General features: G+C 72.0%; 54 protein-coding genes and 1 tRNA gene (2 of these 55 cut by a window edge). 38 read left to right on the top strand and 17 right to left on the bottom strand.

The window, feature by feature from the left end:
• Positions 1–457: the beginning of a LysR family transcriptional regulator gene (locus ACFYM2_RS01880; protein WP_359002670.1), read on the bottom strand. Its footprint begins 512 nt before the window's first position; only the first 457 of its 969 coding nucleotides appear in the window; the start codon lies at positions 455–457; the stop codon falls past the left edge of the window.
• A gap of 53 nt (positions 458–510) precedes the next feature.
• Positions 511–690, bottom strand: coding sequence for a hypothetical protein (locus tag ACFYM2_RS01875; protein ID WP_359002668.1), 180 nt, complete (start codon positions 688–690; stop codon positions 511–513).
• A gap of 297 nt (positions 691–987) precedes the next feature.
• Between ACFYM2_RS01875 and ACFYM2_RS01870 the strand changes: the two genes are divergently transcribed.
• Positions 988–1,932 carry a helix-turn-helix domain-containing protein gene (locus ACFYM2_RS01870; RefSeq protein WP_388458350.1) on the top strand — a complete coding sequence of 315 codons (945 nt, stop codon included), beginning with the start codon at positions 988–990 and terminating at the stop codon, positions 1,930–1,932.
• 725 nt (positions 1,933–2,657) lie between these two features.
• On the opposite strand, the gene ACFYM2_RS01865 is transcribed toward ACFYM2_RS01870, so the two are convergent.
• On the bottom strand, positions 2,658–2,948 hold the full coding sequence (locus tag ACFYM2_RS01865) for an MbtH family protein (protein WP_388458490.1): 291 nt from the start codon (positions 2,946–2,948) through the stop codon (positions 2,658–2,660).
• A 138-nt stretch (positions 2,949–3,086) separates the two neighbouring features.
• Between ACFYM2_RS01865 and ACFYM2_RS01860 the strand changes: the two genes are divergently transcribed.
• Both ACFYM2_RS01860 and ACFYM2_RS01855 read left to right on the top strand, forming a co-directional pair.
• Positions 3,087–3,677, top strand: a complete 591-nt coding sequence (locus ACFYM2_RS01860) for a flavoprotein (RefSeq protein ID WP_388832527.1) — start codon at positions 3,087–3,089, stop codon at positions 3,675–3,677.
• Complete coding sequence (locus ACFYM2_RS01855; RefSeq protein ID WP_388832524.1) at positions 3,674–4,150, top strand: NUDIX domain-containing protein; 477 nt, start codon at positions 3,674–3,676, stop codon at positions 4,148–4,150. Before ACFYM2_RS01860 ends, ACFYM2_RS01855 begins: the two co-directional genes overlap by 4 nt.
• 250 nt (positions 4,151–4,400) lie before the next feature.
• Here the strand turns inward: ACFYM2_RS01855 and ACFYM2_RS01850 are convergent, their stop codons facing one another.
• Complete coding sequence (locus ACFYM2_RS01850) at positions 4,401–4,685, bottom strand: hypothetical protein (protein WP_359002658.1); 285 nt, start codon at positions 4,683–4,685, stop codon at positions 4,401–4,403.
• 259 nt (positions 4,686–4,944) lie between these two features.
• On the opposite strand from ACFYM2_RS01850, the gene efeU reads away from it, so the two are divergent.
• The 6 genes from efeU (at position 4,945) to ACFYM2_RS01820 (ending at position 12,622) form a co-directional block, all read left to right on the top strand.
• Complete coding sequence (gene efeU / locus ACFYM2_RS01845; protein WP_388833066.1) at positions 4,945–7,299, top strand: iron uptake transporter permease EfeU; 2,355 nt, start codon at positions 4,945–4,947, stop codon at positions 7,297–7,299.
• 44 nt (positions 7,300–7,343) lie between these two features.
• Complete coding sequence (gene efeB / locus ACFYM2_RS01840) at positions 7,344–8,624, top strand: iron uptake transporter deferrochelatase/peroxidase subunit (RefSeq protein WP_388832521.1); 1,281 nt, start codon at positions 7,344–7,346, stop codon at positions 8,622–8,624.
• Between the two features lie 534 nt (positions 8,625–9,158).
• A complete protein-coding gene (locus ACFYM2_RS01835) occupies positions 9,159–10,481 on the top strand; it encodes a UDP-N-acetylglucosamine--N-acetylglucosamine transferase (RefSeq protein WP_388832518.1) in 1,323 nt (440 codons plus the stop codon).
• The gene (locus ACFYM2_RS01830; protein ID WP_359002652.1) at positions 10,478–11,227 is read left to right on the top strand and encodes a polysaccharide deacetylase family protein; all 750 of its coding nucleotides are present in this window, start codon (positions 10,478–10,480) and stop codon (positions 11,225–11,227) included. Before ACFYM2_RS01835 ends, ACFYM2_RS01830 begins: the two co-directional genes overlap by 4 nt.
• 57 nt (positions 11,228–11,284) lie before the next feature.
• Complete coding sequence (locus ACFYM2_RS01825; RefSeq protein WP_388832515.1) at positions 11,285–11,668, top strand: BlaI/MecI/CopY family transcriptional regulator; 384 nt, start codon at positions 11,285–11,287, stop codon at positions 11,666–11,668.
• A 3-nt stretch (positions 11,669–11,671) separates the two neighbouring features.
• Positions 11,672–12,622: a M56 family metallopeptidase gene (locus ACFYM2_RS01820; protein ID WP_359002648.1), complete on the top strand. Its 951-nt coding sequence runs from the start codon at positions 11,672–11,674 to the stop codon at positions 12,620–12,622.
• An 11-nt stretch (positions 12,623–12,633) separates the two neighbouring features.
• Here ACFYM2_RS01820 and ACFYM2_RS01815 read toward each other — a convergent pair whose 3' ends face one another.
• Genes ACFYM2_RS01815 through ACFYM2_RS01805 form a run of 3 tightly spaced genes read right to left on the bottom strand, consistent with a single transcriptional unit; the run spans position 12,634 to position 15,847 of the window.
• Positions 12,634–13,908 (bottom strand): hypothetical protein, encoded by a 1,275-nt coding sequence (locus ACFYM2_RS01815; RefSeq protein WP_388832512.1) that lies wholly within the window; start codon positions 13,906–13,908, stop codon positions 12,634–12,636.
• A gap of 38 nt (positions 13,909–13,946) precedes the next feature.
• On the bottom strand, positions 13,947–15,203 hold the full coding sequence (locus ACFYM2_RS01810) for a sensor histidine kinase (RefSeq protein WP_388832509.1): 1,257 nt from the start codon (positions 15,201–15,203) through the stop codon (positions 13,947–13,949).
• Positions 15,194–15,847 carry a response regulator transcription factor gene (locus ACFYM2_RS01805; protein WP_388832506.1) on the bottom strand — a complete coding sequence of 218 codons (654 nt, stop codon included), beginning with the start codon at positions 15,845–15,847 and terminating at the stop codon, positions 15,194–15,196. Before ACFYM2_RS01805 ends, ACFYM2_RS01810 begins: the two co-directional genes overlap by 10 nt.
• A gap of 139 nt (positions 15,848–15,986) precedes the next feature.
• Between ACFYM2_RS01805 and ACFYM2_RS01800 the strand changes: the two genes are divergently transcribed.
• On the top strand, positions 15,987–16,385 hold the full coding sequence (locus tag ACFYM2_RS01800) for a hypothetical protein (protein ID WP_388832502.1): 399 nt from the start codon (positions 15,987–15,989) through the stop codon (positions 16,383–16,385).
• Between the two features lie 15 nt (positions 16,386–16,400).
• On the opposite strand, the gene ACFYM2_RS01795 is transcribed toward ACFYM2_RS01800, so the two are convergent.
• A tRNA-Gly gene (locus ACFYM2_RS01795) sits at positions 16,401–16,474 on the bottom strand.
• Between the two features lie 281 nt (positions 16,475–16,755).
• On the opposite strand from ACFYM2_RS01795, the gene ACFYM2_RS01790 reads away from it, so the two are divergent.
• The 3 genes from ACFYM2_RS01790 to ACFYM2_RS01780 all read left to right on the top strand — a co-directional run bounded on the left by ACFYM2_RS01790 (position 16,756) and on the right by ACFYM2_RS01780 (position 18,256).
• Positions 16,756–16,941, top strand: coding sequence for a hypothetical protein (locus tag ACFYM2_RS01790; protein ID WP_359006798.1), 186 nt, complete (start codon positions 16,756–16,758; stop codon positions 16,939–16,941).
• Positions 16,942–17,171: 230 nt separating this feature from the next.
• Positions 17,172–17,747: a dCTP deaminase gene (gene dcd, locus ACFYM2_RS01785; RefSeq protein ID WP_267058858.1), complete on the top strand. Its 576-nt coding sequence runs from the start codon at positions 17,172–17,174 to the stop codon at positions 17,745–17,747.
• Between the two features lie 2 nt (positions 17,748–17,749).
• On the top strand, positions 17,750–18,256 hold the full coding sequence (locus ACFYM2_RS01780) for a phosphoribosyltransferase (protein ID WP_359006733.1): 507 nt from the start codon (positions 17,750–17,752) through the stop codon (positions 18,254–18,256).
• Between the two features lie 73 nt (positions 18,257–18,329).
• On the opposite strand, the gene ACFYM2_RS01775 is transcribed toward ACFYM2_RS01780, so the two are convergent.
• Positions 18,330–19,352 (bottom strand): Yip1 family protein, encoded by a 1,023-nt coding sequence (locus ACFYM2_RS01775; RefSeq protein WP_388832499.1) that lies wholly within the window; start codon positions 19,350–19,352, stop codon positions 18,330–18,332.
• Positions 19,353–19,560: 208 nt separating this feature from the next.
• A complete protein-coding gene (locus ACFYM2_RS01770) occupies positions 19,561–21,828 on the bottom strand; it encodes a (Fe-S)-binding protein (RefSeq protein WP_388832496.1) in 2,268 nt (755 codons plus the stop codon).
• 260 nt (positions 21,829–22,088) lie between these two features.
• Between ACFYM2_RS01770 and ACFYM2_RS01765 the strand changes: the two genes are divergently transcribed.
• From ACFYM2_RS01765 to ACFYM2_RS01735, 7 genes are all read left to right on the top strand, one after another.
• Complete coding sequence (locus ACFYM2_RS01765; RefSeq protein WP_359006725.1) at positions 22,089–22,955, top strand: NAD-dependent epimerase/dehydratase family protein; 867 nt, start codon at positions 22,089–22,091, stop codon at positions 22,953–22,955.
• A 14-nt stretch (positions 22,956–22,969) separates the two neighbouring features.
• Complete coding sequence (locus ACFYM2_RS01760; RefSeq protein WP_359006722.1) at positions 22,970–24,013, top strand: MraY family glycosyltransferase; 1,044 nt, start codon at positions 22,970–22,972, stop codon at positions 24,011–24,013.
• 56 nt (positions 24,014–24,069) lie between these two features.
• Positions 24,070–24,840, top strand: a complete 771-nt coding sequence (locus ACFYM2_RS01755; RefSeq protein WP_388832492.1) for an FkbM family methyltransferase — start codon at positions 24,070–24,072, stop codon at positions 24,838–24,840.
• 226 nt (positions 24,841–25,066) lie between these two features.
• Positions 25,067–26,920, top strand: coding sequence for a molecular chaperone DnaK (gene dnaK / locus ACFYM2_RS01750; protein ID WP_388832489.1), 1,854 nt, complete (start codon positions 25,067–25,069; stop codon positions 26,918–26,920).
• The gene (gene grpE / locus ACFYM2_RS01745; protein ID WP_388832486.1) at positions 26,920–27,558 is read left to right on the top strand and encodes a nucleotide exchange factor GrpE; all 639 of its coding nucleotides are present in this window, start codon (positions 26,920–26,922) and stop codon (positions 27,556–27,558) included. Before dnaK ends, grpE begins: the two co-directional genes overlap by 1 nt.
• Before the next feature lie 45 nt (positions 27,559–27,603).
• Complete coding sequence (dnaJ, locus tag ACFYM2_RS01740) at positions 27,604–28,791, top strand: molecular chaperone DnaJ (RefSeq protein WP_359006713.1); 1,188 nt, start codon at positions 27,604–27,606, stop codon at positions 28,789–28,791.
• A gap of 1 nt (position 28,792) precedes the next feature.
• Positions 28,793–29,260, top strand: a complete 468-nt coding sequence (locus ACFYM2_RS01735; protein WP_359006710.1) for a heat shock protein transcriptional repressor HspR — start codon at positions 28,793–28,795, stop codon at positions 29,258–29,260.
• Between the two features lie 79 nt (positions 29,261–29,339).
• Here ACFYM2_RS01735 and ACFYM2_RS01730 read toward each other — a convergent pair whose 3' ends face one another.
• Entirely contained in the window at positions 29,340–30,239 is a 900-nt protein-coding gene (locus ACFYM2_RS01730; RefSeq protein ID WP_388458496.1) for a helix-turn-helix transcriptional regulator, read from the bottom strand.
• Positions 30,240–30,487: 248 nt separating this feature from the next.
• On the opposite strand from ACFYM2_RS01730, the gene ACFYM2_RS01725 reads away from it, so the two are divergent.
• Positions 30,488–30,742: a 5'-nucleotidase gene (locus tag ACFYM2_RS01725; protein ID WP_350231240.1), complete on the top strand. Its 255-nt coding sequence runs from the start codon at positions 30,488–30,490 to the stop codon at positions 30,740–30,742.
• The gene (locus ACFYM2_RS01720) at positions 30,739–31,071 is read left to right on the top strand and encodes a (2Fe-2S)-binding protein (protein ID WP_350231239.1); all 333 of its coding nucleotides are present in this window, start codon (positions 30,739–30,741) and stop codon (positions 31,069–31,071) included. Before ACFYM2_RS01725 ends, ACFYM2_RS01720 begins: the two co-directional genes overlap by 4 nt.
• Positions 31,072–31,183: 112 nt before the next feature.
• Here the strand turns inward: ACFYM2_RS01720 and ACFYM2_RS01715 are convergent, their stop codons facing one another.
• Positions 31,184–31,594 carry a TIGR03618 family F420-dependent PPOX class oxidoreductase gene (locus ACFYM2_RS01715; RefSeq protein ID WP_359006703.1) on the bottom strand — a complete coding sequence of 137 codons (411 nt, stop codon included), beginning with the start codon at positions 31,592–31,594 and terminating at the stop codon, positions 31,184–31,186.
• A gap of 131 nt (positions 31,595–31,725) precedes the next feature.
• Here ACFYM2_RS01715 and clpB point away from each other — a divergent pair, with 131 nt between their 5' ends.
• Together clpB and ACFYM2_RS01705 are read left to right on the top strand one after the other, a co-directional pair.
• Positions 31,726–34,329 (top strand): ATP-dependent chaperone ClpB, encoded by a 2,604-nt coding sequence (clpB, locus tag ACFYM2_RS01710; protein WP_359006700.1) that lies wholly within the window; start codon positions 31,726–31,728, stop codon positions 34,327–34,329.
• A 157-nt stretch (positions 34,330–34,486) separates the two neighbouring features.
• Complete coding sequence (locus tag ACFYM2_RS01705; RefSeq protein WP_359006698.1) at positions 34,487–35,035, top strand: YbjN domain-containing protein; 549 nt, start codon at positions 34,487–34,489, stop codon at positions 35,033–35,035.
• A 16-nt stretch (positions 35,036–35,051) separates the two neighbouring features.
• On the opposite strand, the gene ACFYM2_RS01700 is transcribed toward ACFYM2_RS01705, so the two are convergent.
• A complete protein-coding gene (locus ACFYM2_RS01700) occupies positions 35,052–36,179 on the bottom strand; it encodes a hypothetical protein (RefSeq protein ID WP_388832482.1) in 1,128 nt (375 codons plus the stop codon).
• A gap of 265 nt (positions 36,180–36,444) precedes the next feature.
• Complete coding sequence (locus tag ACFYM2_RS01695) at positions 36,445–37,635, bottom strand: pyridoxal phosphate-dependent aminotransferase (RefSeq protein WP_388458383.1); 1,191 nt, start codon at positions 37,633–37,635, stop codon at positions 36,445–36,447.
• Positions 37,636–37,744: 109 nt separating this feature from the next.
• On the opposite strand from ACFYM2_RS01695, the gene ACFYM2_RS01690 reads away from it, so the two are divergent.
• From ACFYM2_RS01690 to fbaA, 7 genes are all read left to right on the top strand, one after another.
• On the top strand, positions 37,745–38,086 hold the full coding sequence (locus ACFYM2_RS01690; protein WP_388832479.1) for a hypothetical protein: 342 nt from the start codon (positions 37,745–37,747) through the stop codon (positions 38,084–38,086).
• A gap of 350 nt (positions 38,087–38,436) precedes the next feature.
• A complete protein-coding gene (locus ACFYM2_RS01685; protein ID WP_359006686.1) occupies positions 38,437–38,961 on the top strand; it encodes a DUF2617 family protein in 525 nt (174 codons plus the stop codon).
• Positions 38,962–39,127: 166 nt separating this feature from the next.
• A complete protein-coding gene (locus ACFYM2_RS01680; RefSeq protein ID WP_388832476.1) occupies positions 39,128–40,714 on the top strand; it encodes a polyamine aminopropyltransferase in 1,587 nt (528 codons plus the stop codon).
• A gap of 176 nt (positions 40,715–40,890) precedes the next feature.
• On the top strand, positions 40,891–41,811 hold the full coding sequence (locus tag ACFYM2_RS01675) for an SRPBCC domain-containing protein (RefSeq protein ID WP_388458388.1): 921 nt from the start codon (positions 40,891–40,893) through the stop codon (positions 41,809–41,811).
• A 121-nt stretch (positions 41,812–41,932) separates the two neighbouring features.
• Positions 41,933–42,679: an aldose 1-epimerase gene (locus tag ACFYM2_RS01670; RefSeq protein WP_388458498.1), complete on the top strand. Its 747-nt coding sequence runs from the start codon at positions 41,933–41,935 to the stop codon at positions 42,677–42,679.
• A gap of 23 nt (positions 42,680–42,702) precedes the next feature.
• Positions 42,703–43,251, top strand: a complete 549-nt coding sequence (pyrE, locus tag ACFYM2_RS01665; protein WP_359006677.1) for an orotate phosphoribosyltransferase — start codon at positions 42,703–42,705, stop codon at positions 43,249–43,251.
• Between the two features lie 214 nt (positions 43,252–43,465).
• The gene (gene fbaA / locus ACFYM2_RS01660; RefSeq protein WP_359006675.1) at positions 43,466–44,488 is read left to right on the top strand and encodes a class II fructose-bisphosphate aldolase; all 1,023 of its coding nucleotides are present in this window, start codon (positions 43,466–43,468) and stop codon (positions 44,486–44,488) included.
• Between the two features lie 269 nt (positions 44,489–44,757).
• Here the strand turns inward: fbaA and ACFYM2_RS01655 are convergent, their stop codons facing one another.
• Positions 44,758–46,206, bottom strand: a complete 1,449-nt coding sequence (locus ACFYM2_RS01655) for a DHA2 family efflux MFS transporter permease subunit (protein ID WP_388833063.1) — start codon at positions 46,204–46,206, stop codon at positions 44,758–44,760.
• 698 nt (positions 46,207–46,904) lie between these two features.
• Between ACFYM2_RS01655 and ACFYM2_RS01650 the strand changes: the two genes are divergently transcribed.
• The 5 genes from ACFYM2_RS01650 (at position 46,905) to ACFYM2_RS01630 (ending at position 51,676) form a co-directional block, all read left to right on the top strand.
• Positions 46,905–47,318: a DUF3151 domain-containing protein gene (locus ACFYM2_RS01650; RefSeq protein WP_359008584.1), complete on the top strand. Its 414-nt coding sequence runs from the start codon at positions 46,905–46,907 to the stop codon at positions 47,316–47,318.
• 364 nt (positions 47,319–47,682) lie between these two features.
• Positions 47,683–48,480, top strand: coding sequence for a DUF3152 domain-containing protein (locus ACFYM2_RS01645; protein WP_388832473.1), 798 nt, complete (start codon positions 47,683–47,685; stop codon positions 48,478–48,480).
• Between the two features lie 114 nt (positions 48,481–48,594).
• On the top strand, positions 48,595–49,443 hold the full coding sequence (locus tag ACFYM2_RS01640; protein ID WP_388458502.1) for a tryptophan 2,3-dioxygenase family protein: 849 nt from the start codon (positions 48,595–48,597) through the stop codon (positions 49,441–49,443).
• The gene (gene kynU / locus ACFYM2_RS01635) at positions 49,436–50,716 is read left to right on the top strand and encodes a kynureninase (RefSeq protein ID WP_388832470.1); all 1,281 of its coding nucleotides are present in this window, start codon (positions 49,436–49,438) and stop codon (positions 50,714–50,716) included. The genes ACFYM2_RS01640 and kynU overlap by 8 nt, the downstream gene beginning before the upstream one ends.
• 90 nt (positions 50,717–50,806) lie before the next feature.
• Positions 50,807–51,676, top strand: coding sequence for an alpha/beta hydrolase (locus ACFYM2_RS01630; protein ID WP_388832468.1), 870 nt, complete (start codon positions 50,807–50,809; stop codon positions 51,674–51,676).
• A gap of 50 nt (positions 51,677–51,726) precedes the next feature.
• Here the strand turns inward: ACFYM2_RS01630 and ACFYM2_RS01625 are convergent, their stop codons facing one another.
• Complete coding sequence (locus ACFYM2_RS01625) at positions 51,727–52,923, bottom strand: GDSL-type esterase/lipase family protein (RefSeq protein WP_388832465.1); 1,197 nt, start codon at positions 52,921–52,923, stop codon at positions 51,727–51,729.
• Positions 52,924–52,982: 59 nt separating this feature from the next.
• Positions 52,983–53,552, bottom strand: a complete 570-nt coding sequence (locus ACFYM2_RS01620) for a WHG domain-containing protein (protein WP_350231221.1) — start codon at positions 53,550–53,552, stop codon at positions 52,983–52,985.
• Positions 53,553–53,692: 140 nt separating this feature from the next.
• Here ACFYM2_RS01620 and ACFYM2_RS01615 point away from each other — a divergent pair, with 140 nt between their 5' ends.
• Both ACFYM2_RS01615 and ACFYM2_RS01610 read left to right on the top strand, forming a co-directional pair.
• Entirely contained in the window at positions 53,693–54,190 is a 498-nt protein-coding gene (locus ACFYM2_RS01615) for an FBP domain-containing protein (protein WP_359008596.1), read from the top strand.
• A gap of 197 nt (positions 54,191–54,387) precedes the next feature.
• A protein-coding gene (locus ACFYM2_RS01610) for a histidine kinase (protein ID WP_359008622.1) crosses the window boundary here: on the top strand, positions 54,388–55,239 show its 5' portion. It continues 447 nt past the right edge of the window; only the first 852 of its 1,299 coding nucleotides appear in the window; the start codon lies at positions 54,388–54,390; its stop codon lies off the right edge, out of view.

Raw genomic sequence — 55,239 nt, 5'->3', positions numbered from 1 at the left:
GGTGCTCGGTCCGCGCCGCCATGAGGAACCCCATGTCGAAGGCGCCCTGGCGCAGCGCCTCGCACGTCTGGGCACACTGGCTGGGGCGCGGCGCGAGCTGGAGCAGTGGGTAGCGGTGGTGGAAGTACTCCAGTACCGGCGGCATGCGGTACGACGTAAGGCTCTCCGGCATGCCGATGGTGAGGACGCCCGAGGGCTCCGCCCAGCCGGTGGTCTTGTCCCGGGCCTCCTCGACCAGGGAGAGGATCTGCTCCGCGTACGGTACGAGCCGTTCCCCGGCCGGGGTCAGCCGGATCCGTCCGCGCAACCGCTCGAACAGCTCGACGCCCAGGGCCACTTCGAGCCCCTTGACCTGTGCGGTGACGCTGGACTGCGCGTACTTCAGCTCGGCCGCCGCCCGGGTGAAGCTCAGCAGCGTCGCGACGCGGTGGAAGGTGGTCAGCTGTCTCAGGTCCACGCCGGCTCCCGACGGGCCGGGCGGCCGGCGCGGGGCACGACGGCCATCGGGTGTCACTGCCAGCCCATGTCCTGCTGGGACACCTGGCCGGGCGCGAAGCCCTGACCGGCGGCGGGCGCGGCCGAGGCGACCGCGACGGCGGCCGGCCCGGGGGCGGCGCCGGCGGCCACGGCGGGGGCGAGCAGCGCCGCGGCGGTGAGAGCGACGGCCTTGGCGATACGGGCACTGAGCATGTCCGGCGTCCTTTCGGGACGTAAAACCATGGCGAGGATTCACGGCTGAGAACTTGTTCCTGGCGGAGTCGTCCGCCTCGGAAGTAGCATCACCGCTGGTGATCCTTGGGGGGAAGGAAAACGGCGGGCCGCATTGGGTCATGACCCAAAGTGGCCACCGTGTCACCGAACGGCCCGACGGTGGGCCGCCCCCGCGCCTGGAGAAGGACGTTGGAGCAACACACCGCCGGATCGGGGGACTGAGCGATGCTGGAACTACTGGGACTGGATACGCCAACAGAAGCGGTGTACCGGGCCATGCTGGATCGGCCTCAGGACGACGTCGCCGCCATCGCGCGCCGCGTGGACCTCGCCGAGGACGCCGTCCGGGCCGCCCTGGACATGCTGACCGAACTGTCCCTCGTCCAGCCGTCCGCGGGCTCCGCCCAGCCGCCCCGGGCGGTCAGCCCCGAGCTGGGGCTCGACTACTTGCTGGCCCGCAGGCAGGCGGAGTTCGCCCTTCAGCGCCAGCGCATCGCGGAAGCCCGTACGGCTGCTTCGCAGTTGATATCGGAGTACGCCGGCCGTCATCCCGTGAGCGGCCCGGTGAGCATGGAGCACCTGGCCGACGTGGCGCAGATCCGTGCCCGGCTGGCGGTACTCACCGACAACGTGCGCCGGGAGGTGATGGCCTTCGCCCCGGGGGGCGCGCAGACCGAGGAGAACATGGCGTCCGCGCGGCCGCTGAACGAGCGGCTGCTGGGGCGCGGGGTGGCGATGCGCACGATCTACCTGGAGAGCGTGCGCGGTTGCGCGGCGAGCGTGGCGCACGCGAACTGGCTCACCGCGATGGGCGGCCAGGTCCGCACGGCCGGGGAACTCCCGCTGCGCATGACGCTGCTTGACCGTACGACGGCTGTGGTCCCCCTCAACGACGAGGACAGCAGCGAGGGCGCCGTCGTCATCACGGGCAAGGGCACGCTGACCGCGCTGTGCACCCTCTTCGAGACGGTCTGGGAGAACGCGAGCCCACTGAGCGACAAGCCCCGCCGCGACGCCGACGAACTCGACCGGCAGGAGGCGGCGACCCTGCGGCTGCTCGCCGAGGGCCACACGGACGAGGGCATAGCCAAACGCCTCGGCGTCTCACACCGCACGGCCCGCCGCATAGCGACAGGCCTGATGGACCGCCTCGGGGCCCGCAGCAGATTCGAGGCAGGCGTAAGAGCGGTCCAACGCGGCTGGCTCCCCCACGACGCGTGACGCCTGCGGCGGGCGGGGCGGCGGGCAGTTCGCGCTGGCCAAGCGGGTTGCGCGGGTTGCGCGGGTGCGCGTGGGCCACGCCGTCGTGCGGGTACGTGGGCGGCGCGGGTTACGCGGGCGGGCGCGGGCCACGTGGGCGTGCGGGTCACGTGGGCGTGCGGGTTACGCGGGCGGCGGGCGCATGGCCGGGCGCGGCCCGAAGCGCTGGCGCCGGCGCCGGAAGACGGCACCACGACCTGAACCGGTGGCGCCCTGGTCCACCGAACGGCGTGCGCCGGGGTCGGCTAGGCAACCGGGCCGGCTCGGCAACCGGGCCGGCTCGGTATCCCGGGGCGAGCTCGTCGGCCGGGCGGCCTCGGCAACCCTGGGCGGGCTCGTCGGCCGGGGCCGACTAAGCAACCGGGGCGGGCTCGGCCACCGCAGTCGCCAGCTCGGCAGCCGGGTCTGGCTCGGCCACCGCAGCCAACCGGCTCGGCAGCCGGGCCGGACCGGCAACCGGGGCGCGCTCGTTGGCCGGGGCCGACTCAGCACCCGGGGGTCGGCGCGGCGGCCGGGGCTGGCTCGGCCACCGCACTCGATCCGGCTCGGTAACCGGGCCGGATCGGCAACCGCAGCCGGCCCGGCAACCGGGGCCCCGGGGGCTCCGCCCCCAACCCCGTTCGGGCTGAAAGGCCCTCGTCACCCGGCCCGACGGTCACTCACCAACGGCACCCACCAACGGACACTCACCGACGGACGCTCAGGGGCCGCTGGTCGGTCCAGACGTCCTCCACATGCGCCAGGCACTCCTCGCGGGACCCGCTGACGCCCACACCCCGCCACCCCGCCGGTACGTCGCGCCCCTCCGGCCAGATCGAGTACTGCTCCTCATCGTTGATCACAACGGCGAAACGGCCCTCTTGGTCGTCCTGGACCACGACCCACCTCCACGGATTGCTAGGTCTGCACGGACCAGCCTGTGCGGCCCCGCCTCCCGCCACAACACCCCGCCGATGCAAGCTCCCGAACCCCCACATCGACAGATCCGATGCCGCCACCGACGGATCGCCGACCAACTCACCGGCGCCAAGCTCTCAACTACGTTCGAGCAGAGGAAACCTCGTCCGTACCCTGCCGGAGCCGCACCACTTCAGCCGTCAACTGGGAGCCCGTGCATGAGCGATCAACCGGATCAGCCCCACCAGCCCGACCAGCAGACCAAGAAGCCCTTCTTGTACGTCGTCGTGTGCGCGGCCGGAATCGCCGGTGACGTCGGGAAACTGATCACCGCGGCGCAGGAGGCCAACTGGGACGTGGGTGTGGTGGCCACCCCACAGGGCCTCGGCTTCATCGATGCCAAGGCAGTCGAGGGGCAGACCGGGTACCCGATCCGTTCGGCATGGCGCTCGCCCGGCGAACCGCGTCCTCTGCCGCCCGCGGACGCCATCGCGGTGGCCCCGGCGACCTTCAACACGATCAACAAGTGGGCGGCGGGGATCTCCGACACCTTGGCCCTGGGCATCCTGTGCGAGGCGCACGGCTTCGGCATCCCCACCGCTGTCCTGCCGTACCTGAACTCGGCCCAGGCCGCCCACCCCGCGTACAGCCGGAACCTGGACCGGCTGCGCGAGATGGGCGTCCTGATCGGCGCGTACGACCCCCACAAATCGAAGGCCGACGGCGGCGCCGACCGCTTCCGCTGGGACGAGGCCCTGGACCTGCTCACCCCGGGCCGCTTCAACAAGCAGGGAGACGGAGCGAAATGATCGAACGAGTCCGAGCCGTCCTCGTCACCGCGGACGACACGATGCTGGTCATCCGCCGCACCAAGCCCGGAGTCCCCGTGTACTGGGTGCTGCCCGGCGGCGGGGTCGAGGAGAGCGACGAGTCCCGGGAGGCCGCACTCCACCGGGAGATCCACGAAGAGATCGCGGGGAAGGCCGACATCGTCCGCCTCCTTCACACGATGGAGTCCGCCGAAGAGCGCCAGCTCTTCTACCTCGCCCGCATCGCGACATGGTCCTTCGAAGACCGCACCGGCCCCGAATTCAGCGCAGAGGGACGCGGTGGATACGCGCTGGAGGAAATCCCGCTGACCCTGGAGGGACTCGACGGCATCGATCTCAAGCCCGAGCAGATCGTCCATGTCCTGCGGGGCGCCATCGGTGTCGGCGCGCTCGGGGCTGGAGCCGTGGTCCAGCCGCACGACATGCGCGCATGTCACCCAACCCAACGCTGAGTTGGGTTGGGGCGCCTGTGGAATAGGGCTTGTACCGCTTAATACGGCGTGGAAATCCGTCCCGTAGGGCACGCGAATGTCACGTGGCGAGAAATGGGCTCGGAACACGAAGAAGGCCCCGGTCACCGACCGAGGCCTTGACTATGGAGCGAGTGACGGGAATCGAACCCGCGCTCCAAGCTTGGGAATCACGTGGGGCTCCAGCAGTTAAATGGCGTCTGACCTGCGTAAACGGAGTCCACGAGGTGGGTTAGGGGTAGTTGCACGGCACCCCTTGGGACCGCTGTTCACCGCCCCGAATGGCATGTAATGGCACGAGCGCGCCCCCGAGCCTTCTGAGTAGGGGGCGCGTGCCGCTTTGGGCGTTCTGCCGTGGTCGGAACTGTGCCGGGTCGGTTCTCGGACCGAATCGCCGGACGAGGCAGAGTGCGGCGGTGGTGGCGTAGCCGAGGCCGAAGGTGATGCCGAGGAGGTCGCCGGAGGTCTCGCCCAGGGTGACTGCCACCGACTCCAGCAGCCAGAACAACAGCGTCACTTGGGGCAGTTTGCGCAGGGCGGCGTCGGAAACGGACGATTCCGGTCAAGCGTTCCCAGTACGGCCGGCCGTACTGCGGTCCACCACCGCTGACTGCTGGCGGCCGGGTTGCTCCCGTGCCGGCCATGGACGTCGAGGCTGCGGGCTGACCGCCGTGGACTGTTTGACTACACCTGTGTAGACGACTCACATGGCCTCTGAGTAAGGTATGCCTTCGCTAACTGAGGCGAGCGCCTACGCGGGGCTGGGAGAGAACGGCATGTGGGACGACGCGTTTCCGAGCTTCTTGATCGGGCTGAGAGAGGGACTTGAGGCGGGGCTGATCGTCTCGATCCTGGTCGCCACACTGGTGCGCGCCCAGGCCAAGTCCCGTCTGCCGCAGGTGTGGACCGGGGTGCTCGCGGCGGTCGCGCTGGCGATGAGCTTCGGGGCGGTGCTCACCTTCTCGGCCGCCAGCATGTCCGGGACCGCTCAAGAGGCGTTCGGCGGCACTCTCAGCGTGGTCGCCGTCGCCTTCGTCACGGCGATGGTCTTCTGGATGCGCCGCTCCGCGCGCAGCCTCTCCGGCGAGATCAAGGAGAAGGTCACCGGAGCGCTGGCCATGGGCGCGGGCATGCTCGTCGTCACCTCGTTCCTCGCGGTGGGCCGTGAGGGTCTGGAGACCGCCCTGTTCCTGTGGACCACGGCCCGCGCGGCCGGCGAGTCCTCGGGTCCGATGCTCGGCGCCGGGATCGGCATCGTCCTCGCCGCCGGCCTCTGCTGGGGCCTGTACCGCCGGGTGCTGAAGATCAACCTCACCAAGTTCTTCACCGCCACCGGCGCCGTCCTCATCGTCATCGCCGCCGGAGTACTCGGCTACGGCCTGCGTGACCTCCAGGAGGGCGGGGTACTGCCCGGCAAGTCCACGTACGCCGTCGACCTGAGCCAGAGCATCGACCCGGCCGCCTGGTACAGCACCCTCGTCCAAGGGGTGTTCAACCTGACGCCGACCATGACCTGGCTCCAGGTCATCGCCTACGTCGGCTATCTCGCCATCGTGATGACGCTGTTCGTGCGAGGCGTGCGGACGGCGGCCGAGCAGCCCGCCAGGCAGGACAAGCCGGCGAAGTCTGCCGCCCCGGCGAGTCCGGCCAAGGACACGGGGTCCACCGACCCGGCGAGTCCGGCCAAGGACACGGGGTCCGCCGAGAAGCCCGCCCGGCAGGACAAGCCGGCGAAGTCTGCCGCCCCGGCGAGGCCGGTCGAGGTCGCAGGGTCCGCCGACCCGGTGAGTCCGGCCAAGGACACGGGGTCCGCCGAGAAGCCCGCCAGACAGGACAATCCGGCGAAGTCCGCCGCCCCGGCGAGGCCGGTCCAGGTCGCAAAGTCCGCCGAGCCAGTCGCCGAAGCCGGACCCGCGAAGGCTCCCGCCCCGGCTTCTGGAACCGACGCCGCCGGGTCCGAGGCCCCCGCACGGCGTCGGCCCGCCTGGGCAGTACCGGTCGCCGTGGTGACTGTCCCCGCCGTCGTAGCGGGCGCGGTCGTGGCCCTCAGCGGGTCCAAGCCGTCCGATGCCCAGACCGTCGCCGTGTCCGAGAAGGAGTGCGGCAAAGGGTTCACCGCGCCGCAGCCCGGCCGCCAGACCTTCCAGATGCACAACACCGGCGACAAGGCATCCGAGGTCTACCTCATCGACCCGGCGAGCAACGCGGTGTACGGCGAGATCGAGGGCCTGGCCCCCGGTACCACCCGGGACCTGGTCGCCACCGTCGCGGGCGGCTCGTACGCCTGGCGCTGTGTGCCCACCGGCGGCAAAGCCGTCACGTCCGCCGCCGTACGCGTCAGCGGTGGCAGCGCGGCCAAGGCGGTCGTGCCGGTCTCCGAGGCCGACCTGGCCACGCCCCTCACCTCGTACAAGCAGTACGTGAACCAAGGTCTGACCACCCTGGTCGCACAGACCAAGCAGCTGAGCGACGACATCGCGGGCGGCGACCTGGACGCCGCGCGCACCGACTGGCTCACCGCACACCGCACCTACGCCTCGCTCGGCGCCGCCTACGGCACCTTCCAGGACTTCGACAAAAAGATCAACGGACGCACCGCGGGTCTCCCGGACGGCGTGAACGACAAGGGCTTCACGGGTTTCCACCGCGTCGAGTACGGCCTGTGGCACGGACAGTCGGCGGGCGACCTCGCCGCCCCCGCGGCGCGCCTCGCCGAGGACGCGGCCGGTCTCCAAAAGGCGTTCCCCACCCAGGACTTCGCCCCGGGCGACCTCCCGCTGCGCACCCACGAGATCCTGGAGAACACCCTTCAGTTCGAGCTGACCGGTGACGCCGACCAGGGCAGCGGGACCACGCTCGCCACCGCCGACGCCAACCTCGCCGGCACGCGCGAACTCCTCGGTGTCCTGCGCCCGCTGCTCGCCTCCCGCGACGCCGGGCTCCTGCCCAGGATCGACGGCGACATCGACCGCGTACAGAAGCTGCTCGACGCCGCGCACCACGACCAGAGCTGGACCCCGGTCGGTCAACTGGGGGCCGCCACGCGCGCCCGGCTGAACGGCGCGACCGGGCAGCTCCTCGAAGACCTGGCCCCGGTGCCGGACCTCCTGGAGATCCGGAAGTCCGCCTGATGCACGCCGAACAACGCCCCGCACGCCTGGAAGGGAACCCCGACATGCCCGCCCAAACCTCCGCCCCGCAAGGCGGTTGCCCCGCCGGACGGCGCTCGTTCGTCAAGACGGCCCTGGGCGCGGGCGCGGCCGGCGCCGTCCTGGCCGGCGGGGGCTTCGCGCTCAGTGGGATCGGTGGGAACGGTGTGACTCCGGCACACGCGGACAGCGCCGCTGACAGCGGCAAGGTGCCCTTCCACGGCGCCCACCAGGCCGGCATCCTCACCCCGCAGCCCGCGGCGGCCACTTTCGTCTCCCTCGACGTCATCGCCGACAGCCGCAAGGACCTCGCCGACCTGCTGCGCACGATCACCGAACGGGCGCGCCATCTGACCGCGGGCGGCGCGCCCGCCGATCTCGGCGTCGGCGCCCCGCCGTCCGACAACGGCATCCTCGGCCCGGTGGTCCCCGCCGACGAACTGACCGTCACGGTCGGGGTCGGCGCCTCGCTCTTCGACGACCGGTACGGGCTCGCCAAGGCCAAGCCGGTGCGCCTCACACCCATGCGAACCTTCCCCAACGACAACCTGTCGGCCGCCGAATGCCACGGCGACCTCTCGTTGCAGATCTGTGCGGCCCGTCAGGACGCGGTCCTGCACGCGCTGCGTGACATCGCCCGGCACACTCGCGGCGCCATGCAGATCAAGTGGCGCATCGACGGTTTCCAGAACGCGCCCCGGCCCGCCGGCGCTCCGCGCAACCTGCTCGGCTTCAAGGACGGCATCGCCAATCCGGACGTGAAGTCCAAGCGGGAGACCGACCGGCTGATATGGGTCGGCGACTCTCTGGGCGAGCCGCCCTGGGCGGTCGGCGGCAGCTACCAGGTCATCCGTGTCATCCGCATGCTCGTCGAGTTCTGGGACCGGGTCTCGCTCACCGAGCAGGAGAAGATGTTCGGCCGCCGCAAGGACACCGGCGCCCCGCTCGACGGCGCGGCCGAGAGCGACAGCCCCAACTACGCCAAGGACCCGCACGGCAACGCGATCCCACTGGACGCGCACATCCGCCTCGCCAATCCCAGGACCGCACAGAGCGACAACTCCCGGATTCTGCGCCGGGGTTACAACTACGACCGGGGCGTCGACAACGTCGGCAACCTCGACATGGGCCTGGTCTTCTGCTCCTACCAGCAGGACGTCAAGCGGCAGTTCGAAGCGACCCAGGAACGCCTCATCGACGAACCCCTCGCCGACTACATCTCCCCGACCGGTGGCGGCTACTTCTACGCGCTGCCGGGCGTGAAGGACTCCTCCGACTGGCTGGGCCGGGGCCTCCTCGCGGCCTGAGTCGTGCCCCCTGCGGTGGCTGACCGCGTGGGGCCGCCCGGTCGCGTACGCGCGCCCGGGGCGAGCCGCGTCGAGAACCGTCCACGGCGTCGACGAACAGCGGCCGGCTCGCGGCAGAGCAACATGCGCAGGGCCACGATCACGGCGATCCATCAGGGGCCGCCACTCCGGCGGCCCTTCGCCCCGTACCCCCGCCGCGCAGGGCTGCCCTAACGCCCCTGTCTCGCCCGATAGCTGCGGGCCCGCCGCGTGCGCGCGGAGCTGGTTTCCGCACCGGCAACAGCGAGACGCACGGGCCTGCGCCAGTCAATGCGCGATGCGCCAGGCAGCAGCGGAGACGGTGTTGCGCGATCAGCACAACCACTTTCGCCGCAGCCCGTTCGGCCTCCTTTTCCGGCCGGGCCCGGCCGCCCGCTCACCCCCACTCCTGAACCTCTACATCGTGTAGTAGATTCCCGGAGCAGCCGCACCCGGCCGGTTCTCCCGGCATGCGGGGCGGGCTGCTCCGCGTGCTCTTCAGGAGGCTGATCGCCTGTGTCCCGTCGTGCCGTCCCGGGTGACGCCCGGCCCGCCTGCCCCACCCATCCCGCCGGGCCCCGCCGGGTCACCATCGTGTCCGCCGGCGTCGGCGCGGGGCACGACGGTGCCGCCGACGCGCTCGGCGCGCAGTTGGAGGAGGCCGGTTTCCAGGTGGACCGGCACGACTTCCTCGATCTGCTGCCGGCCCGGCTCGGCCGGGTCCTCTCCGGTACCTACCACCGGCTGCTGACCGCCGCGCCCTCCGGCTATGAGCGGATCTACGCCGCCACCGAACGCTCCGGCTCACCCGGGCCGGTCGTCCGCGCCCTGTTCCGCAGCGCCGAGCTCCGCATGCTCCGGGCGATCGGGCCGCAGTCGCAAGCGGTCGTGTCCACCTACCCGGGCGCGAGCCAGGTGCTCGGCGCGCTGCGGCGCAGCGGGCGCCTTGGCATCCCCGCGCTCACCTACCTCACCGACTTCTCCGTGCACCCGTTGTGGGTGGCCCCCGGGATCGACGCGCACCTCGCGGCCCATCCCGTTCCGGCCGCGCAGGCCGAGGCGCTTGGCGCGGCCCGCGTGCTGGTGACCGGGCCAGTGACGGCCGCACGATTCGCCGCGGTCACGGAGCCGGACCGGTGGGCCGCTCGCGACGATTTCGGACTGCCGCACGATGTCCCGCTCGCTCTGCTGGTCGCCGGGTCCTGGGGGGTCGGGCCGGTGCGTGAGTCCGCCGCGGAGATATGGGACAGCGGGGCCGCCGAACCGGTCGTCGTCTGCGGGCGCAACACGGCGCTTGCCGAGCAGTTGCGCGCCGACGGGTTCCGGTACGTGCACGAGTGGGTGCGGGACATGCCGCTGTTGATGCGCGCCTGCGACGTCCTGGTGCAGAACGCGGGCGGGCTCACCTCGATCGAGGCGTTCGCCAGCGGGCTGCCCGTCGCCAGCTACCGGTGCATACCGGGCCACGGCCAGACCAACGCCGTCGCCCTCGACGAGGCGGGGCTCGCCGCCTGGATACGAGAACCGGAAGACCTCGCCTCCGTACTCACCGGTCTCCTCGGGGGACCGCTCGGTGAACGCCAGCGCGCCGCCGGTCTCGCACTGTTCTCATCGGGCGCCTCCCCGGTCGCCGCCATCACCGCGGTGGCCACTCCGGCTGAGCTTCCGGTGGCGACCCGGCGTCCCCAACTGCCGCATCGCACAACGAAGTTGGCGGCCGCCGCGCTCGCCGCCGCTGTCTCGCTCGGGATCGCAGCCCCGCTGGCCCATGCCTACGAGTCCGATCCCGGGCGCCTGTCCACGGCAGCCCACCGTCTCATCGAGAGGTATGAACTGTGAGCTCCCGTGCCGCCAAGGCCGCCCTGCTCGCCGCGACCGGGGCGCTGCCCGCCCTCGCCGCCGTGCACGCGGCGCCCGCCGTGTCCGCCCTCGGCCCGCTGCGCACACGTACGATGCCCCGGCTCTCGGGGCGGGGCCGCCCCGACCACATCGCGCTGACCTTCGACGACGGGCCCGACCACCTCTCCACCCCGCACTTCCTGCGCCTCCTGGACCGCGAAGGAGTGCGCGCGACGTTCTTCCTGCTCGGCTCGATGCTCGCCCGCTCGCCCGGGCTCGGCAAGGAAATGGCGGCCGCCGGTCACGAGATCGGCGTGCACGGCTGGGCGCACCGCCCGCTGGTCCTGCGCGGCCCCCGCACCACTCGCGACGACCTGGCCCGGGCCTACGACCTGATCTGGGATGTCACCGGCGGGCCACCCCGCCTCTTCCGGCCGCCGTACGGGGTGATGAGCACCAGTGCTCATCTGGCGTGCCGGGGACTCGGGCTCACGCCCGTGCTGTGGACGGCCTGGGGTGAGGACTGGCGCCGCCGGGCCACGGCCCGCTCGGTGCACGACACGGTGATGGGCTCGCTGCGCGGCGGCGGCACGGTCCTGCTCCACGACTCCGACTGCACCTCGGCCACCGGCTCGTGGCGCACCACACTGGCCGCGCTGCCCGCCCTCCTGGACACCTGGCGCGGCCGTGGCTGGCAGACCGGCCCGCTGCGCGACCACGGCTGCGACCGGCTCTACTGCGCGTAGTAGCTTGGGATCCGCCCGGTGACCACCGGGCTCCCACAGCGACGGAGGAGTACGGGCGTGACGGACGACGGCGCCGCGACGGCCGGGCGGCGGGCGCCCGGTGAGCTGGAGAACGAGGTGCTCGCCGCGCTGTGGGCAGCGGGCGCGCCCGCCACGGCCGGCACCGTCCGCGAACAGGTGACCGGCGACCCCGCGTACACCACGGTCCTGACCATTCTGTCCCGGCTGCACGACAAGGGCCTGGTCACCCGCGAGCGGGCCGGGCGCGGCTACCTCTACTCCCCCGTACGGGACGAGGCGGGACACGCAGCCGCAGGGATGCGGGCGCTGCTGGAAAGGGGCAGCGACCGGGCCGCGGTACTCGCCCGGTTCGTGTCCGAACTCGGCACCGAGGACGAAGAGATCCTTGAGCAGTTGCTGCGCGGGCACAAGGAGGGCTGAGCGGTGCGCTTCGCTCTCTTCACTCCCCTCGCGGTCAGTGCGGTGCTCGCCCTGGCGGCGCCCTGGGCCGGCGGCCGGCTGCCACCGCGCATGGCGGCCTGGCTGTTGACGCTCGCCTCGATGGTCGCGGCCCTCGGCACGGCGACCGCGCTGGGCATGGCGGCCTTCACCCTCATCGGGCAGATCCCGGCGGTAGCGGCGGAAGGCGAGTGGTCGCCGGGCGTGCTGGCCGCGCAGGCCCCGGTCAACTCGCTGGTCGCCACCGGCTGCGCGCTCGCCCTGGCCGGGTGTGTGGGCGCGCTCGCGGTCGGTGCCTGGCGGCAGACGGCGGTCTGGCTGATGGCCCGCCAAGAGTGCCGGGCGCTTCCAACCAGCGGCGATCTGGCGGTGGTTGACGATCCGGTACCGCAGGCGTTCGCGCTGCCCGGCTCGCCCGGCCGTGTCGTCGTGTCATCAGGGATGCTGCGGGCGCTGTCCGCCGACGAGCGCACCGCGCTGCTCGCGCACGAGCGGGCCCATCTGCGCCACCGCCACCATGTGTTCCTGCTGGTGCTGCGCCTTGCCTCGGCGCTCAACCCGCTGCTGCGGCCCGTCGCCCGGGCCGGGAGCTTCGCGGTGGAGCGCTGGGCGGACGAGGAGGCAGGCACTCTCGTGGGCGACCGGCCCCTGGTGGCACGGGCGGTCGCCCGAGCGGCACTGGCGGCCAAGCGGGCCCCGCGGCACTCGCTCGCGGCGACCGGCGGCCCGGTGCCCCAGCGCGTCCGGGCGCTGCTCGCTCCGCCGACGCCGCTGCGCCGCGATCTGGTCGTGGTGCACGCGCTGCTCATGCTGATCTGCTGCTTCAGCCTGGCCCTGTCCGCCGACGACATGGACGAGCTCTTCGACACGGCCTCACCGGGCCACGTGCACATGGAGGCGGGCCAGGCCCATCACCACCGCCACGAGCACCAGTAGGCGGCGGTCGGTCAGCCCAGGTCCGCCAGGAGGGCGTTCAGTTCGCTCTCCTGCTGTGCCGGAGGCATCGGGGAGTTGTCGTGGTCGATGCCGAAGGTCTTGAGCATTTTGTCCATCTGGGCGTCGATGGAGGTCCAGCCGGTGTCGTCCAGCGGCTGGAGCGAATCCTGGTCGGCATCCCACAGGTCACGCAGCGACTGGGCGGCCGCATGCGCCCCGGCCGCGTCCCCCGAGCGTGCGTCCTTGAGCGAGGTGGACGCGAGGGTCCGCAGCGCATCGACCTTCGCGGGCGGGAACGCCTTCACCGCCTGGCCAGGAGGGAGCTGGACGGCGGAGGTGGCGTCGGTCTCCGGCGCCGGGCCGACGTGCGGCTGGGCGTGGGCCCAGCTCAGCAGGGCCGCGGTGGCGACGGCCAGTACTTCGAAGCCGGCCAGCGCGATGCGCTCCTTGCGCCGGTTGCCGGTGGCCTGGGTGGCGTGGGTCGCCTCGTGGGTCTCGGTCACATCCGCGCGCGTCACCGTGAGGTAGACCACCGTCGCCAGAATCAGGCCGAGGAAGATCAGGCTGGTGGTGAACGTGCCAAGCGCGAGACCGGTCGGGTCGCCCGGGTTCTGCGCGACCTTGGGCGAGGCGAGCCAGTCGCCGATGTTCGCGCCCAGCGGGCGGGTCAGGATGTAGGCGAGCCAGAAGGACAGCACCGGGTTCGCGCCGAACCGCCACAGCCCGGTGATCGCCGCGATCAGGCCGAGCGGCAGCAGCACCGAGGCGCCCGGACTCCAGCCGGTCAGCTCCAGAGTCCAGTCGCCGGTCGCGGTGCCGAGCGCGAAGGTGACCAGGACCGCCAGCCAGTAGAACGACTCCCGCGGCAGGGTCGTGACCGAGTGGATCGACAGCGTGCGCTCGCGCAGCCACCACACACCGAAGACCACCGCGAGCAGCAGCGAGAAGACGGCGGAGCTGATCCACAGCGGCACGTTCAGCTGGTCGGTCAGGATGTCGGTGTACAGGGTGCCCGTGACGCTGACTACGACCACGGTCAGCCAGTAGGGGAACGGTACGTACCGCTTCAGCCGCAGCTGGACAGCCAGGACCACCACGAACACCGCGGTGAAGATCCAGGCCGTGTTCACCAGGCCGACGCCCAGCTGGGTGTTGATCCAGTCGGCGAAGCTCTCACCGACCGTCGTGCACAGGACCTTGATCACCCAGAACCAGACGGTGACCTCGGGAACCTTGTTGAGCATGAGCCGCCCGCGGTGCGTGCGTCCCTCGGTTGTCGTTGTCATGAGGGGAGGGTTACGCGGGGAACCTGCAAGCAACCTGACTACGCGGCTGGGAGCGTCACCTCGACGTGACCGCGGCCGTCCGCGATCGCGCGGACCTCCACACCGGCCGAGGCGGCGATGCGCCGGACCACCGGCAGCCCGAGTCCATATCCGTCGCCGCCGGTCACACCCGCTTCGAAGACCCGGTCGACCTCCATGGGATCGAACCCGGGGCCGTCGTCCAGGACATCGACCACGATGGCCTCGCCCTGGATGCGCGCGGTGATCCATACGCGTGATCGTGCGTGCCGCAGACCGTTCTCCAGCAGGGGCGACAGCAGCGACACGACGACATCGTCCGCCACGGCGACGTGGACCTTGGCGGGAAAGTCGATCTCGACCGCGCGGCCGGCGATCGCCTGGCGCGCGGCGGAGCGGAGATCGCACCGGGTCCCGGCATCTGTCCGGGCACGCGCGGCAAGCAGAAGCGTCGTGATCGCCGCATTGAGCCGGTCGACCTCGCTCAGCACTGCCTCCGGCGCCACCGGGTCACCGGACAGCTGTGCCAGCTGCGCCTCGCCCCGAAGGACCGTGAGGGGCGTGCGCAGCTCGTGGGCGATCTCATCGGTGAGCCGGCGCTCGTCCGCCAGCGCGTTGTCCACGCGTTCCAGGAGGCGGTCCAGGGTCTGTCCCAGTTCCCCGAACTCATCGCGCGGGACTCCGAGGTCGAAGCGGCGACCGGGTTCGTGATGGCCCCAGTCATCGGCGAGGGAGGCCATCTCGTGCACGACCCGCAGCGCGCGGCGCACCACAAGGTGCGCGACACCGCCGGCGAGGAGGATGGCGAGGCCGCCCAGTACCAGCGACAGGGCCAGGCTGTGCTGCTCGGATGTCTCATACGGCGTGAGGTCCACTCGTACGATCACCATGACGTGGTGGCCATCGACCGGAACGTCCCGCGCGTACAGGAGGTAGTGCCCGACCGTGGCCGTCTGCGATCGCCCTGAGCCTGCCAGCGCCTCGACGCGCTCGACCATGCTGCCCGGAACGTTCCCGTCGATCAGGCGGCCGTCGGCATAGACCCAGGCGACCTCGTCCAGCGCCTCGCTGCCGTTCTCCGTCAGTACGACACGGCCGCCGACCGCCGTGACGTTCGCCGCGACCGCCTCCGCGCGGGTTCGCGCCAGGTCGAGCGCATCGGTATCCGTCACCCGGCTCAGCAGCACATGCGAGACCACGACCAGGATCGCCACCACGACGCTGGCGATCAGCACCGTGAGCGCGACGACCCTCCTGCGAAAGCGCGTCAGTGCCATCGGTAGCCCACGCCGCGGACGGTCACCAGACGCTCAGCCACACCCAGCGGACCGAGTTTGGTCCGCAGCCGGCGCACGAAGGAGTCGAGGGTGTTGTCGCTGACCTGCGCTCCGTGCGGCCAGCCCGCAGCGATGAGGGCGTGCCGGCGCACCGCGTCGCCCTGCGAGGAGATCAGGCGGCCCAGGAGCCGGAACTCGGTCGGGGTCAAGCTCTGGCTCACCGAGCTGTGGGTCACCACGTGCTTCGCCGGATCGAGGGTGACCTCATGCGGCGCGGACGCCACGGTGGCCCGGCGCAACAGCGCTCGGACGCGGACCAGCAGTTCCGGGATGTCGAAGGGTTTGGTCATGTAGTCGTCGGCGCCGGCCTCGAATCCGCCCACCTTGTGATGCAGGCCGTCCAGAGCGGTGAGCATCAGCACCGGGGCGTCGACACCACGCGCCCGAAGGGCCAGGCAGACGTCGCGGCCGTCGGCGTCCGGGAGCCCGAGATCAAGGACGACCAGATCGGGCACCATCGCGAGCTGCCGCAGCAGACTGTCGGCCGTGGCGGCGACGGAGACGGTGTGGCCGTCGTGTTCCAGGGCGCGCTTGAGGATGCCGCGGACCGCCGCATCGTCCTCGCACACCAAGATGAGAGCCACGTGCTGACCCTAGATACTCCCGTCCCGGTTCTCCATCTGCCCTGGCCAGCCGCCCGACGGTCCAGAACACGCCACTGATGACGCACGTCCGTGCCCTCTGCCGCAGCCGCGACGGCCGGGCACGACTGGCCGAGCCGCGATGAAGGACCTCGTGGTCCGCGCCGGCCACTCCTCGGAGCGGGCCCAGCTGATCTATCAGCACTCCACGCACGAGTACCAGCGCAAGCTCGCCGGAGCCATCGACATCGACGTGCGTCGCCGACGTGCGGAGGCGGAGGCGGACGCGGCCGAGCGTGCGGCGGACGAGGGGGCGACCCCCGCCGTCCATCCGTTCGTCCCACGCGCCTGCGATACCGGCGCCCTGTCCGGCAAGCGGTGCAGGTCAATGAAATGCGTCTCTATGCGAGACGACCTGGCGAAGTGCCTGCCCGGCGGGGCTTGTGGCGCTCAATTCGGTGCGGTAATCGGTCCCTTGTGGCATGCGAATGGCACGCGCGCCCGAATTGGTCTAGACAACGAACAAGGCCCCGGTCTCTGACCAGGGCCTTCGTTGTGGAGCGAGTGACGGGAATCGAACCCGCGCTCTAAGCTTGGGAAGCTTATGTTCTACCATTAAACTACACTCGCAAGATCGTTCCCGATGCGGGAGCGGTCGTCGCTCACTCTACCTCATGCTCGGCCCTCGGTGGGTTCACCGGGGGCCTTCGTGCTGTCGGGGCTCTTTGGCGGGGGAGGGATCCCCGTGCCGGGGGCGGGAGTTGGGGCGTACCGTGGAGGGGGTGCGCGGGGGCGGAGTGCCGCGTGAGGTCCCGTCTTGTTCATCCCCTAATGTGGTGGTTTCTCCGTCCGTGGTTCGTTGAGCCCTGGCGCGCCCGTCGGCGTCTGCTGGGGCTTGTTGGGGAAGGGACTTGAGCGACTTGATGGACTCGTTGGAGCGCACCGTCGTCCGTTGCGCCGAAGGGCATGTCTTCACCACCGATTCGTTTCCGATGCAGCAGCTCGGCGCCGAGCGGATCGGGCCCGGCCGGCTGATCCGGTGTCCTCGGTGCGCGCGGCTGCGGCATGCCGTGCCGGTGCCGGCCGGCCGGGGCTAGGGCCTGACCGGCGGCGGATCTGGTCGCCTTGGGGATACCTCGGCTGCGTCCCGGGCAAGATCCGCCGGCCGGGGCCAGGGCCGGGCCGGGGTCAGGGCCGCCAGGGCCAGGGCCGGCCGGGGCCGCCCAGCCGCACACGGCCCCCCACGGCCGCCCGGATCAGCGGTGGAGTGCAGGCGCGCGGGTCGTCCGATTGGGGCGGGGCCGCGCGCCTTGCGTATCCTCGGGGCGTGCTTCTCTCAGACAAGGACATCCGGGCCGAGATCGACTCCGGGCGGGTACGGATCGATCCCTACGACGAATCCATGGTGCAACCGTCCAGCATCGACGTGCGCCTCGACCGCTTCTTCCGGGTGTTCGAGAACCACCGCTACCCGCACATCGACCCGGCGGTCGAGCAGGCCGACCTCACCCGGCTCGTGGAGCCCGACGGGGACGAGGCGTTCATCCTGCACCCCGGCGAGTTCGTGCTCGCCTCGACGTACGAGGTCATCTCGCTCCCCGACGACCTCGCCAGCCGTCTGGAGGGCAAGAGTTCGCTGGGCCGGCTCGGGCTCGTCACGCACTCCACCGCCGGGTTCATCGACCCCGGCTTCTCGGGGCACGTCACCCTTGAGCTCTCCAACGTCGCCACGCTGCCCATCAAGCTGTGGCCGGGGATGAAGATCGGGCAGCTGTGCCTGTTCCGGCTGAGCTCCTCGGCCGAGGAGCCGTACGGCTCCGAGCGGTACGGCTCGCGTTACCAGGGCCAGCGCGGGCCGACCGCCTCGCGGTCCTTCCTCAATTTCCATCGGACCCAGGTGTGAGCATGAGCGACCAGAACGACGTACGCGAGAACCTGACCTACGAGAAGTTCGGCGGGGCCATCCGCGAGCTCGCGCAGACCATCGCCGACGACGGGTACGAGCCCGACATCGTGGTCTCCATCGCGCGCGGCGGTGTCTTCGTCGCCGGTGGTCTCGCCTACGCGCTCGACTGCAAGAACATCCACCTGGTGAACGTCGAGTTCTACACCGGTGTGGGCACCACCCTGGAGATGCCGGTCATGCTGGCGCCCATGCCCAACGCCATCGACTTCTCCGGCAAGAAGGTGCTGATCACCGACGACGTCGCCGACACTGGCAAGACGCTCAAGCTCGTCCACGACTTCTGCGTCGAGCACGTCGCCGAGGTCCGCAGCGCCGTCATCTACGAGAAGTCCCACTCGCTGGTGAAGTGCGAATACGTCTGGAAGCGCACCGACGACTGGATCAACTTCCCCTGGTCCGTCGAGCCGCCCGTGGTGCGGCGCGAGGGCCAGGTGCTCGACGCCTGAGCCCCGTCAGGTACGGGAGAAGGGGCCCCGCCGGTCGTCCGGCGGGGCCCCTTCGCGTGCGTACGTCCGCGCCCTAGATCGTGCCGAGCTTGATCAGCGAGAGCAGCCCCACCAGCTGGATCGCGGACGCGCCGAGCGCCTTGGACCAGGGCAGGTCGTGGGACTTGCTCACCATCGACGTGAACAGGGCGCCCGCCGCGAGCCAGGTCGCCCAACCCAGGACCTGCACCACGCCGTTGTCGCCGCCGAGGAACACCGCGAGCAGCAGACGCGGCGCATCCGTCAGGCACATGATCAGCATGGAGAGGCCGACCGTCGGCTGCCACGCGCCGTCGCCGCCGAGCTGGCGGGCCATCGTGTGCGTCACCGCGCCCAGGATCAGGCCGCCCACCACGAACACGACGCCGGTCATGAGGACCACCGGGACGGCCGTGCCCAGCTTGGTGCTGATGACGTCCTCGCGGGCCTTGTCGAAGCCGAAGATCGCCAGCATGCCGTAGAGGAACGTGACGATCAGCGCGGGGCCCCACACCGGGTGGTCCCGCATCTGCCAGAACGTCGGCCCCGGCCGCGTCACGATGCCGGACAGGAGCTCCTTCCAGTGCAGACGGGGGCCGCTCGGCGGGGCCGCGACCGCGCCCGCGCGGTAGGTGGCGCCGTCGCCGTAGGGGTCCTCACCGATGCTGAACGCCTGGGTGTGGCCCGGGTTGTTCGCGTACGGGTCCTGATCCGGGGGGTAGCCCTGGGGGCCGCCCTGGCCGGGGTAGTAGGGGTCGCCGAAGTACTCCGGCTCCTCCTGCTGGGGGTGCGGCGGCCGCTGGTGGCGCGGCCGCTCATTTCCGTGCGACGGCCGCTCATTTCCGTACGGAGGCCGCTCATTTCCGTACGCCGGCCCCTCGTCGCCGTAGCGCGGCGGCTGCCCCTGTCCGTACCCCTGAGGTCGCTGCTGTCCTTGCCCCTGCCCGTACCCGTACTGCGGCTGCTGCTGGGCGCCCGGCCACTGCTGTGCCGGCGCCTGCTGCTGCCCTTGCTGTCGCGGTTGCCGCGGGGGGCGGTTGGTGTCCCGGCCGCCGCGTCCCATCCTGAATCCAGCCACGAATCGAACGTACCTGTTCCGTCGGTGCCCCAACCCGGGGCGGCCGGAACCGGGCCCCTTTGCGGCTGACCTGTGACATCCCCTAGGGGACTGCCGGGGGCGGCGGTGCCGTGCCTCGCGGGCCGGACGAGAGTTGCTGGGGACCACGCGAAGCGGCCGGGTCCGCCCTGGGGCAGAACCGGCCGCTCGTGTCGGGGGCCCGGCGCCGTTACTCCACCGGCTCGGGCTCCGGCGCGTTCTCCGTCTCGGCCGTGCCGGCCGGGTCCACCGGCGTCTTCACCGAGTCGAGGAGCAGCTGCGCCACGTCCACGACCTGAAGGTTCTCCTTGGCCTTGCCGTCGTTCTTCTTGCCGTTGACGGAGTCCGTCAGCATGACCAGGCAGAACGGGCAGGCCGTGGAGACGATGTCCGGGTTGAGGGAGAGGGCTTCGTCCACGCGCTCGTTGTTGATGCGCTTGCCGATCCGCTCCTCCATCCACATCCGCGCGCCGCCGGCGCCGCAGCAGAAGCCGCGCTCCTTGTGGCGGTGCATCTCCTGCTGGCGCAGGCCCGGGACGGCCGACATGATCTCGCGCGGGGGCGTGTAGACCTTGTTGTGGCGGCCCAGGTAGCACGGGTCGTGATAGGTGATCAGACCGTCCACCGGGGTGACCGGGACCAGCTTGCCCTCGTCGATGAGGTGCTGGAGCAGCTGCGTGTGGTGGATGACCTCGAACTCGCCGCCCAGCTGCGGGTACTCGTTCGCGATCGTGTTGAAGCAGTGCGGGCAGGTCGCGACGATCTTCTTCGCGGACTTCGGCTTCTTCGTCGCCGGGTCCTCATCATCCTCGCCGTACGCCATGTTCAGCATGGCCACGTTCTCCTGGCCGAGCTGCTGGAACAGCGGCTCGTTGCCGAGGCGGCGGGCCGAGTCACCGGTGCACTTCTCGTCGCCGCCCATGATCGCGAACTTGACGCCCGCCATGTGCAGCAGCTCGGCGAAGGCCTTGGTGGTCTTCTTCGCCCGGTCCTCCAGGGCGCCCGCGCAGCCGACCCAGTACAGGTAGTCGACCTCGGTGAGGTCTTCGATGTCCTTGCCGACGATCGGGACCTCGAAGTCGACCTCCTTGGTCCACTCCACGCGCTGCTTCTTGGCGAGGCCCCAGGGGTTGCCCTTCTTCTCCAGGTTCTTGAGCATCGTGCCCGCCTCGGACGGGAACGCGGACTCGATCATCACCTGGTAGCGGCGCATGTCGACGATGTGGTCGATGTGCTCGATGTCCACCGGGCACTGCTCGACGCAGGCGCCGCAGGTGGTGCACGACCACAGGACGTCCGGGTCGATGACGCCGTTCTCTTCGACGGTGCCGATCAGCGGGCGCTCGGCCTCCGCGAGGGCGGCCGCGGGGACGTTCGCCAGCTGCTCCGGAGTCGCCTTCTCGTTGCCTTCCATGTCCTTGCCGCCGCCGGCCAGCAGGTACGGCGCCTTGGCGTGCGCGTGGTCGCGCAGGGACATGATCAGGAGCTTGGGGGAGAGCGGCTTGCCCGTGTTCCAGGCGGGGCACTGCGACTGGCAGCGGCCGCACTCGGTGCAGGTGGAGAAGTCGAGGATGCCCTTCCAGGAGAAGTGCTCGATCTGGGAGACGCCGTAGACGTCGTCCTCGCCCGGGTCCTCGAAGTCGACCGGCACGCCGTTCGAGGCCATCGGCTGGAGCGCGCCGAGCGCGACGCCGCCGTCCGACTCGCGCTTGAAGAAGATGTTCGGGAAGGCCAGGAAGCGGTGCCAGGCCACGCCCATGTCGGTCTTGAGCGCGACGGTGATCATCCAGATGAACGACGTCGCGATCTTCAGGCCGGCGAAGAAGTACGTGAGGTTCTGGAGCGTGGACAGGTCCATGCCGCGGAACCAGGCGACGACCGGGTACGAGACGAAGAACGAGGCCTCGTAGCTGTCGACGTGGTGCTGGGCGCCCTCAAGGGCGTGCAGGGTGAAGATGCAGACGCCCACGATGAGGATGACGGCCTCGACGAAGTACGCCTGGCCCGTGTTCGAGCCCGCGAAGCGGGACTTGCGGCCCGGGCGCCCCGGCCGGTTCAGCTGCCGGATGGCGATCAGCGTGAGGATGCCGAGCGTCGTCATGGTGCCGAGGAATTCGACGAACATGTTGTACGGCGGCCAGTCGCCGATGACCGGCAGGATCCAGTCGGCCTGGAAGAGCTGGCCGATGGCGTTCACGATCGTCAGCAGCAGCGAGAAGAAGCCCACGGCGACGAACCAGTGCGCGACGCCGACGATGCCCCACTTGTTCATGCGCGTATGGCCGAGGAATTCCTTGACCACGGTGATCGTGCGCTGCGTGGGATCGCCCGTGCGCGTACCGGCCGGCACGTTCTGGCCGAGGCGCACGAAGCGGTAGATCTGCACGATGGCACGGCCGAACAGCGCTACGCCGACCGCGATTAGGACCAGCGACACGATGATCGCGGCGAGTTGCATGAGGGGGCTCCTCGGGCCTGCGAGGTGGGTACGGGGACGGGCTCGAAACGATTACTAAGCAGTAACTTATCCAGTCCACCTGAGCGTACCCATTTATGACGCCGCACTGTAGCCGCGCAGGCGGTGATCTGTGTCGCTCGGAGCGCCCGGGGGTGGGCCCGGAGGTGCGGCCGGATATCCATCGTGTTATTCACCACATATAGGGACATAACAAACTAACTTGGTGTCGGCCACGACGATCGAACCGATTGGGCGTCCCCATGCCAGCTCCCGCCACGTACCTGGTCACCGGTGGTGCCGGATTCATCGGCTCGCACCTCGCCGACGCGCTGCTCGGCCGGGGGCACACCGTGGTCGTGCTCGACGACCTGTCCACCGGCGCCCGCGCCAACCTCGCCGCCTCCTGGTCCGATCCCCGGCTGCGCTTCGTACGCGGCTCGGTCCTGGACGAGCCGCTGGTCGACGAACTCACCGCGCGCTGCGACGCCGTGGTCCACCTCGCGCCGGTGACCGGCTGCGTCGGCGCCGCGGCCCTGCGGCTCGGGCGCGCCCTGCTCGTCGCGGCGGCCGACGCCCGGGGCGAGGCGGCCTCGGGGGCCGTCGTCGTCAGGTTCGGCGACACGGTCGGCCCACGCCAGTCGCCCGTGCACGCCACCGCCCTGACCCGGCTCGTGCGCCGGGCGGTGGCGGGCGACGCCCTCGCGGTGCACGGCGACGGCACCCGCGCCTGCCGCTTCCTCGACGTCACCGACGCGGTCGCCGCGCTGCTCGCCCTGCTGTCCCACCCCGGCGCGGCGGGCGGCGCGTTCGACATCGCGGGCGCAGAGGAGACGACCGTGATGGCGCTGGCCGAGCGCGTCATCGCCCGCTGCGGCGGCGCGTCCACGATCAGCCACTTCCCCTGCGTCGTGGACCGCGTCCCGCACGAGACGTACGCCAGGATCCGCGGCGAGGCGGCCCGCCCGTTCGACACCGCGCCGCTGCGCGAGCTGACCGGCTGGCGGCCCGCGCGCGGCCTCGACGACATCCTCGACGCGGCGATCGCCCGGGCCCGCGCCGAGGCACCCGTCGTGCTGCCCGGACTCCGAGCGCCCGCCGCCGCCCCGGCCGGGCAGCACCGCGTCTGAGAGGACGGATCCCCATGCTGCACGGGCTCGCGGCCGCCACGACCGCCCTCGTCCTGACCGCGACGCTCGCGGCACTGCTCCGGGCCCTCATGCTCAGGTTCGGCCGCGCGGGTGACGCCACCCCCCACCTCGGCGGCGTCGCCGTGGCGCTAGCCACCCTCGGGGTGGCCTGCGCGGGACCCGTGCTCGGCGTCGCCGAACTCGGCCCGGGCGTAGCGCCGCTGCTCGCCGCCTCCGGTGGGATCGCCCTGGTCGGCCTCGTCGGCGACGTGCGGCCGCTCGGCGTACGGGTCAGGCTCGTGGCGCAGGCGGTGGCCGCGATCGCCGTGGTCACGCTCGCCGGCCTGACGCCGGGGGCGGGGGCCCTGGCCGTGCTGTGGATCGTGTTCGTCACCAACGCCTTCCAGTTCCTCGACCACTGCGACGGGGTGATGGGCGCGGTCGCCGCCGTCACGGCGCTCGGCCTCGCGGTCTGCGCGATCGCCGGGGGCCACCCCGGCAACGGGCTGCTCCTGAGCGTGCTCGCCGCCGCCCTGACCGGATTCCTGCTGCACAACTGGCACCCGGCCCGCATCCATCTGGGCCACTGCGGCGCCCTGTTCACCGGATTCCTGCTCGCCTCCTCCGCCGTCACCGTGCACGCGGGGGAGCCCGGCGGGCGCACCACCGCCGAACTCTTCGCGCTCACCGTGCTGGTGCTCACCGACACCCTGCTCGTCCTGCTCTCGCGCCGCCGCGCGGGCCGCCCGGCGCTGCGCGGCGGCGGCGACCACATCGCGCACCGGCTGCGGGCGCTCGGCCTCACCACCCAGGGCTCGGCCGTGGTGCTCGGCCTCGCCTCGCTCGCCTGCACGCTCATCGCCCTGCAAATCCACGACGGGCGCCTCGCCCCCGTCGCGGCGGTGCCGCTCGCCCTGGTGGTGCCCGTCGCGGTGGTGCTGTTCCTGCGCGTGCCGGTGTACGGACCCGCATCCCGCCGCCGCCCCCCGCGCGCCCGCACTCCCTCGGGCCCCGCCCCGCACACCGCCTCCGTCGACCTCGCCGGCGGCCGGGGATGACCCGCCCCGCCCATCCGCCGACCACCCCCTTTCCACCCGGGAGCAGCACAGACGTGATGACGACCCTTGCGCGCCACCTGCGCCGCGCGGTGCGCCGCCTCGGCATCGACGTGGTCCGCCACCGCCCGGCGGGCCAGGACCTGGTGCGCCTGTTGCGGCGGTACGAGATCGATCTGGTCCTCGACGTGGGGGCGTACCGGGGCGACTTCGGCGCGCTGCTGCGCGAGGCGGGCTACCGGGGCCGCATCGTCTCCTTCGAGCCGCTGCGCGAGCCCCGCTGCGAGCTGCGCCACCGGGCCGGACTCGACGACGCCTGGAGCGTGCTGCCGTACGCGCTCGGCGACCGCGCCGGGACCGCCACCCTGAACATCTCCGGCGACGCGGGCCCCGCGAGCTCCTTCCTGCCGATGCTGCCGCGCCACCGCGCCGCGGCCCCCGGCGCCGCGTACACCGGCGACGTCATCGTGGAGACCCGGCGCCTGGACGAGGTGTGGAAGCAGGTCACGGCGCCGGGCGAGCGGGTCTTCCTCGCGCTGGACGTGCAGGGGTACGAGGCCCAAGTCCTGGACGGCGCGGGGGAGTTCGCGGACGAGATCTGCGGGGTGCGGATCGGGGCGCCGCTGGTGCCGCTCTTCGAGGGCGGCCGGCTCTTCGACGACCTGCTCGCGCTGGCCCGCGAACGGTTCGGCCTGACCTTGATGTCGCTCACGCCGGACTTCACCGACCCGCGCGACGGACGGCTGCTCCGCTGCGGCCTGGTGCTGCTGCGCGAGGACGCGCCGGCCCCGGGCGAACAGGTGCCCGCGCAGGTGGCCGCAGTGGTGTGAGAGCGGTACGGGAGCGGTGCGGGAGCGGTGCGTGAGCGGGCTCCTGGGCGTACGCCGACGCAGCACTCCGCGCCAGCAAACCACCTCTGACCTGCGCCGATGGCATTCATTGCGGATAAGCGCAGAATAAAACCTGAGTCGGCCGGACTCAGCTCTGTTGACGTGATGCGAGCCGTCATGCATCCTTGAGCCAGTTCCACTCAAGTAGTCAGTTGGAGGAATCGAAATGGCACGTGCGGTCGGCATCGACCTGGGCACGACTAACTCCGTCGTCAGCGTTCTTGAAGGCGGCGAGCCCACCGTCATCACCAACGCAGAGGGCGCCAGGACCACGCCGTCCGTCGTCGCCTTCGCGAAGAACGGCGAGGTGCTGGTCGGCGAGGTCGCCAAGCGCCAGGCGGTCACCAACGTCGACAGGACCATCCGGTCGGTCAAGCGCCACATGGGCACCGACTGGAAGATCGAGCTCGACGGCAAGAGCTTCAACCCGCAGCAGATGAGCGCCTTCATCCTCCAGAAGCTCAAGCGCGACGCGGAGGCCTACCTCGGCGAGAAGGTCACCGACGCGGTCATCACCGTGCCGGCGTACTTCAACGACTCCGAGCGCCAGGCCACCAAGGAGGCCGGCGAGATCGCGGGCCTGAACGTCCTGCGCATCGTCAACGAGCCGACGGCCGCCGCCCTGGCGTACGGCCTCGACAAGGACGACCAGACGATCCTCGTCTTCGACCTCGGTGGCGGCACCTTCGACGTGTCCCTCCTGGAGATCGGCGACGGCGTCGTCGAGGTGAAGGCCACCAACGGTGACAACCACCTCGGTGGTGACGACTGGGACCAGCGCGTCGTCGACTACCTGGTGAAGCAGTTCCAGTCCGGTCACGGCGTGGACCTGTCCAAGGACAAGATGGCCCTCCAGCGCCTGCGTGAGGCCGCCGAGAAGGCCAAGATCGAGCTGTCCTCGTCCACCGAGACCTCGATCAACCTGCCCTACATCACGGCGTCCGCCGAGGGCCCGCTGCACCTGGACGAGAAGCTGACGCGCGCCCAGTTCCAGCAGCTCACGTCCGACCTCCTGGAGCGCTGCAAGACGCCGTTCCACAACGTCATCAAGGACGCGGGCATCCAGCTCTCCGAGATCGACCACGTCGTCCTCGTCGGCGGCTCCACCCGCATGCCGGCCGTCGCCGAGCTCGTCAAGGAGCTGACCGGCGGCAACGAGGCCAACAAGGGCGTCAACCCGGACGAGGTCGTCGCCATCGGCGCGGCCCTCCAGGCCGGTGTCCTCAAGGGCGAGGTCAAGGACGTCCTGCTCCTCGACGTCACCCCGCTGTCCCTCGGCATCGAGACCAAGGGAGGGATCATGACCAAGCTCATCGAGCGCAACACCACGATCCCGACCAAGCGCTCCGAGATCTTCACCACGGCCGAGGACAACCAGCCGTCCGTGCAGATCCAGGTCTACCAGGGCGAGCGCGAGATCGCGGCGTACAACAAGAAGCTCGGGATGTTCGAGCTGACGGGTCTGCCGCCGGCCCCGCGTGGCGTCCCGCAGATCGAGGTCGCCTTCGACATCGACGCCAACGGCATCATGCACGTGACCGCGAAGGACCTCGGCACGGGCAAGGAGCAGAAGATGACCGTCACTGGCGGCTCCTCGCTGCCGAAGGACGAGGTCAACCGCATGCGCGAGGAGGCCGAGCACTACGCGGAGGAGGACCACCGCCGCCGCGAGGCCGCCGAGTCCCGCAACCAGGGCGAGCAGCTGGTCTACCAGACGGAGAAGTTCCTCAAGGACAACGAGGACAAGGTTCCGGGCGACGTCAAGACCGAGGTCGAGACCGCCGTCGCCGAGCTGAAGGAGAAGCTCAAGGGCGAGGACTCCGCGGAGATCCGTACCGCCACCGAGAAGGTCGCCGCCGTCTCGCAGAAGCTGGGCCAGGCCATGTACGCCGACGCCCAGGCCGCGCAGGGTGGCGCCGCCGGTGAGGGCGCCGAGCAGGCCCACGCCGCGCAGGGCGAGGACGATGTCGTGGACGCCGAGATCGTCGACGACGAGAAGCCGAAGGGTGGCGCCGCCTGATGACGGAGGAGACCCCGGGCTTCGAGGAGAAGCCCGACGTCCCCTCCGGCGCATCGGAAGACGCCGAGCCGAAGGCCGCCGACTCCTCGAAGGAGGAGAAGGCGGCCCCGGCCGGGGACGCAGCCAAGGACATCGCCCTTCAGGCCCAGCTGGACCAGGCCCAGACGGCGCTCACCGAGCGCACCGCGGACCTCCAGCGCCTCCAGGCCGAGTACCAGAACTACCGCCGCCGTGTCGAGCGGGACCGCGTCACGGTCAAGGAGGTCGCCGTCGCCGGCCTCCTGACCGAGCTGCTGCCCACGCTCGACGACATCGGCAGGGCCCGCGAGCACGGCGAACTGACCGGCGGCTTCAAGTCGGTGGCCGAATCCCTGGAGACGGTCGCCGCCAAGATGGGCCTCCAGCAGTTCGGCAAGGAGGGCGAGCCCTTCGACCCGACGGTCCACGAGGCCCTGATGCACAGCTACGCGCCGGACGTCACGGAGACGACCTGCGTGGCGATCCTTCAGCCCGGGTACCGGATCGGCGAGCGTACGATCCGCCCCGCGCGGGTCGCGGTGGCCGAGCCCCAGCCGGGCGCGGCCGCCAAGGAAGAACAGCCGAGCGACGAGGAGAGCGGTGGCCCCGACAAGGGCTGACGCGGCGGTCATCGAAGAAGTGATCGTCCGGAAGGAGGGACGTCGATGAACACGAAGGACTTCGTCGAGAAGGACTACTACAAGGTTCTCGGCGTCCCCAAGGACGCCACCGACGCGGAGATCAAGAAGGCCTACCGCAAGCTGGCGCGCGAGAACCACCCCGACGCCAACAAGGGCGACACCAAGGCGGAGGAGCGCTTCAAGGAGATCTCCGAGGCCAACGACATCCTCGGCGACCCCAAGAAGCGCAAGGAGTACGACGAGGCGCGCGCCCTGTTCGGCAACGGCGGCTTCCGTGCCGGGCCCGGCGCGGGCGGCGGCAGCTTCAACTTCGACCTGGGTGACCTGTTCGGCGGGCAGCAGCCCGGCGGGGGCGGCGCGGGGGCGGGCGGCTTCGGCGGCGGCCTCGGCGACGTGTTCGGCGGGCTGTTCAACCGGGGCGGCGCGGGCGCCGGCCAGCGCACGCAGCCGCGCCGGGGCCAGGACCTGGAGTCCGAGGTGACGCTCAGCTTCACCGAGGCGGTCGACGGGGCCACGGTCCCGATCCGGCTCTCCAGCCAGGCGCCCTGCAAGGCCTGTTCGGGCACCGGCGACAAGAACGGGACGCCCCGGGTGTGCCCGACCTGCGTCGGCACCGGCCAGGTCTCGCGCGGCTCGGGCGGCGGCTTCTCGCTGACCGACCCGTGCGTGGACTGCAAGGGCCGGGGCCTGATCGCCGAGAACCCGTGCGACGTCTGCAAGGGCAGCGGCCGGGCGCGTTCCTCGCGCACCATGCAGGTCCGCATCCCGGCCGGGGTCAGCAACAACCAGCGCATCCGCCTGCGCGGCAAGGGCGCGCCGGGCGAACGGGGCGGCCCCGCAGGCGACTTGTACGTGGTGGTGCACGTCGACGCGCACCCGGTGTTCGGGCGCAAGGACGACAACCTCACGGTCACGGTGCCGGTCACCTTCACGGAGGCCGCGCTGGGGGCCGAGGTCAAGGTGCCCACGCTCAGCGGCCCGCCGGTCACCCTGAAGCTGCCGGCGGGCACCCCCAACGGCCGTACGATGCGGGCCCGCGGCAAGGGCGCGGTCCGCAAGGACGGCACCCGGGGCGACCTGCTCGTCACGGTCGAGGTGGCCGTGCCGAAGGAGCTGGACGACAAGGCCCGCGAGGCCCTGGAGTCCTTCCGCGACGCCACCGCGGGCCAGGACCCGCGGGCCGAGCTGTTCCAGGCCGTGAAGGGAGCATGAGATGGACCCCCGCCAGCGTCGCCAGCCGCCCTTCGGCGGGCGGGCGTACGAGCTGACCGACGAGACCCCGGTGTACGTCATCTCGGTGGCGGCCCAGCTCTCCGGTCTGCACCCGCAGACCCTGCGGCAGTACGACCGCCTCGGCCTGGTCTCGCCCGACCGCACGGCCGGGCGCGGCCGGCGCTATTCGGCCCGCGACATCGAACTGCTGCGTACGGTGCAGCAGTTGTCGCAGACCGAGGGCATCAACCTGGCGGGCATCAAGCGCATCATCGAGCTGGAGAACCAGGTCGCGGCGCTCCAGGCGCGGGTGGCGGAGCTGACCGGCGTCGTCGAGGGCGCGGCCGTGGCGATGCAGCAGCGCGAGGCGCAGGTGCACGCCTCCTACCGGCGCGACCTCGTGCCCTATCAGGACGTGCAGCAGACCGGCGCGCTGGTCGTGTGGCGGCCCAAGCGGACGTCGGAGTAGTCGGAATAGCCGCAGGGCCCTCCGGGGCCCCGGCGCCCCCTGTGAGGCCCGTCGTTCCCCTTGTGGGGGGCGGCGGGCCTCAGGCGTCCTGGTCCAGGATGCCCGACTGGGCGATGAGGAAGCCGAGTTGGGCCCGGCTGCCGCTGCCGAGCGCGGCGGCGAGCTTGGCGATGTGCGCGCGGCAGGTGCGTACGTTCATCCCGAGCCTGCGGGCGATGGCCTCGTCCACGTGGCCCTCCACGAGGAGCTTGGCGATGGAGCGCTGCACGCCGGTGATGCCGGCCGTCTCCAGGTGGTAGGGCACCTCGTCGTCCCAGGGCACGGCGGACTGCCAGAACTGGTCGAAGACGCCGACCAGGTACTGCACGAGCCCTTCGTGGCGCAGTTCCAGGGCGACTTGGCGGTCGCTGCGGGCCGGGATGAAGGCGATCTTCCGGTCCATGATGATGAGCCGGTCGATGATCTCTTCGAGGGTGCGCACCTCGAGCCCGTACGGCGCGATCCGTTCCACGTAGCCGATGGTGGCGGAGTGGTGGCGGGCGGTGTGCTGGTAGAGGGTGCGCATCTCGACGCCGCGCGCCACCAGGGGTTCGATGCGGCGCAGCCCCGCCTCGAAGCTCTCGGGCCTGCGTCCGCTGCCGGGCTGGATGACCAGGAGTTCGTCGGTGCACTCGTCGATGACGCGGTCGAGGGTCGCGTTGATCAGTTCGAGGCCTTCGAGGACCGTGATCGCGTGGGTGCCGGAGCGGTCGGGGGTCGCTATCGCCATGAACGGCTCGAACGTGCCGGCCAGGGCGATGGAGAGTCTTCTGCGCTCCTCGATCTCCCGTTCCAGGGGCTGCGTCAGCGAGTTGAGCACCACCGTGGGGGGAACCGGGCGCAGCAGTTCGGCGTCGTCCGGATCGGGGCGCAGCAGGGTCAGGTCGGTCAGGCACGGGGCGGCCTCGGCCTCCGACCGGGAAATGCCTCCCGTACGCAGGGCGAGGGCGTACAAGGCCGTCCCTGTCTCGCACAGATCGACCGGGCCGTGATCGTGTCCTATATGCCCCTGTTTCAACCTAGTTGCACCCCCCTCATGCTTTTGAATTACAGGAACATGATGCCTGGCCGCGCTGGTGGAAGTGGTCGGAGTGAGCCATCGTCGTATCCGCGGGGGGAGGTAATGATCAAAAGAGGTGGAGATCGGCCATGAGCAGGATGGTTCGAGCACTAAGCACGACAGCCGTTGTGGCGGCTGCTCTCTGCGCTCTCTCGGCGCCTGGGGACATCACTTGGGAGTCCCACCCCGCGAAGGCGGATGTCACGACCGCGTCGGACATCACCTGGGAGATCGCACCCAAGGTCGCGACCATAGCCGGTGACATCACCTGGGAGGTGGCGCCCAAGGCCGCGCCCGGTGACATCACCTGGGAGACCGCGCCCAAGGGTGCGGCGCCCGGTGACATCACCTGGGAGGACGCTCCCGCGGGTGCTGTCGCATGAGCTTCCCGCCTGACGACCGCACTTTTCGTCGCGAAATGGCCACGGCCTACCGCTCTGGGTGGCATTTCATCGACCTCGCCACAGCAGTCCCCCACCGTGGCGATTCGTTGATGGTCACCCTGCTCGGTGAGCCCGTCCTGATCGCCCGTGAGGACGATGAAGACGTCCGTGCCTACCGGTGCCTGCGCCGGCCGCGCGGGGCGCCGCAGCCCATCCGCTGCGTGGTCCGCTACGGCATGGTCTTCGTCAACCTCGACCAGCGTGACCACCAGCTTTTCGAGTCGGAAGCCCAACCCGATTCATCCACCGCCACCCCCCGCAGTGCCTGACGCGATCCCCCGTCGTTGTACATCGCGCAGGTGCTTCCCCCACACAGCGGCGCCATCGTGGACCTGAACACGGTGGCGCCGCTGTGCTGCCCGGACCCGGCCCGCGGCCCGCTCAGACGTTGCCCATGGCCCGGGTCAGCCTGATCTCGATCAGCACCCGCTCCGGGTTGACCCGGGGCGTGCGGTAGCGCTCCGCGTACCGCGCCTCCGCGTCCGCGATCAGCTCGGGCTCCCTGCGCACGAACGCCCGGCCCTCCAGGGTCGCCCAGCGCGCGCCCTCCAACTGGCAGAGCGCCACCCGCGCGCCCAGCGGGTCCGCCGCCGCGGCCGCCGCCACGTTGGCCGCCTTGCGGCTGGTCCCACTCGTGATCACCCGCGCGATGCCCGCCTGTGGGTCGTAGGTCGCCCCCACCGGCACCACATGCGGCGAGCCGTCCGGCCGGTGCGTCGTCAACGTGCAGATGTGGCGCTCGCGCCAGAAGCTGAGATAGCCCTCACCGGGCATGCGTACATCGATGGCCATGAGGGGAAACCTAGCCCCCGCCCACCCCGCCCCCTGCCTTGAGCGGAATGGACTCAACTTTGTGTACGTTGGAAGGGTCATAGGCAGGGCCGTCATGACCGACGACGTACGACGAGGAGGAGCGAACGCACGTGGACGCCGAGCTGACCAACAAGAGCCGGGACGCGATCAACGCCGCGAGCAGCCGGGCGGTAGCCGGGGGCCACCCCGATCTGACCCCCGCGCATCTGCTGGTCGCGCTCCTGGAAGCCCAGGACAACGAGAACATCACCGACCTGCTGGCCGCCGTGGACGCCGACCAGGCCGCCGTGCGCGCCGGCGCCGAGCGGATCCTGGCCGCGCTGCCCAGCGTGACCGGCTCCACCGTCGCCCCGCCGCAGCCCAACCGCGAACTGCTCGCCGTCATCGCCGACGCCGCGCAGCGCGCCAAGGAGCTCGGCGACGACTACCTCTCCACCGAACACCTGCTGATCGGCCTCGCGGCCAAGGGCGGACAGAGCGGTGAGACCCTGTCCCAGCAGGGGGCGAGCGCGAAGAAGCTTCTTGAGGCGTTCGAGACGAGCAGGGGAGGGCGCAGGGTGACCACACCCGACCCGGAGGGTCAGTACAAGGCGCTGGAGAAGTTCGGTACGGACTTCACGGCGGCCGCCCGCGAGGGCAAGCTCGACCCGGTGATCGGCCGGGACCAGGAGATCCGCCGGGTCGTCCAGGTGCTGTCGCGCCGCACCAAGAACAACCCGGTGCTCATCGGTGAGCCCGGCGTCGGCAAGACGGCCGTCGTCGAGGGCCTGGCCCAGCGCATCGTCAAGGGCGACGTGCCCGAATCGCTGAAGAACAAGCGGCTCGTCTCGCTCGACCTGGGCGCGATGGTGGCGGGCGCCAAGTACCGCGGCGAGTTCGAGGAGCGCCTGAAGACCGTCCTGTCCGAGATCAAGGAGAGCGACGGGCAGATCATCACCTTCATCGACGAGCTGCACACCGTCGTCGGCGCGGGCGCGGGCGGAGACTCCGCCATGGACGCGGGCAACATGCTCAAGCCGATGCTGGCGCGCGGCGAGCTGCGCATGGTAGGCGCCACCACGCTCGACGAGTACCGCGAGCGCATCGAGAAGGACCCCGCCCTGGAGCGCCGCTTCCAGCAGGTCCTGGTCGCCGAGCCGAGCGTCGAGGACACCATCGCGATCCTGCGCGGGCTCAAGGGCCGCTACGAGGCGCACCACAAGGTGCAGATCGCGGACAGCGCCCTGGTGGCGGCGGCGACCCTCTCCGACCGTTACATCACCTCCCGCTTCCTGCCCGACAAGGCCATCGACCTCGTCGACGAGGCCGCGTCCCGGCTGCGCATGGAGATCGACTCCTCGCCCGTCGAGATCGACGAACTCCAGCGCTCCGTCGACCGGTTGCGCATGGAGGAGCTGGCGCTCAAGAACGAGACGGACGCCGGCTCGCTCCAGCGCCTGGACAAGCTGCGCAAGGACCTCGCGGACAAGGAGGAGGAGCTGCGCGGGCTCACCGCGCGCTGGGAGAAGGAGAAGCAGGGCCTCAACCGGGTCGGTGAGCTGAAGGAGAAGCTGGACGACCTGCGCGGCCAGGCCGAACGCGCCCAGCGCGACGGCGACTTCGACACCGCCTCCAAGCTCCTGTACGGCGAGATCCCGGGCCTTGAGCGGGAGTTGGAGGAGGCCGCCGAGGAGGAGGCCGAGCAGGAGAAGTCCAAGGACGCCAAGGACACGATGGTCAAGGAGGAGGTCGGCCCCGACGACATCGCGGACGTGGTCGGCGCCTGGACCGGCATCCCCGCCGGCCGTCTCCTGGAGGGCGAGACGCAGAAGCTGCTGCGCATGGAGGGCGAGCTGGGCAAGCGCCTCATCGGGCAGGCCCAGGCCGTCCAGGCGGTCTCGGACGCGGTGCGCCGCACCCGGGCCGGCATCGCCGACCCCGACCGGCCCACCGGCTCGTTCCTCTTCCTCGGACCCACCGGCGTCGGCAAGACCGAGCTGGCCAAGGCGCTGGCCGACTTCCTCTTCGACGACGAGCGGGCCATGGTCCGCATCGACATGAGCGAGTACGGCGAGAAGCACTCGGTGGCCCGCCTGGTCGGGGCGCCCCCCGGTTACGTCGGCTACGAGGAGGGCGGCCAGCTCACCGAGGCCGTCCGGCGCCGCCCGTACTCGGTGGTGCTCCTGGACGAGGTCGAGAAGGCCCACCCCGAGGTCTTCGACATCCTGCTCCAGGTCCTGGACGACGGACGCCTGACCGACGGACAGGGCCGCACCGTCGACTTCCGCAACACCATCCTCATCCTCACCTCCAACCTGGGCAGCCAGTACCTGGTGGAGCCCTCGACCAGCGAGGAGGAGAAGAAGCAGCAGGTCCTGACCGTGGTGCGGGCGTCCTTCAAGCCCGAATTCCTCAACCGCCTCGACGACCTGGTGGTCTTCTCCGCCCTCACCAAGGACGAGCTGTCCCACATCGCCGGGCTCCAGATCGGCCGCCTGGCCAAGCGGCTGGCCGACCGGCGCCTCACCCTGGACGTCACCCCGGCCGCCCTGGAATGGCTCGCCGACGAGGGCAACGACCCGGCGTACGGGGCGCGCCCGCTGCGCCGTCTGATCCAGACCGCCATCGGCGACCGGCTCGCCAAGGAGATCCTGGCGGGCGAGATCAAGGACGGCGACACGGTGCGGGTGGACCGCTTCGAGGACGGGCTGATCATCGGGGCCGGACCCCGCTGACGGCGGCTTCCGCGCCCCGGCGCCTTCCCGCCCCCGGGCACATCCGGCCACCCGGGTCCGATTGAGTCAGCCGGGAGCGGATACCCGGGGACGGGGCTTGCCAGTCCTGCCCCGGCATGGGGGAGGATGACCGGAACCGTACGAAGGAAGATTCACGATGACCATCGACCCGTCCTCGATTCCGAATTTCGGGGCTCAGCCCGGCCCGCAGCCCGGCGCCCAGCCGTCCGGCCCCATCGTTCCCGACCAGGACCTGGTGAAGCAGCTCCTGGACCAGATGGAGCTCAAGTACGTCGTGGACGACGAGGGTGACCTCGCCGCGCCGTGGGAGGATTTCCGTACGTACTTCATGTTCCGCGGCGAGGACGACCAGCAGGTCTTCTCGGTGCGGACGTTCTACGACCGGCCGCACAGCATCGACGACAAGGTCCAGATCCTCGAGTCGATCGACGACTGGAACCGCCGCACCCTGTGGCCCAAGATCTACACGCACACCCACGACGACGGCACCGTGCGCCTCATCGGCGAGGCGCAGATGCTGATCGGCACCGGTGTCGCCCTGGAGCACTTCGTGTCCTCCACGGTGAGCTGGGTGCGCGCCTCGATCGAGTTCGACAAGTGGCTCATCGAGCAGCTCGGCCTGGAGAAGGACGTCGACGGCGACGAGGGCGAGGGCGAAGCCCCCGGGGCGGCCGACTCGGAGTGATCCGGCCTTCGGCGCCTCACAGCGCCATCGTGGCCAGCGTCAGCAGATAGGCGCCGTAGCCGAACGAGAGCCCGGCCAGGGCGACGGTCACCGCGACCGCGGCCCTGGGCCGGGCTCTCGTCAACGCGAGCGCCACCGGCAGGAGCAGCGGGAAGGCGGGGAGCAGGAAGCGCGGTTTGGACTCGAAGTAGCCCGCGCCGCCGACCGCGATGAGGACCAGGACCGCCGAGTACACCGCGAGCGGCAGCGAAGGCCGGTCCAGGACGTACAGCGCGAAGAGCACCACGAACACGCCGGTGATCAGCGCGGCCATCGGGAACCCCAGGTCGTACGGGACCCGCGTGAGCCGCTTGACGAAGGCCAGCGAGCCCGCCCCGAAGTCGAACCGGGACGTCCAGCCCGCCTGCACCGCGAAGTAACCGCCGAACACGTCGCCCTCGCGCGCCCCCACCCACAGCACGTAGCCGCACCAGCCGAGCGGCGCGAGCAGCGCGCCCGCCCACGGCCGCCGGGCCCGCCACCCGCCGCGCCACAGCTCCCACCCCGCCGCCGCCACGACGGCGGCGGCGACCGCCACCGCGTTCGGCCGGGACAGGCCCGCGAGGAGCGCGAGCGAGCCCGCCCACACCCAGCGGCGCGTCACGACCGCCCACAGCGACCACGCGGCGAACGCCGTCATCACGGGCTCGGTGTAGGCCATCGTCAGGACGACGGAGTGCGGGAGCAGCCCCCACAGCAGCACCAGCACGGTGCCCACCCGCCGCCCGTACAGGCGCTCACCGAGCAGATAGATCCCGCACGCGGCCGCGACCGCCGCCGTCCAGGACACCAGCAGGCCCGCAGTGCCGCCGGTGACCGGCAGGACGGTGGTCACGGCGCGGATCAGGCCCGGGTACAGCGGGAAGAACGCCAAGTCGCTCTGGACCGCGCCGTCCGGCCAGAACAGGGTGCGGCCGTAGCCGTGGGCGGCGATCCTGGCGTACCAGTCGGCGTCCCACGCGGTGGCCAGGCGCGCACGCGGCGAGATGCCCCGGTGGTGGGCCGCCGCCACGAGCACGAGCAGGCCGCCCAGCCGCGCCGCGGCGAAGAGCCCGAGCGCGGGCGCGGCCCGGCGCAGCGCGGCCGCCCAGGGCGCCGCGCCCATGCTCCCGAGGGTCCCGGCGGCGGCGGGGGCGGGGATCTCGGCGGACAGAAGGCACCTCCGGGCGGACGCGGTCGCTCAGATCGACCATCCGCGCGGATCGCGCCCGGCGCGAGCGCAGCGCCCCCGACCGGGTGGCACCGCCCCCGCCCGGCGGTGCGCCCGTCCCCGCCCGGCGGTGCGCCCGTCCCCGCCCGGCGGTGCGCCCGCTCCCGCCCGGCGGTGCGCCCGCTCCCGCCCGGGGTGCGCTCGGGCCGCCATGCGCGCGCTAGTCGGCCAGCGCCTTGAGGCGGCCCACCGCGTCCTCCAGGACCTCCGTCCGCTTGCAGAAGGCGAACCGGACGAACGGGGCGCCCTCGTCGCGATGGTCGTAGAAGACCGCGTTGGGGATCGCCACCACGCCGCAGCGCTCGGGCAGCGAGCGGCAGAACGCCACGCCGTCGCGCTCGCCGAGCGGGCGCACGTCGGTGGTCACGAAGTACGTCCCGGCCGGCCGGAACACCCCGAACCCGGCCGCCGCGAGCCCGTCGCTCAGCAGGTCCCGCTTGGCCTGGTGCTCGGCGCGGAAGGCCTCGAAGTAGGCGTCGGGCAGCCGCAGCGCCTCGGCCACGGCGTACTGGAAGGGCCCCGAGGCGACGTACGTCAGGAACTGCTTGGCCGAGCGGACCGCCGCCACGAGGGCGGGCGCGGCCGTCACCCAGCCGACCTTCCAGCCCGTGAACGAGTACGTCTTGCCCGCCGAGCCGATGGTGACGGTGCGCTCGCGCATGCCGGGCAGCGACGCTAGCGGGATGTGCTCGGCCCCGTCGAAGACCAGGTGCTCGTACACCTCGTCCGTGATCACCAGCAGATCGCGCTCGCACGCCAGCTCCGCGACGGCGGTGAGCTCGGCACGGGTCAGGACCGTGCCGGTCGGGTTGTGCGGGGTGTTGAGCAGGAGCAGGCGGGTGCGGGGGGTGACGGCGGCGCGCAGCTCGTCCAGGTCCAGGACGTAACGGCCCTCGGCGGGGCGCAGGGTGACGGGCACCCGGGTGCCGCCCGCCATCGCCACGCACGCGGCGTAGGAGTCGTAGTACGGCTCGAGGGCGATGACCTCGTCGCCCGGTTCGACCAGGGCGAGCAGGGCGGCGGCGATCGCCTCCGTGGCGCCCGCGGTGACCAGGACCTCGTGGTCGGGGTCGTAGGACAGACCGTAGAAGCGCTCCTGGTGCGCGGCGACGGCGGCACGCAGTTCGGGCACGCCGGGGCCCGGCGGGTACTGGTTGCCCCGGCCCTCGCGCAGGGCCCGGACCGCCGCCTCCCGGATGGCCTCGGGGCCGTCGGTATCGGGAAAGCCCTGGCCGAGGTTGACGGACCCGGTCCGCTGGGCGAGGGCGGACATCTCGGCGAAGATCGTCGTCCCGAACTCGGCGAGGCTGCGGTTGAGGAGAGGGCGCGCGCTGGAGGTCATGACGGCCATCCTGCGGGCAACCTCTGGACTTGCTCAAGTGTGCTTTGGCGCCGGACGGCGAAGGGCATCCCCTTCCCACGCGGGCCACGGGGGACCGCGGTCAGGAAGGACGTGGGGGATGGACATCGTGATCGGTCTGGGGTTCGTCGCGCTGGTGGCGCTTCTCGTCCTGGCGACCGCCAAGGCAGGCGGGCGCTCGCGCGGCGGTGTCCGCGCGCGCAAGCGCTCGGCGGCCTCGGCGGCCGGGGGCGCCAGCTGGTGGGCGGGGGGCGGCTCGGACGGGGGCAGCACGTCGTCCTGCGGGAGCGGGAGCGGGAGCGGTGGCCACCACCACGGGGGCGGCGGGGGCGGCCATCACGGGGGCCACTCCTGCGGGGGCGGCCACCACTCCTGCGGCGGAGGCGGCCACTCCTCGTGCGGCGGCTCGTCGTGCGGGGGCGGCGGCTGCGGTTCGAGTTGACGGGCCGCGTGAGCGACGGGCGGACCGGTGCGGGGCGGGCGCGGCTGACACGGGGCAGCCGATTCCGCCGCCGGGTCCGCCCGTTGTGCGCCCGGACGGTCACGGCCGGCCGGGAGCCCTTTTGCGCGCCGGTAGTTGAACGTTTGAACCCAAGGGCCCCCGAGGGGATGGAAACCCCATCAACTTGGGTAAAAAAGCTGTGAGTGCCGCACACTTCGTGATTCCCTCGCAGAGAAACCGCGCGGCATGTGGACTCCGGGTGATCAGGGAGCGGTCGCCCGTCCCTTCGTTGCGGTCCGAGTCGACACCGGTCATCCACCCGCCACATGTGTGTCTTGCGGAGCCCACCCATGCTCACGACCCTGAAGACCGCCTACACCGACACGCGCGCCGCCGACCTCGCCTGGGCGCTCGGCCGCGAGCCGCTGCCCGCCCTCGCCGTGCTCGACCTCGAACTCGCGGGCGCCAAGCTCCAGTTGAGACTCCTGGGCGCCTCCCACCAAGTGCTCCTCGACGAGGAGCGCGGCACCTGCTCGGAGACCGTCGCCTGCATGCCCGGCAGCAGCACGCCGCTGCCGCTGGGCGTGGCGAAACGGCTCGGCGAGTGGGACTACGAGTTCGCCGCGCGCGTCGAGACGCTGTCGCGCGGCTCGTTCGCGGGCCGCGCCCAGGAACTCCTCGCCCTGGTCTGCGACCACCCCAATGGACTGGCCGGAACGTTTCCCGGCTCCCCGCACGCGTTCACGGCGATGCTCGCCCAGCGCGGCGAGGGCCAGGTGTGGTGGCGTACCTGGCACGCCTATCCGCAGGAGGGCCAGCTGGTGGTCACCCGCACCCGGGTCGGCCTGCGGGTGCCCGCGGCGGCCGGACTCTGAGGCCCGGGAGGCGCGCGCCGATGCGCCGACGGGCTTCGCGGCACGCGCCGTGGGCCTCGCCATGAGCGCCGTGGGCCTCGCCATGCGCGCCTCCGCCGTCGGCGGGCTCCAGTTGCACCCGTGTGGGTGACAGGATGCGAACGAACAGTCACGTAGCGTTCGCATCATGATCGAACCGCTCCCCGCTCCCGTGAGTAGTCCGCGGTCGGGCCGGTTCCTCGTCCTGGCCGTCGTGTTCCTCTGCGCCGCCTGCGGGCTCGTGTACGAGCTCGAACTGGTCGCCCTCGCCTCGTACTTGATCGGGGACTCGGTCACCCAGGCCTCGGTGGTCCTGTCGGTGATGGTCTTCGCGATGGGGGTCGGCTCGCTGCTCGCCAAACGGCTGCGCTGCCGGGCCGCCGTCGGCTTCGGCCTGATCGAGGCCGCGCTCGCCCTGGTCGGCGGCTGCTCGGCGATGGTCCTGTACGCGACGTTCGCCTGGTCCGGCGGCTCGCGGTACGCGCTCGTCGCCTTCTCGCTCGCCATCGGCATGCTGATCGGCGCCGAGATCCCGCTCCTGATGACCCTCATCCAGCGCGTCTCGCGGGGCGCGGCCGGTGACGCGAGCGGCACGGTGGCCGACCTGTTCGCCGCCGACTACGTGGGCGCGCTCGTCGGCGGCCTCGCCTTCCCGTTCCTGCTCCTTCCCCAACTGGGCCAGCTGACCAGCGCGTTGCTCACCGGCGCCGTCAACGCGGTCGCGGGCGGCTCGCTCGTCCTGCTGCTCTTCGGCCGCGATCTGTCCCGGCGCGCCCGCTGGACGCTGCTCGGCGCCAACGCCCTCGTCCTCGTCGTGCTCGCCCTGACCACCGCGATGGTCGGCGACTTCGAGCACGCCGCCCGCCGCGCGGTGTACGGCGGACAGGTGCGCGTGGCCCTCCAGACCCACGTCCAGGAGATCGTCCTGACCGGCAGGTCCGGCGCCTCCCTCGGGCTCTTCCTCGACGGGCGGCTGCGGGTCGACGGCCGCGACGAGTTCCGGTACCACGCGGCCCTGGTGGGCCCCGCGCTCGCCCGGGGCCCGCACGGCCGGGTCCTGATCCTGGGCGGCGGCGACGGCCTGGCCGCCCGTGAGGTGCTGCGCCGTCCCGGGGTGCGCGCGGTGACCCTGGTGGACGTGGACCCCGGGCTCGTCCGCCTCGCGCGCGAGGACCCGGCGCTGGCGTCCCTGAATGCCCACGCCTACCGGGACCCCCGGCTGCGCGCGGTGGCCGGCGACCCCTTCGACTGGCTGCGCGGCGACGTGCGGACACTGGGCACGTACGACGTGGTGATCTGCGATCTGCCCGACCCCGGCATCACCGCGAGCACCAAGCTCTACTCGCAGGAGTTCTACGGGCTCGCCTCCCGCGTCCTTGCCCCCGGCGGGCGTCTTGTGGTGCACGCGGGCCCGGTCGGTGGCCGGCCGCGCACGTTCTGGACGGTCGCCTCGACGGTCCGCGCCGCCGGTCTGACGGCGTTCGCCTACCGCGCGGACGGGCGCGCCCCCGGCGTCCCCGCCGTCCCCGGCCGCGCGCACGGCCCGGCGGCCGCCCCTCACGACTGGGGTTTCGTTCTGGCCACCCGGCCCGGCCCGGACCCGCCGGCGGCGGCGCCGGGCCCCGCCGCCGGCCCGGGGGCGGTGCTGCCCGTCGGAAGCAACCCCCTGCACCCGCCACCCGGCGCCACCGGCCTGCCGCCGTCGACGCTCGTGCATCCGAGGTACGCGGACTGAGGGGCGCGGAGTGAGGGGCGGGCACGAGCACGCGCGCGCGGACGGCCACGGGCAGTGGACGGCCACCGGTACGCGGGCGGGCGCGCGGGGTGTCGGGGCGTCCGCGAGGGGCCCGGCGGGGATCGGCGCCGCGTTGGCGCAGACGATCGGGCCGGCGCTGAGTAGGCTCGGTGGCTATGGAGCATGAGGTGTTCGTTCCGGTTGAGGCCCAGGCACTCCGGCAGGCGCTGCGCGATCCCGCCCGGGTCGCGTGCTGTGTGCCGGGGCTCCAGCAGGACGCGGGCGAGCCGCCCATCACGGGCCGGCTGAAGGTCCGCCTCGGCGGGAGCACCATCACCTACCGGGGCTCCCTGCGCGTCACCGAGCAGAGCCCCGACGTGTTCGCCCTGGAGGGCGAGGGCGTGGAGGTGCGCGGGGCGGGCGCGGCCAAGATCGCCCTGACCGTGACGCTCGAAGAGGCACCGGGCGGCGCCATGCTGGCCTTCGCGGGCACGGCGCTCGCGGAGGGCCGGGCCGCCGACGTGCCGCACGAGACCGCCACCGCGTCCGCGCTGCGTCTGCTCGACCGGTTCGCGGCGGAGCTGGCCCGGCCGGCCGGGCCGGAGCGGCCCGGGGCAAACGACCGTCTCGCGGCGGCGCCCGACGAGCCGGTGGCCCCGGCACATCCGTCGGACACGGACCTGAACACCGACCTGAGCACCGGTCTCCCCGCGGCGCGGGACACCGACGGCACACCGCGCGGCGCGGCCGCCCACGACGACATCCACGGCGACGCACAGGACGACACCCGCGACGAGGACTTCACCTCCGTGTTCGACGCCGAGGTGCCGCCGCCGTCCCTCGACCGGCTCGCCGACGACGACTTCGTCATCGAGGTGGGCGAGTCGATGCCCGCCGAGGCCGCGCACGCCCGCCGCACGATGATCGGCCGCAGCGCCGAGGAGGTCGACCACGCGCCGCCGCGCGGCCGGTACGCCCCGGTGCCCGCGCCATCGGGCGGCAACGCCGGCGCCACCCTGCGCTGGGTCGCCCCGGCCGCCGCCCTCGCGCTGGCCTCGGCGGTCGTGGTCGGGCGCGCGCTGCGCCGCCGCCGCTGACGACGCGGTGGGAGTGCGCCCCACCGGCCGGAGGCCGGAGACCGGGTGAAACGACGGCCCACCGGCTAGGGTCGAAGCCGTGAGCAGTGACCAGATCAAATTGGGCGTCGGCGCCGTGCACATGACCGTCGACGCGGGCAACGGCTGCCGGATCAGCAGCCTGGTGATCGACGGCACCGAGGTGCTGCGCCAGGGCGAGAAGTACGGCTGCTTCCCGATGGTGCCGTGGTGCGGCCGCGTCGAGAACGGCCAGTTCCGTGATGGCGGGGTGAAGTATCAGCTGCCGCTCAACTCGCCGCCGCACGCCATCCACGGCACCGTCCGCGACCACGCGTGGCAGACCGCGCGGGTCTCCGCGACGGAGGCGGTGTTCACGCAGGAGCTGACCGAGCCCTGGCCCTTCACCGGCAAGGTCACCCAGATCTTCGAGCTGACCCCGGACGCGCTGACCGTCCGGATGGGCGTCGAGACGTACGACAACTCCTTCCCGGCGCAGGTGGGCTGGCACCCGTGGTTCGTCCGGGAGATCGACGGCAGCCGGGTCGAGCTGGCCTTCGACGCGCAGTGGCAGGAGGAGCGCGGCGAGGACCACCTGCCCACCGGGCGGCGCATCCCACCGCTGCCGGGCCCCTGGGACGACTGCTTCGGGATGCCCGACGGCGTCGATGTCACCCTCACCTGGCCCCGGCGCCTGGAGCTGAAGGTGACCAGCCCCACCGAGTGGGTCGTCGTCTATGACGAGCAGGAGGAGGCCGTGTGCGTGGAGCCGCAGTCGGGCCCGCCGAACGGCCTCAACACGCTGCCCCGTCAAGTGACCCCGATCGACCCGCTGGAGCTGACGACGACCTGGGCCTGGCGCCGCCTGTGACCGGGGCCCTTAAGCTCTTGGGTATGACTGACGTACGCGCTGACCTGCTCCAGCAGATCAAGGACAAGGCCGTGGTGCACGGCAAGGTGACCCTCTCCTCGGGGATCGAGGCCGACTACTACGTCGACCTGCGCCGGGTCACCCTTGACGGCGTCGCCGCGCCGCTGGTGGGCCAGGTGATGCTCGACGTGGCCGCGGAGTTCGACTTCGACGCGGTGGGCGGCCTGACCATGGGCGCCGACCCGGTGGCCGGCGCGATGATGCACGCGGCCGCCGCCCGTGGCCGCTCGCTCGACGCCTTCGTGGTCCGCAAGGCGGCCAAGGCGCACGGCATGCAGCGCCAGGTCGAGGGCCCGGACATCAAGGGCCGCCGGGTCCTGGTGGTCGAGGACACCTCGACCACCGGCGACTCGCCGCTGACCGCCGTCGAGGCGGTCCGCGCGGCCGGCGCCGAGGTCGTGGCCGTGGCGACGATCGTGGACCGGGCGACCGGCGCCGCGGAGAAGATCACCGAAGGCGCGGGCGTGCCGTACGTGTCCGCGTTCTCGTTGACGGACCTCGGGCTGGCCTGAAAAGCGTGACGCGGGTCCCGGCGCTCGGACCGGGCGAGCCTGACCTGCGCGTTCCTTGAGGGGCGGGCTGTTTCACGTGAAACAGTCCGCCCCTCGGACGTCCACGGGGTGGAGCCGCTGCCAGAGTCTGGAAAGATGGGCCGCGACGATGACGTCGCCCCCAGGTCAGGGCCAGCACATATCGCACACCCCGCACATCACAAGGAGCGGACAGATGCCCATCGCAACCCCCGAGGTCTACAACGAGATGCTCGACCGGGCGAAGGCAGGCAAGTTCGCCTACCCGGCCATCAATGTGACCTCGACCCAGACCCTGCACGCTGCGCTGCGCGGCTTCGCGGAGGCCGAGAGCGACGGCATCATCCAGATCTCCACCGGTGGTGCGGAGTTCCTGGGTGGCCAGTACAACAAGGACATGGTGACCGGCGCGGTCGCCCTGGCCGAGTTCGCGCACGTCGTCGCCGCCAAGTACGACATCACCGTCGCGCTGCACACCGACCACTGCCCGAAGGACAAGCTGGACGGCTACGTCCGCCCGCTCATCGAGGTGTCCGCCGAGCGCGTCGCCCGGGGCCTCAACCCGCTGTTCCAGTCCCACATGTGGGACGGTTCGGCCGAGACCCTGGCGGACAACCTGGCCATCGGCCAGGAGCTCCTGGCCAAGGCCGCCGCCGCGAAGATCATCCTTGAGGTCGAGATCACCCCGACCGGCGGCGAGGAGGACGGCGTCAGCCACGAGATCAACGACGAGCTGTACACCACCGTCGACGACGCGCTGCGCACGGCTGAGGCGCTGGGTCTCGGCGAGAAGGGCCGCTACTTGCTGGCCGCGTCCTTCGGCAACGTCCACGGCGTCTACAAGCCGGGCAACGTCGTGCTCCGCCCCGAACTGCTCAAGGACCTCCAGGCGGGTGTCGGCGAGAAGTACGGCAAGCCCTCGCCGTTCGACTTCGTCTTCCACGGCGGCTCGGGCTCCTCGGCCGAGGAGATCGCGACGGCGCTGGAGAACGGCGTCGTGAAGATGAACCTCGACACGGACACGCAGTACGCCTTCACGCGGCCCGTCGCGGACCACATGTTCCGCAACTACGACGGTGTCCTGAAGGTCGACGGCGAGGTCGGCAAGAAGTCGACGTACGACCCGCGTACGTGGGGGAAGCTGGCCGAGGCGGGGATGGCCGCGCGGGTGGCTGAGGCGTGTGCGAATCTGCGGTCCACCGGCACGAAGCTGAAGTAACCGGCCTTCAGCGCACGACCCTGGGCCCGACGCCCCCCTCCCGGGAGCGCCGGGCCCTTCCATATCCGGGCCGCGTGCCGTCCGGCGGGGGCGGATGCGGGCCGTTCGCGCGGCGGCTTTCGAGTGCGGGCCGTGCGTGGCTGGTCGCGCAGTTCCCCGCGCCCCTTAAGAGCTTCGTGGTCGGGTGCCGGCTGTACGTGGCCGGTCGCGCAGTTCCCGCGCCCCTGGGGCATCCGGTGCCGGCCGGGGCCCGTTCGGGGTGGGGGCGGTCAGTGGGGGTTGTGGTCGGGCTCGATGGCTGGGCCCGGGAGGCCGGACTGCATGCGGCACTCGGGGGCCACCGCGACGACAGGGCGGCGTACGGTCACGAACGCCACCACGGAGGCCAGCGCCAGCGCCCCCGCACACATCGGCATGGCCCGCCGGAACGTGGCCCCGAACTCCGCGGCGGACCGGTACGCCTCCGGCCCCATCCCCGCGGCCAGCGGCAACGCGGCAACCGCGATCAGCCCCGCCGCACGCGCGGCGGCGTTGTTGATGCCGCTCGCGATCCCCGCCCTCCCCTCGTCGACCGACGCCAGCACCGTCGCGGTGAGCGGCGCGACCAGCGTGACCATGCCGAGTCCGAGGACGAGCAGCGCGGGCAGGACGTCCCGTACGTACGACGCGTGCTCGCCGGCCCGCAGCATCAGCAGCATCCCGGCCGCGCACAGCAGCGGTCCGGCCGTGAGCGGGACGCGCGGCCCGATGCGCCGGCCGAGTTCGCCCGAACGGGCGGAGAGCAGCAGCATCAGGACGGTCGTGGGCAGCATGGCGGCGCCCGCGCCGAGCGCCGAGTACCCGACGACGACCTGGAGCTGGAGCGCGGCGAGGAAGAAGAACCCGCCGAAGGCGGCGTACACGCAGATGGTCACCACGTTGACCGCGGTGAAGATCCGGGAGCGGAAGACCGAGGGCGGCAGCATGGGGTCGGGCAGCCGCCGCTCCCGCCGTACGAACGCCGCGCCGAGCCCGAGTCCGGCGACGGCCGAGCCGACGACCAGCCGTGACGTGCCCTGTCCCGGCGCCTCGATCAGGGCGTAGGTGACCAGCGCGAGGGCCAGCGCGCCGAGCGCCGCGCCCAGCACGTCGAAGCGGCCGGTGTGGGTGCGCGGGTCGCGGGACTCGGGTACGTGGCGCAGGGCGACGCCCACGCAGAGCGCGGCGAGCGGCACGTTGATGAGGAAGACCCAGCGCCAGCCGGGGCCGTCCACGAGCCAGCCTCCGAGGAAGGGCCCCACGGCGGCGCCGACGCCGCCGAGCCCGGACCACACCCCGACGGCGCGGGCCCGGTCGTCCGGGTGGAAACCGGCCTGGATGAGGGCGAGGGAGCCGGGCGTGAGCAGGGCGCCGCCGATGCCCTGGAGGGCGCGGGCGGCGATGAGCACCCCGGCGTCGGGGGCCAGGCCGCACAGCAGGGACCCGGCGGCGAACCAGATCACGCCGGTCACGAAGACCTTCCGCCGGCCGTAGCGGTCGCCCAGGGCGCCGCCGAGCAGGATGAGGCCGGCCAGGGTGAGCATGTAGGCGTTGACGGTCCATTGCAGGACGGCCATGTCGGTGTCCAGGTCGGCGCCGATGTGGGGCAGGGCCACGTTGACGACGGTGGAGTCGAGCAGGGCCATGCCGCTGCCGAGGACGGTGGTGAGCAGCAGCCGGCGCCCGGGGCCGGTACCCATGCGTACGTTGTCCGCCACAGCACGACTGTCCCCCACCCCACCCCACCCCAAAACCCCTCCCGCACCGGATGCTCAGGGGCGCGGGGAACTGCGCGCCCAGCCACGCACGGTCCGCAGCCGGGGCCCCTGGGGCTCCGCCCCAGACCCCGTTCGCGCCTGAAGGGCGCTCGTCCTCAAACTCCCCCAAGGCCTTAAGGGCCAGGGGGGACCCCCATGACGGGCTGAAGGTGCCCATACGGGCCAGCGCCGAGTAGTCAGGGGCAAGCCCGCCCCGAGGTCGCCCACGCGGGCCAGCACCAGCCCCGCCAGGGGCGCGGGGAACTGCGCGGCCAGCCACGCACGACCGGCACCCGGAATCCACCCCGGCCGAACGGCCAGCCACCCGCATGCGGGTCGGCACCGGATGCTCAGGGGCGCGGGGAACTGCGCGACCAGCCACGCACGACCGGCACCCGGAATCCACCCCGGCCGAACGGCCAGCCACCCACGTGCAGGTCGGCACCGGATGCTCAGGGGCGCGGGGAACTGCGCGCCCAGCCACGCACGACCGGCACCCGGAATCCACCCCGGCCGAACGGCCAGCCACTCGCATGCGGGCCCGCACCGCCCCCGTCAGGGACGCCGGCACCCGCCCCCCGCCCGGGTCGGGAAGAGGTGGCCACCCCCGACCCCCGGCGGGCTTTGGCAGACTGGCCCGCATGTCCCTTCACGAAAACCTCCTCGGCGGCCCCGCCCCCACCCTGCTCCCCGACGACCCGGAGCCCCGCGACCTGCTCGCCGCCGGCACCGCCCCGGCCGACGTCGCCGCGAAGTACCCCACCTCCTCCCTCGCCTGGGCGCAGCTCGCCGACGACGCGTTCGACGCCGGCCGCACCGTCGAGTCGTACGCCTACGCCCGCACCGGCTACCACCGCGGCCTGGACTCGCTGCGCCGCGCCGGGTGGAAGGGCCACGGCCCGGTCCCGTTCGAGCACGAGCCCAACCGGGGCTTCCTGCGCGCCCTGCACGCCCTGGCGCGCGCCGCGCACGCGATCGGTGAGGAGGGCGAGTACGAGCGCTGCACGACCTTCCTGCGCGACTCCTCGCCGCTCGCCGCCGACACCCTGGGCTGACCCCGCACCGCCAGCGCCGCCCCGAACCACCCCGTACCGGGGCCGAAGTCGATCACTCGCGGTCCGGAGGGAACGTCCGGGCCGCGAGTGGCATCTGTATGTCTGACACGGACGGCCCCGACGCGCGCGCGAACACCACGATCGCCCGCCGTCCGGCCGCATCGACAGGCTGGCGCGGAGGCCCCACTCCTCTCCCCCCAACTCCAGCCGGGGAACAGGGGAGAGCTCTGTCTTGGGCAAGCGAGGCGCCCGCAGCAACACGAGTGGATCCAGCACGGCGGGCCGGGCGGCCGCACCCGGGCCGGGCCGCCGCCAGGACCGGGGCGGACGCGGGCGCCCCGGACGACGGCGGACGCGTTCGCGCGTGCTGCTCGTCGCCGGGGCGCTGATCGCGGCCACCCTGGCCGGCGGGGTCGCCGTCGCCCAGTGGCCGGGCCGGTCCACGTCCGGCGTGGAGGCCGGCAACATCGCGGCGAGCCCCCCGCGCGAGCAGTCCTCCCAGCCCGCCGAGGCCCAGCTCAAGCCGCCTCCGCCGAGCAAGGACCCGAGCGGATCACCGGACCCGAGCGGATCGGGCGCCCCCAAGACGGATGACGTACCGCAGTCCGGCCCGGGCACCTTCACCGCCGCTAAGGCATCCGGCAAGGTCGTCGGCGCCGCCGGCCCGCTGCGCCGCTACCAGGTGCAGGTCGAGGACGGCGCGGACGTCTCCGCCGCCCAGGCCGCCCTCGACATCCAGACCATCCTGTCCGACCCGCGCAGCTGGGCCGCCCACGGCAAGGGCCGCTTCCAGCTGGTCTCCAGCGGCGCCGACGTCGTCATCAAGATCGCCACTCCGAAGACCACCGACAAGCTCTGCGTGGCCGTCGGCGACACCGGCGGCGAGCTGAACTGCGAGGTCAGCGGCGGTGTCGTCGTCAACCTCAAGCGCTGGGTCACGGGGTCGCCGCAGTACGACGGGCCGCCCGCCGAGTACCGCCATCTGATCATCAACCACGAGATAGGCCACCTCATCGGCTACCACCAGCACATGGCGTGCCCGGGGCCCGGCAAGACCGCCCCGGTGATGATGCAGCAGATCAAGGGCCTCAACGGCTGCAAGTCCAACGCCTGGCCCTACACCGCGCAGGGAACGTTCGTCACGGGCCCCTCGGTGCCCTGACGCACCGGACAGAACCGTGCTTATGATGCCGGTGGGGACCGGGGCTCCGATGCCGACCAAGGAAGGGGCGGACCGCTACCCGGACACATCGAGGAGACAGCGATGTCATCAAAGATGTCCGAACCGGTCACGCCGCCCGAGCGGGGCGACGAGCCGGAGACCCCCAACCTGGACTTCGCGGGCACCACCCCGTACGAGGACTACGTCCAGGCCGACGTCCTCACCCACCTCCAGCACCCGCTCTCCGACGACCCGGGCGAGATGGTCTTTCTGGTCACCACCCAGGTCATGGAGCTGTGGTTCACGGTCATCGTGCACGAGTGGGAGACCGCGTCGCGGGCCCTGCGCGCGGATGACGTGCGGGTGGCGGTGGACGCCCTGAAGCGTTCGGTACGGGAGCTCGAGGCGCTGAACGCGTCGTGGACGCCGCTGGCGCAGCTGACCCCGGCCCAGTTCAACTCCTACCGGTCCGCGCTCGGCGAGGGCTCCGGGTTCCAGTCGGCGATGTACCGGCGGATGGAGTTCCTGCTCGGCGACAAGTCGGCCTCGATGCTGGTGCCGCACCGGGGCGCGCCGCGCGTGCACGCCGAGCTGGAGAAGGCGCTGGGCGAGCCGAGCCTGTACGACGAAGTGCTCGCGCTGCTCGCGCGGCGCGGGTACGCGATCCCCGCGTCCCTCCTCCAGCGCGACCTGACCCGCAAGTACGAGCCGTCCGCCGAGGTCGAGGCGGTCTGGTCCGAGCTGTACGCGGGCGACCAGAACGCCGAACTGGTGCGCCTGGGCGAGGCGTTGACCGATGTCGGCGAGCTGGTGTGGCGCTGGCGCAACGACCACCTGGTGGCGACCCGGCGGGCCATGGGCACGAAAGTCGGCACCGGCGGCTCGGCGGGCGTGGCCTGGCTGGAGAAGCGCGCCACCAAGAACGTGTTCCCCGAGCTGTGGACGGCGCGCAGCCATGTCTGAGCACCCGGCCGAGACGGCACCCTCGGCCCCCTCCCACGCCCCGGCCGAAACCGGCCCCTCGGCCCCCTCCCACGCCCCGGCCGCGCCCGACGCGCTCGCCCGCAAGGCCGCCGCCCTTGACGCCGCCGACGAACTCGCCCGCCACCGGGGCCTGTTCGCGCTCGACGACGACGTGGTCTACCTCGACGGCAACTCGCTGGGCGCGCTGCCCCGGCACGTGCCGGCCCGTATGCAGGACGTCATCACCCGCGAGTGGGGCCGGCTGCGCATCCGCTCCTGGGAGGAGAGCGGGTGGTGGACCGCGCCGGAACGCGTCGGCGACCGGATCGCGCCGCTCCTCGGCGCGGACCCCGGCACGGTCGTGGTCGGCGACTCGACGAGCGTGAACGTCTTCAAGGCGCTGGTGGGCGCGGTGCGCCTGGCGGGCGATGACCGGGACGAGATCCTGGTCGACGCCTCGACGTTCCCCACCGACGGGTACGTCGCGGAGTCGGCGGCGCGCATGACGGGCCGCCGGGTGCGCCCCCTTGCCCCCGCCGACATCCCGGCCGCGCTGGGCCCGCGCACGGCCGCCGTCCTGGTCAACCACGTGGACTACCGCACGGGCCGCCTGAACGACCTGCCGGGCACGACCGCCGCCGTCCACGCGGCGGGCGCCCTCGCGGTGTGGGACCTGTGCCACAGCGCGGGCGCGCTGCCGGTGGGACTCGGCGCGCACGGCGTGGACTTCGCGGTGGGCTGCACCTACAAGTACCTGAACGGCGGCCCGGGTTCACCCGCGTACCTGTATGTGCGCGCCGACCACCAGGACCGCTTCGACACCCCGCTGCCCGGCTGGAACTCGCACGAGGACCCCTTCGGGATGCGGGCGGCGTACGCGCCGGGCAAGGGCGCGGCCCGTGGCCGGGTCGGCACCCCGGACATCCTGTCGCTGCTCGCCCTGGAGTCCGCGCTCGACGTGTGGGACGGCGTCTCCATCGAGGCGGTCAGGAGCAAGTCCCTTGCCCTGACGGACTTCTTCCTGGAGTGCGTCACGGCGTACGTCCCGGCGGGCCGGGTCACCTCGGTGACGCCGGAACCCGCCGCCGAGCGCGGCAGTCAGGTGTCGCTGCGCTGCGAGAACGCGGGTGACGTGATGCGCGCCCTCATCGAGGCGGGCGTGGTGGGCGACCACCGCCGCCCCGACGTCCTGCGCTTCGGCTTCACACCGCTGTACGTGGGCTTCGCCGACGCGCACCGGGCGGCGGTGTGCCTCGCGGCGCTCCTGTCCTGAGCCACCGGACCGCGAAGGTGCCCCGGACGCCCTGGTAGCGTCCGGGGCACCCGGGTGATCAACCGGCTTGGCCTGGCGAAAGGTTGGGGAATGACGGATCCCGCAGAGCGTGACGCGGCCGAAGAGGCATCCGCCTTCTCCCATCCCGCCGTCGCCCCCGACGCCACCGCCGCCTACGGCGACCACCCCGATCAGGTGGTCGACTTCTATGCCCCGAGGGGCGCCCGCGCCGGCGCCCCCCTGGTGGTGCTGCTGCACGGCGGCGCCTGGCGCGCTCCGTACGACCGCACGCACGTCAGCCCGCTCGCGGATTTCCTGGCCCGGCGCGGGTTCGCGGTGGCCAACGTCGAGTACCGGCGCGGGAGTCCGCTGCCGCGACAGGGCGGTGCGGGCCCGGTGGCCGGGCGCTGGCCCGACACGTTCGACGACGTGGCGGCGGCCCTGGACGCGCTGCCCGCTCTCGTACGCGACGCCGTGCCCGGCGCCGATCCGCGCCGCACCGTGCTGGCCGGGCACTCGGCGGGCGGTCAGCTCGCGCTGTGGGCGTCGGCCCGGCACCTGCTGCCGCCCGGCTCCCCGTGGCGCACCCCGGACCCCGCCGCCCTGCGCGGCGTGGTGGCCCTCGCCCCGATCGCCGACTTCGCGAGCGCGGTGGAGCTCGACGTGTGCTCGGGCGCGGTCGCCCAACTCCTGGGCGGCGCCGATGAGTTGGCTGCCAGGGCCCCGCACGCCGACCCCGCCGCCCTGCTCCCCACCGGGATCGCCACGACCGTGGTGCAGGGCCGCGAGGACATCGTCGTACCCCGGGCGGTGGCGGAGGCGTACGTGGACGCGGCGGCGAAGGCGGGCGAGATGGTGGGCCTGACGCTCCTCGACGACGTCGGGCACTTCCCGCTCATCGACCCCTCGGCCGACGCGTGCGCGGTGGTGGCCGAGGAGATCGCGCAGCTGGCGTACTGAGGCGTACTGAGGCGTACTGAGGCGTACTGGGGCGGCCGCCGCCGGCCCGCTCAGCGGCGGCCGGCCGCGAACGCCCCCTCCTTGAAGGCCAGTTGGGCGAACCGCTCGCCCATGCGGCGGTGGGTCGCGGCGTCCGGGTGGAGGGCGTCGGGCAGCGGCAGCTCGGTGGCGTCCTGCTCGCCGTAGAGCGAACGGCCGTCCAGGTAATGGATGTTGGGGTCGTACGCCGAACGGGCCGCCACCAGCGCCGCCAGCTCCTCCCGGATCACGGACAGCGTGAGCTTCCCGCTCGCCCGTTCCGCCGGGTCGCCCGTCGCCAGGAACCGCAGGCGTCCGGCGGCCAGTTCCGCGAGGTCGGGCGCGCAGGGCCCCGGGGTGTCCTCGTGGATGGGGCACAGGATGGGCGAGATCACCAGGAGCGGGGCGTCCGGGTGTCCGTCCCTGATGGTGTCGAGGAAGCCGTGCACCGCCGGGACGAAGGCGCGCCGCCGCATCAGGTCGGCGTTGACCACGTTGATCCCGATCTTGACGCTGATCAGGTCGGCGGCCGTGTCCCGCATGGTCCGCGCGGTGAACGGGTCGAGCAGCGCGCCGCCGCCGAACCCGAGGTTGACCAGCTCGGCGCCGCCGAGCGAGGCGGCGAGCGCGGGCCAGGTGGTGGCGGGGCTCGCGGCGTCGGTGCCGTGGCTGATCGAACTGCCGTGGTGCAGCCACACCGCGCGGCCCCGGTCGGGGACCGGCTCGACGGGCGCGTCGGTGCGCAGCGCGACGAGCTCGATCGTCTCGTTGTGCGGCAGCCAGATCTCGACATCCTTGATGTCGGGGGAGAGGCCGGTGAAGCGCACGGTGCCGGGCTCGCCCGGCCGGTACTCGGTGGCGCCGGTGGTCATGTCGATGGTGAGCGTGCTGCCGCAGGGCACGCTGCCCCGCGCGACGGGGCGGCCGTCCACGAGCAGGTCGTAGAGCCCGTCGGGGCGCGCCGGTGTGCCGACGTACACGCGCTTGGTGGGCAGCGTGTCCAGTTCGATCGCGGTGGCCCGGGTGCGCAGGGCCAGGCGTACGCCGGAGGGCTGGGACTCGGCCATGAGCAGCTGTGCGTCGGCGCCCTGGGCGCGGGCCCGCGCGGGCAGCCGGTGCGGCAGCAGCCCACGCTCGGTGCGCTCCAACTCGATGGCGCTGCGCAGGAGTTGAGCGGTGATGGGGGTGTGCACGGGGTGCGCGATCGGCGCGGGGGGCGGCGTCGTCATCGGGTCGGGGTTCCTGTCGGGTGGGGTGGCCGGGTTCGCGTGCGGTGCGTCGGGGCGGCTCATGCCGGGGGCCAGTTGCGCAGCAGGGCGTCGAGCGCGTCCAGGGTGCGCTCCCAGGTCTGCTGGGTGTCGGGGGCGCTGTGGCTGAACCCGCCGCCCATCTCCAGGCTGATGTAGCCGTGGAAGACGCTGCCGAGCAGCCGCACCGCGTGGGTCGCGTCGGGTTCGGTGAGGTCGTAGCCGCGCAGGATCGCCCGTGTCATCCCCGAGTGCCGGGCGCCCGCGCTCGCGGCCGCCGCCTGCGGGTCGAGGCGCAGCTGGGCGGCGGCGTAGCGGCCGGGGTGCTCGTGGGCGTAGTCGCGGTAGACGTTGCCGAGGGCGGCGAGCGCGTCCTTTCCCGAGCGGCCCGCCACCGCGTCGGCGGCCCGGTGCGCCATCTCCTCCAGGGCGAGCAGCGCGAGCCGGGTCCTGAGGTCCTGGGAGTTCTTGACGTGCGAGTACAGGCTCGCGACCTTCACGTCGAACCGTCTGGCCAGGGCCGAGACGGTCACCTGCTCGAAGCCGACCTCGTCGGCCAGCTCGGCGCCCGCCCGGACCAGCCGTTCGGTGGTGAGCCCCACGCGTGCCATGCCCGGCCCTCCTCTTCCTCGCGTCCCTCGCGCCCGATATGCCCGACGCATCCCGCATACCCGACGAGTCGGACGCATCCGATCTGCCTGAACCAATTATGCGTTTGCCTAAAACCTTTAGGCAAATTACCGTGATGCTTATGAAGCCGCTCACCGAACGAGACATCCGTACCGCCTTCGTGAACTGCACCAAGGGCGAGGCCAAGCGCATGGCCGTGCCGCACGACCTGGCCGAGCGGCCCTGGGAGGAGCTGGACTACTTCGGCTGGCGCGATCCGCAGGCACCCGACCGCGGCTACCTCGTCATCGAGCTGGACGGCCGCCTCCAGGGCCTGGCGCTGCGCTGCTCCGGCGCGGTCTCGGGCCGCCAGCGCCGCAGCATGTGCTCGCTGTGCCTGACCACCCACGCGGGCGGCGTGTCCCTGATGGTCGCCCCCAAGGCGGGCAGGCCCGGCAAGCAGGGCAACTCGGTGGGCGCCTACATCTGCGCCGGCCTCGACTGCTCGCTCTACGTACGCGGAAGGAAGACGGCGGACGCCGGCTCGCGGCTGCACGAGACGCTGACGGTGGAGGAGAAGATCGAGCGGACGGTCCTGAACGTCGCGGCGTTCGTCGCGAAGGTGACGGCGGACGCCTGACGCCACCGGACGGGGGAGGGCGCGGGCGCGGTGTAGTCCCTGAGGCGGACCCCGCGAGATCCCCATCCAGCCGGACGCCCCCGCCGGGGCCGCCGCCTACCGTGGTGTGCGTGAACGAGACGAACAGAGCCCGGCAGGGCAGCGGCAGCACGGCAGCGGGCGGCGGCGCCGGGCGCACCCCGGAATTCCGCTTCGCGATGGACGCGTACGGAGGGCTGCGCCGGGACCTGTTCCACGACGCGTTCGCCTACCGGCCGCTGCCGCCCCGCCGGACGGACGGCGCGATAGCGCGCCACCTGCCGGGACGCCTGCGCGAGACGGCCGCCTGGGCGCCGCACGCGGTGGTCTGCTTCCTGGCGTTCCTCACGACGCTGTTCGGCTACACCGCCCTGAGCGCGTTCGAGGGCGGCCGCGCCTTCCTGCTGAGCGGGCTGATCGTGGCGGTGCCGGTGGTCATGACGCTGGTACGCCCCATCGGCGCGTTCTGGCTCTCGTGCGCGGTGATCGTGGTCAGCGGGATGCTGGGGGACCACGGCAGCATGAGCCCGTGGACGCCGGGGACGGTGTTCATGCACCTGAGCGTCCTGGCCGTGGTGGCGCTGCGCACCCGGCCCCGGGTGGCGGCCTGGATGTGGGCGGTCACGCTCGCCATCAGCATGGTACTGAGCACCATGAGGGGCCGCACGGACTCCCTGGGCAGCGTGCAGATGGCGGTCTTCTACGGCACGGTCCTGCTCGTCATCTCCGTGGTGCACATCCGCAAGGACGCCGAGCGGCAGGTCAGCGCGGAGAAGTCGGTCACCGCCGTCGAGCGGGACCGGCGCACGGTCCTTGAGGAGCGCACCAACATCGCCCGCGAGCTGCACGACGTGGTGGCGCACCACATGTCGGTGGTCGCCATCCAGGCCGAGGCCGCGCCCTACCGGGTCGAGAACACCCCGCCCGAGCTCACCCAGGCCTTCGCCACGATCCGCGAGAACGCGGTGGCCGCGCTCACCGAACTGCGCCGGGTGCTCGGAGTCGTACGCGCCGAGGACTACGAGGCGCCG

This window comes from Streptomyces sp. NPDC006711 (genome assembly GCF_042869775.1).
Taxonomy (GTDB): domain Bacteria; phylum Actinomycetota; class Actinomycetes; order Streptomycetales; family Streptomycetaceae; genus Streptomyces.
The sequence above is the reverse complement of the archived record's forward strand: the minus strand, read 5'-3'. Positions and strand labels throughout refer to the sequence as shown.

What these genes read in the sequence shown, in the direction of transcription:
- ACFYM2_RS01875 (WP_359002668.1), bottom strand. Translation starts at nt 690, where the DNA reads ATGCTCAGTGCCCGTATCGCCAAGGCCGTCGCTCTCACCGCCGCGGCG.
- ACFYM2_RS01870 (WP_388458350.1), top strand. Translation starts at nt 988, where the DNA reads ATGCTGGATCGGCCTCAGGACGACGTCGCCGCCATCGCGCGCCGCGTG.
- ACFYM2_RS01865 (WP_388458490.1), bottom strand. Translation starts at nt 2,948, where the DNA reads ATGTGGGGGTTCGGGAGCTTGCATCGGCGGGGTGTTGTGGCGGGAGGC.
- ACFYM2_RS01860 (WP_388832527.1), top strand. Translation starts at nt 3,087, where the DNA reads ATGAGCGATCAACCGGATCAGCCCCACCAGCCCGACCAGCAGACCAAG.
- ACFYM2_RS01855 (WP_388832524.1), top strand. Translation starts at nt 3,674, where the DNA reads ATGATCGAACGAGTCCGAGCCGTCCTCGTCACCGCGGACGACACGATG.
- efeU (WP_388833066.1), top strand. Translation starts at nt 4,945, where the DNA reads ATGTGGGACGACGCGTTTCCGAGCTTCTTGATCGGGCTGAGAGAGGGA.
- efeB (WP_388832521.1), top strand. Translation starts at nt 7,344, where the DNA reads ATGCCCGCCCAAACCTCCGCCCCGCAAGGCGGTTGCCCCGCCGGACGG.
- ACFYM2_RS01815 (WP_388832512.1), bottom strand. Translation starts at nt 13,908, where the DNA reads ATGACAACGACAACCGAGGGACGCACGCACCGCGGGCGGCTCATGCTC.
- ACFYM2_RS01810 (WP_388832509.1), bottom strand. Translation starts at nt 15,203, where the DNA reads ATGGCACTGACGCGCTTTCGCAGGAGGGTCGTCGCGCTCACGGTGCTG.
- ACFYM2_RS01800 (WP_388832502.1), top strand. Translation starts at nt 15,987, where the DNA reads ATGAAGGACCTCGTGGTCCGCGCCGGCCACTCCTCGGAGCGGGCCCAG.
- ACFYM2_RS01780 (WP_359006733.1), top strand. Translation starts at nt 17,750, where the DNA reads ATGAGCGACCAGAACGACGTACGCGAGAACCTGACCTACGAGAAGTTC.
- ACFYM2_RS01770 (WP_388832496.1), bottom strand. Translation starts at nt 21,828, where the DNA reads ATGCAACTCGCCGCGATCATCGTGTCGCTGGTCCTAATCGCGGTCGGC.
- ACFYM2_RS01765 (WP_359006725.1), top strand. Translation starts at nt 22,089, where the DNA reads ATGCCAGCTCCCGCCACGTACCTGGTCACCGGTGGTGCCGGATTCATC.
- ACFYM2_RS01760 (WP_359006722.1), top strand. Translation starts at nt 22,970, where the DNA reads ATGCTGCACGGGCTCGCGGCCGCCACGACCGCCCTCGTCCTGACCGCG.
- ACFYM2_RS01755 (WP_388832492.1), top strand. Translation starts at nt 24,070, where the DNA reads ATGACGACCCTTGCGCGCCACCTGCGCCGCGCGGTGCGCCGCCTCGGC.
- dnaK (WP_388832489.1), top strand. Translation starts at nt 25,067, where the DNA reads ATGGCACGTGCGGTCGGCATCGACCTGGGCACGACTAACTCCGTCGTC.
- grpE (WP_388832486.1), top strand. Translation starts at nt 26,920, where the DNA reads ATGACGGAGGAGACCCCGGGCTTCGAGGAGAAGCCCGACGTCCCCTCC.
- dnaJ (WP_359006713.1), top strand. Translation starts at nt 27,604, where the DNA reads ATGAACACGAAGGACTTCGTCGAGAAGGACTACTACAAGGTTCTCGGC.
- ACFYM2_RS01735 (WP_359006710.1), top strand. Translation starts at nt 28,793, where the DNA reads ATGGACCCCCGCCAGCGTCGCCAGCCGCCCTTCGGCGGGCGGGCGTAC.
- ACFYM2_RS01720 (WP_350231239.1), top strand. Translation starts at nt 30,739, where the DNA reads ATGAGCTTCCCGCCTGACGACCGCACTTTTCGTCGCGAAATGGCCACG.
- ACFYM2_RS01715 (WP_359006703.1), bottom strand. Translation starts at nt 31,594, where the DNA reads ATGGCCATCGATGTACGCATGCCCGGTGAGGGCTATCTCAGCTTCTGG.
- ACFYM2_RS01705 (WP_359006698.1), top strand. Translation starts at nt 34,487, where the DNA reads ATGACCATCGACCCGTCCTCGATTCCGAATTTCGGGGCTCAGCCCGGC.
- ACFYM2_RS01700 (WP_388832482.1), bottom strand. Translation starts at nt 36,179, where the DNA reads ATGGGCGCGGCGCCCTGGGCGGCCGCGCTGCGCCGGGCCGCGCCCGCG.
- ACFYM2_RS01695 (WP_388458383.1), bottom strand. Translation starts at nt 37,635, where the DNA reads ATGGCCGTCATGACCTCCAGCGCGCGCCCTCTCCTCAACCGCAGCCTC.
- ACFYM2_RS01690 (WP_388832479.1), top strand. Translation starts at nt 37,745, where the DNA reads ATGGACATCGTGATCGGTCTGGGGTTCGTCGCGCTGGTGGCGCTTCTC.
- ACFYM2_RS01685 (WP_359006686.1), top strand. Translation starts at nt 38,437, where the DNA reads ATGCTCACGACCCTGAAGACCGCCTACACCGACACGCGCGCCGCCGAC.
- ACFYM2_RS01680 (WP_388832476.1), top strand. Translation starts at nt 39,128, where the DNA reads ATGATCGAACCGCTCCCCGCTCCCGTGAGTAGTCCGCGGTCGGGCCGG.
- ACFYM2_RS01675 (WP_388458388.1), top strand. Translation starts at nt 40,891, where the DNA reads ATGGAGCATGAGGTGTTCGTTCCGGTTGAGGCCCAGGCACTCCGGCAG.
- ACFYM2_RS01670 (WP_388458498.1), top strand. Translation starts at nt 41,933, where the DNA reads ATGACCGTCGACGCGGGCAACGGCTGCCGGATCAGCAGCCTGGTGATC.
- pyrE (WP_359006677.1), top strand. Translation starts at nt 42,703, where the DNA reads ATGACTGACGTACGCGCTGACCTGCTCCAGCAGATCAAGGACAAGGCC.
- fbaA (WP_359006675.1), top strand. Translation starts at nt 43,466, where the DNA reads ATGCCCATCGCAACCCCCGAGGTCTACAACGAGATGCTCGACCGGGCG.
- ACFYM2_RS01655 (WP_388833063.1), bottom strand. Translation starts at nt 46,206, where the DNA reads ATGGGTACCGGCCCCGGGCGCCGGCTGCTGCTCACCACCGTCCTCGGC.
- ACFYM2_RS01650 (WP_359008584.1), top strand. Translation starts at nt 46,905, where the DNA reads ATGTCCCTTCACGAAAACCTCCTCGGCGGCCCCGCCCCCACCCTGCTC.
- ACFYM2_RS01640 (WP_388458502.1), top strand. Translation starts at nt 48,595, where the DNA reads ATGTCCGAACCGGTCACGCCGCCCGAGCGGGGCGACGAGCCGGAGACC.
- kynU (WP_388832470.1), top strand. Translation starts at nt 49,436, where the DNA reads ATGTCTGAGCACCCGGCCGAGACGGCACCCTCGGCCCCCTCCCACGCC.
- ACFYM2_RS01630 (WP_388832468.1), top strand. Translation starts at nt 50,807, where the DNA reads ATGACGGATCCCGCAGAGCGTGACGCGGCCGAAGAGGCATCCGCCTTC.
- ACFYM2_RS01625 (WP_388832465.1), bottom strand. Translation starts at nt 52,923, where the DNA reads ATGACGACGCCGCCCCCCGCGCCGATCGCGCACCCCGTGCACACCCCC.
- ACFYM2_RS01620 (WP_350231221.1), bottom strand. Translation starts at nt 53,552, where the DNA reads ATGGCACGCGTGGGGCTCACCACCGAACGGCTGGTCCGGGCGGGCGCC.
- ACFYM2_RS01615 (WP_359008596.1), top strand. Translation starts at nt 53,693, where the DNA reads ATGAAGCCGCTCACCGAACGAGACATCCGTACCGCCTTCGTGAACTGC.